Source organism: Leptolyngbya sp. FACHB-671 (assembly GCF_014695745.1).
In the GTDB taxonomy this organism is placed as follows: Bacteria; Cyanobacteriota; Cyanobacteriia; order Elainellales; family Elainellaceae; genus JAAUTN01.
On sequence record NZ_JACJOV010000043.1, the window covers coordinates 1 to 47,448 of the forward strand.

The 47,448-nt window shown below is 48.4% G+C and carries 40 protein-coding genes and 1 pseudogene; 17 read left to right on the forward strand and 24 right to left on the reverse strand.

The genetic code is table 11. The features are described from left to right. Positions 1-460: 460 nt before the first annotated feature. Positions 461-682 carry a hypothetical protein gene (locus H6F93_RS02445; RefSeq protein ID WP_190678948.1) on the reverse strand — a complete coding sequence of 74 codons (222 nt, stop codon included), beginning with the start codon at positions 680-682 and terminating at the stop codon, positions 461-463. Between the two features lie 81 nt (positions 683-763). Here H6F93_RS02445 and H6F93_RS02450 point away from each other — a divergent pair, with 81 nt between their 5' ends. From H6F93_RS02450 to fabG, 12 genes and pseudogenes are all read left to right on the forward strand, one after another. Beyond that, positions 764-1,990, forward strand: a complete 1,227-nt coding sequence (locus H6F93_RS02450; RefSeq protein ID WP_190678949.1) for a saccharopine dehydrogenase family protein — start codon at positions 764-766, stop codon at positions 1,988-1,990. A gap of 90 nt (positions 1,991-2,080) precedes the next feature. Then, positions 2,081-2,701, forward strand: a complete 621-nt coding sequence (locus H6F93_RS02455) for a hypothetical protein (RefSeq protein WP_190678950.1) — start codon at positions 2,081-2,083, stop codon at positions 2,699-2,701. Next, positions 2,701-3,495 (forward strand): endonuclease/exonuclease/phosphatase family protein, encoded by a 795-nt coding sequence (locus H6F93_RS02460; RefSeq protein ID WP_190678951.1) that lies wholly within the window; start codon positions 2,701-2,703, stop codon positions 3,493-3,495. The genes H6F93_RS02455 and H6F93_RS02460 overlap by 1 nt, the downstream gene beginning before the upstream one ends. Before the next feature lie 183 nt (positions 3,496-3,678). After that, a pseudogene (locus H6F93_RS35000) lies at positions 3,679-3,774 on the forward strand (3-alpha domain-containing protein); the annotation flags it as partial. 84 nt (positions 3,775-3,858) lie between these two features. Continuing rightward, on the forward strand, positions 3,859-4,353 hold the full coding sequence (locus tag H6F93_RS02470; RefSeq protein WP_190678952.1) for a cupin domain-containing protein: 495 nt from the start codon (positions 3,859-3,861) through the stop codon (positions 4,351-4,353). 55 nt (positions 4,354-4,408) lie between these two features. Beyond that, positions 4,409-5,125: a dienelactone hydrolase family protein gene (locus tag H6F93_RS02475; RefSeq protein ID WP_190678954.1), complete on the forward strand. Its 717-nt coding sequence runs from the start codon at positions 4,409-4,411 to the stop codon at positions 5,123-5,125. Between the two features lie 136 nt (positions 5,126-5,261). After that, a complete protein-coding gene (locus H6F93_RS02480; protein WP_190678956.1) occupies positions 5,262-6,200 on the forward strand; it encodes an alpha/beta fold hydrolase in 939 nt (312 codons plus the stop codon). A 63-nt stretch (positions 6,201-6,263) separates the two neighbouring features. Next, complete coding sequence (locus H6F93_RS02485) at positions 6,264-7,652, forward strand: mercuric reductase (RefSeq protein ID WP_190678958.1); 1,389 nt, start codon at positions 6,264-6,266, stop codon at positions 7,650-7,652. A 97-nt stretch (positions 7,653-7,749) separates the two neighbouring features. Then, positions 7,750-8,499, forward strand: coding sequence for a glucose 1-dehydrogenase (locus H6F93_RS02490; RefSeq protein WP_190678960.1), 750 nt, complete (start codon positions 7,750-7,752; stop codon positions 8,497-8,499). A gap of 29 nt (positions 8,500-8,528) precedes the next feature. After that, a complete protein-coding gene (locus tag H6F93_RS02495; RefSeq protein ID WP_190678962.1) occupies positions 8,529-9,350 on the forward strand; it encodes an alpha/beta fold hydrolase in 822 nt (273 codons plus the stop codon). Positions 9,351-9,449: 99 nt separating this feature from the next. Next, positions 9,450-9,734 carry a hypothetical protein gene (locus tag H6F93_RS02500; protein ID WP_190645761.1) on the forward strand — a complete coding sequence of 95 codons (285 nt, stop codon included), beginning with the start codon at positions 9,450-9,452 and terminating at the stop codon, positions 9,732-9,734. A gap of 198 nt (positions 9,735-9,932) precedes the next feature. Beyond that, a complete protein-coding gene (fabG, locus tag H6F93_RS02505; RefSeq protein ID WP_190645760.1) occupies positions 9,933-10,628 on the forward strand; it encodes a 3-oxoacyl-ACP reductase FabG in 696 nt (231 codons plus the stop codon). 56 nt (positions 10,629-10,684) lie between these two features. Here fabG and H6F93_RS02510 read toward each other — a convergent pair whose 3' ends face one another. Further along, positions 10,685-13,216 carry a two-partner secretion domain-containing protein gene (locus H6F93_RS02510; RefSeq protein WP_190678964.1) on the reverse strand — a complete coding sequence of 844 codons (2,532 nt, stop codon included), beginning with the start codon at positions 13,214-13,216 and terminating at the stop codon, positions 10,685-10,687. Positions 13,217-13,606: 390 nt separating this feature from the next. Here H6F93_RS02510 and H6F93_RS02515 point away from each other — a divergent pair, with 390 nt between their 5' ends. Continuing rightward, complete coding sequence (locus tag H6F93_RS02515) at positions 13,607-17,194, forward strand: WD40 domain-containing protein (RefSeq protein ID WP_190678966.1); 3,588 nt, start codon at positions 13,607-13,609, stop codon at positions 17,192-17,194. 516 nt (positions 17,195-17,710) lie between these two features. Beyond that, positions 17,711-17,947 carry a response regulator transcription factor gene (locus tag H6F93_RS02520; RefSeq protein WP_190678968.1) on the forward strand — a complete coding sequence of 79 codons (237 nt, stop codon included), beginning with the start codon at positions 17,711-17,713 and terminating at the stop codon, positions 17,945-17,947. A gap of 264 nt (positions 17,948-18,211) precedes the next feature. Here H6F93_RS02520 and H6F93_RS02525 read toward each other — a convergent pair whose 3' ends face one another. The 15 genes from H6F93_RS02525 to H6F93_RS02595 form a co-directional block, all read right to left on the reverse strand. Continuing rightward, positions 18,212-18,928 (reverse strand): alpha/beta fold hydrolase, encoded by a 717-nt coding sequence (locus tag H6F93_RS02525; protein ID WP_190678970.1) that lies wholly within the window; start codon positions 18,926-18,928, stop codon positions 18,212-18,214. A 123-nt stretch (positions 18,929-19,051) separates the two neighbouring features. Then, the gene (locus H6F93_RS02530) at positions 19,052-19,699 is read right to left on the reverse strand and encodes a cysteine hydrolase family protein (protein WP_190645755.1); all 648 of its coding nucleotides are present in this window, start codon (positions 19,697-19,699) and stop codon (positions 19,052-19,054) included. 74 nt (positions 19,700-19,773) lie between these two features. Next, the gene (locus H6F93_RS02535; RefSeq protein ID WP_190678972.1) at positions 19,774-20,565 is read right to left on the reverse strand and encodes an SDR family oxidoreductase; all 792 of its coding nucleotides are present in this window, start codon (positions 20,563-20,565) and stop codon (positions 19,774-19,776) included. Positions 20,566-20,569: 4 nt separating this feature from the next. After that, complete coding sequence (locus H6F93_RS34505; RefSeq protein ID WP_190678973.1) at positions 20,570-20,881, reverse strand: zinc-binding dehydrogenase; 312 nt, start codon at positions 20,879-20,881, stop codon at positions 20,570-20,572. A 35-nt stretch (positions 20,882-20,916) separates the two neighbouring features. After that, complete coding sequence (locus tag H6F93_RS02545) at positions 20,917-21,912, reverse strand: alpha/beta hydrolase (protein WP_190645752.1); 996 nt, start codon at positions 21,910-21,912, stop codon at positions 20,917-20,919. 152 nt (positions 21,913-22,064) lie between these two features. Continuing rightward, positions 22,065-22,448 carry a YciI family protein gene (locus H6F93_RS02550; RefSeq protein ID WP_199313441.1) on the reverse strand — a complete coding sequence of 128 codons (384 nt, stop codon included), beginning with the start codon at positions 22,446-22,448 and terminating at the stop codon, positions 22,065-22,067. Between the two features lie 129 nt (positions 22,449-22,577). Beyond that, positions 22,578-23,447 (reverse strand): alpha/beta fold hydrolase, encoded by an 870-nt coding sequence (locus tag H6F93_RS02555; protein ID WP_190678974.1) that lies wholly within the window; start codon positions 23,445-23,447, stop codon positions 22,578-22,580. Positions 23,448-23,502: 55 nt separating this feature from the next. After that, entirely contained in the window at positions 23,503-23,967 is a 465-nt protein-coding gene (locus H6F93_RS02560) for a lipocalin-like domain-containing protein (RefSeq protein WP_190678975.1), read from the reverse strand. Continuing rightward, positions 23,948-24,856, reverse strand: coding sequence for a dioxygenase family protein (locus H6F93_RS02565; RefSeq protein WP_190678976.1), 909 nt, complete (start codon positions 24,854-24,856; stop codon positions 23,948-23,950). Before H6F93_RS02565 ends, H6F93_RS02560 begins: the two co-directional genes overlap by 20 nt. Before the next feature lie 50 nt (positions 24,857-24,906). Beyond that, positions 24,907-25,476: a DUF981 family protein gene (locus H6F93_RS02570; RefSeq protein ID WP_190678977.1), complete on the reverse strand. Its 570-nt coding sequence runs from the start codon at positions 25,474-25,476 to the stop codon at positions 24,907-24,909. A 27-nt stretch (positions 25,477-25,503) separates the two neighbouring features. Then, entirely contained in the window at positions 25,504-26,154 is a 651-nt protein-coding gene (locus tag H6F93_RS02575; protein ID WP_190678978.1) for an MOSC domain-containing protein, read from the reverse strand. Positions 26,155-26,396: 242 nt separating this feature from the next. Beyond that, positions 26,397-29,171: a two-partner secretion domain-containing protein gene (locus H6F93_RS02580; RefSeq protein WP_190678980.1), complete on the reverse strand. Its 2,775-nt coding sequence runs from the start codon at positions 29,169-29,171 to the stop codon at positions 26,397-26,399. Between the two features lie 230 nt (positions 29,172-29,401). Continuing rightward, the gene (locus H6F93_RS02585) at positions 29,402-29,845 is read right to left on the reverse strand and encodes a cupin domain-containing protein (protein WP_190678982.1); all 444 of its coding nucleotides are present in this window, start codon (positions 29,843-29,845) and stop codon (positions 29,402-29,404) included. A 151-nt stretch (positions 29,846-29,996) separates the two neighbouring features. After that, complete coding sequence (locus H6F93_RS02590) at positions 29,997-31,574, reverse strand: GMC family oxidoreductase (protein ID WP_190678984.1); 1,578 nt, start codon at positions 31,572-31,574, stop codon at positions 29,997-29,999. Between the two features lie 114 nt (positions 31,575-31,688). Beyond that, a complete protein-coding gene (locus H6F93_RS02595) occupies positions 31,689-32,258 on the reverse strand; it encodes a DsbA family protein (protein WP_190645744.1) in 570 nt (189 codons plus the stop codon). Positions 32,259-32,524: 266 nt separating this feature from the next. Between H6F93_RS02595 and H6F93_RS02600 the strand changes: the two genes are divergently transcribed. Both H6F93_RS02600 and H6F93_RS02605 read left to right on the forward strand, forming a co-directional pair. Beyond that, positions 32,525-35,371: a two-partner secretion domain-containing protein gene (locus H6F93_RS02600; RefSeq protein WP_190678987.1), complete on the forward strand. Its 2,847-nt coding sequence runs from the start codon at positions 32,525-32,527 to the stop codon at positions 35,369-35,371. 47 nt (positions 35,372-35,418) lie between these two features. Beyond that, positions 35,419-38,070: a CHAT domain-containing protein gene (locus H6F93_RS02605; protein ID WP_199313442.1), complete on the forward strand. Its 2,652-nt coding sequence runs from the start codon at positions 35,419-35,421 to the stop codon at positions 38,068-38,070. Here H6F93_RS02605 and H6F93_RS02610 read toward each other — a convergent pair. The 7 genes from H6F93_RS02610 to H6F93_RS02640 all read right to left on the reverse strand — a co-directional run bounded on the left by H6F93_RS02610 (position 38,050) and on the right by H6F93_RS02640 (position 47,354). Beyond that, entirely contained in the window at positions 38,050-38,922 is an 873-nt protein-coding gene (locus tag H6F93_RS02610; RefSeq protein WP_190678989.1) for a DUF928 domain-containing protein, read from the reverse strand. The genes H6F93_RS02605 and H6F93_RS02610 overlap by 21 nt on opposite strands. Before the next feature lie 247 nt (positions 38,923-39,169). Then, a complete protein-coding gene (locus tag H6F93_RS02615) occupies positions 39,170-41,608 on the reverse strand; it encodes a CHASE2 domain-containing protein (protein WP_190678991.1) in 2,439 nt (812 codons plus the stop codon). Between the two features lie 49 nt (positions 41,609-41,657). Further along, on the reverse strand, positions 41,658-42,644 hold the full coding sequence (locus tag H6F93_RS02620) for a DUF1822 family protein (RefSeq protein WP_190678994.1): 987 nt from the start codon (positions 42,642-42,644) through the stop codon (positions 41,658-41,660). A 12-nt stretch (positions 42,645-42,656) separates the two neighbouring features. After that, positions 42,657-43,301 carry a sigma-70 RNA polymerase sigma factor region 4 domain-containing protein gene (locus H6F93_RS02625; protein WP_190678996.1) on the reverse strand — a complete coding sequence of 215 codons (645 nt, stop codon included), beginning with the start codon at positions 43,299-43,301 and terminating at the stop codon, positions 42,657-42,659. A gap of 283 nt (positions 43,302-43,584) precedes the next feature. Continuing rightward, complete coding sequence (locus H6F93_RS02630) at positions 43,585-44,715, reverse strand: WD40 repeat domain-containing protein (protein WP_190678998.1); 1,131 nt, start codon at positions 44,713-44,715, stop codon at positions 43,585-43,587. Positions 44,716-44,735: 20 nt separating this feature from the next. After that, positions 44,736-46,934, reverse strand: coding sequence for a CHAT domain-containing protein (locus H6F93_RS02635; RefSeq protein ID WP_190679001.1), 2,199 nt, complete (start codon positions 46,932-46,934; stop codon positions 44,736-44,738). Between the two features lie 21 nt (positions 46,935-46,955). After that, on the reverse strand, positions 46,956-47,354 hold the full coding sequence (locus H6F93_RS02640; RefSeq protein WP_190679002.1) for a DUF1822 family protein: 399 nt from the start codon (positions 47,352-47,354) through the stop codon (positions 46,956-46,958). Positions 47,355-47,363: 9 nt separating this feature from the next. On the opposite strand from H6F93_RS02640, the gene H6F93_RS35610 reads away from it, so the two are divergent. Beyond that, the coding region (locus H6F93_RS35610) for a transposase-like zinc-binding domain-containing protein (RefSeq protein WP_524537882.1) at positions 47,364-47,448 on the forward strand (85 nt) is incomplete at its 3' end.

A 47,448-nucleotide genomic window follows, 5' to 3' on the forward strand; every position in this document is an offset into this window, starting at 1 on the left:
TGCACAAGGTCATTCGTTGGGTCTTCGGGGTCTTGCATTCGCAGAAGCCCTTTGACCCCAAACTGACATAACTCCTCAACCTGCTTGACTTCAACCTACATGCACAGTATCTATAGATGCCGCTACTCTACAAACAGATCGGGTATCTGATACAGCCCCTCTGCCTTCCCTACAGGCTCACTCCAGCCGTGCCATTTGTTGCACTCCCGTTAGATGAAGCAATCTGTGGGGCTAGTTAAATACCTTATGGTGAGTTCACTCTAGCCCTGCCCCTTAAAACGCGAGATCCGTAGATCTTTGTAATTTGATGAAAGCTTTAACGGCGATCGCTTTTTCCTCCGTAAATTCCTCCTTTAATACCAAGTCCCTAAAGTAGAGCAACAGATTGGGTAGGGGCGTTTCGCGAAATGCCCCTACAAGAGTACCTATGTGTAGTCCAAATTTGAAGAATTGGTATAACTCAGGCTTCCAAGATGACTTCAAATGCCTCCGAAGCTAATGCAAATGCTTTCAAAGCCGCTTCAAATACCTCTGAAGTTGATGCAGATGCCTCTAAAATCACTTCAAATGCTTCTGAAGTCATTTCAAATGCTTCCGAAGTCACTTCAAATACCCCTGAAGCCACTTCAAATGCCTCCAGAGTCGTTTCACACCCCTCTAAGGTCGCTTCGACAGTCCCCAAAGTTACTTCTAATGGTCTCCCAAAATCTCTTTAAAAACCTTCAAAGTTAAAGTTGCAGGTATAGCTACCAGGAGCACCTCCATGTCTGATCGTGTTTATGATGTAGTCCTTTACGGTGCCACAGGTTTTGTTGGGAAGCAGACCGTGCAGTACTTTGCCCGTCATGCCTCTGCTGAACAGGTGCGATGGGCGATCGCTGGACGAAACCGCCAGAAATTAGAGGCTGTTCGAGATCAGGTAGGGGTAGGGGTGGATGTGCTAGTTGCTGACAGTCAAGATCAGCAGGCAATTGATGCGATCGCCTCTCAAACCCGAGTACTGCTCACTACTGCCGGACCCTTTGCTCTCTGTGGCAATGCCCTTGTTGCTGCTTGCGTTCGGTTTAGGACTCATTACGTAGACATTACGGGAGAAACGCCTTGGGTCAAAACGTTAATCGATCGCTATCAGACTCAGGCAGCCGCCGATGGCACACGCATCATTCCCTGTTGTGGCTTTGATTCTGTCCCATCTGATCTCGGCACTTACCTCGTCGTTCGTCACCTGCAACGAGAGTTGGGTGTGCCTTGCAAACAGGTGAGTGCCTATTTTCAAGCAATTGGTGGCTTTAACGGTGGCACATTAGCATCGGCGTTTAATCTCTTTGATTCACCAGGGGCAGCTCAGATGAGTGACCCCTTCCTGCTGTCTCCCTCCACATCTCATACTCAAGCCGAAATTGATCGCAACCGTGACCCACAAACACCATCCTTTGATGCAGACCTTAATACCTGGGTTGCTCCCTTTTTCATGGGACTTGTGAATACTCGTGTTGTCCGCCGCAGTGGTGCACTGTACCAGGAATGGCAAGAACCCTATGGTCCTGACTTCAGCTATCAGGAATATCTCAAGCTTGATGAACCCCTATCGTGGCTAAAGGCAACTGGTGTTACTGCGGGACTCGCTCTGTTTGTTGCAGGTTTGCAACAACCGCAGATGCGATCGCTTCTGCAACCTATTCTGCCTCAACCCGGTAGCGGACCTTCTGAGCAAACGATGAATGCAGGCTGGTTCTCTTGTGAGTTGGTGGGCACTGCTATAGATGGACATAAGGTGCGAGGACTGATTCGAGATCAGGGCGATCCTGGAAATCGAGCGACGGTCAAGTTTGTTTCTGAATCGGCATTGAGTCTGGCGCTCCAACCCGATGAAATACCAGGTGGTCGGATGCGGGGAGGAGTTCTCACTCCAGCAACCGGGCTAGGTGATGTTTTGGCAGAACGGTTACGTCGCGCTGGAATGACCGTAGCTGTGAGTCCATTGTCCTAGTTGCTAGTGATTGCTTCGCCAGTTGCTATCATCAACCGTCTTCAAGCCCTTGTGTTATCGTCGAAGAGGTCGCGTCAATCCGAGGAAGTTATGGTTAGGCGGGTAATGATTTGCTTGGGAACACTGGGCATTTTGGCAACCAGCGCTATATCTGTAGAGGCTGCCACTGATCTTCGTAGCGTTGACTCAGCGGCACTAGGAACTAGCAGGAGTTTACCCTGGTCTGAGCCTGTTCAGATTAATGATCCCTTTGAGGGTAACTTTGTTGGCGTGTTTGACCGCAACTATTTCTACGGCAGGTTTCTCAACACGACTACCCGAATTGAGGTACAGAGCCTTTGGAGTCCAGAGTCGGTGCGGTTCCTGTTGGTGACTCGCGATCGCGATTGTTTGAGCCAACCCTTCCACTATGGTCTCTCGTCTGACTTAGGCTGTTCAGAGTTTAACAACGCCCGGAATATCACTGAGCTGTTTATCAGAATTAATGATCAGGTGTTTCAAGTTTCAGGACAAAACAGCACCTTTCCAGTTAGTAGTGAGTTAGCTCAAGCATTGCAAACCGCGCCACAGGGCAATGTCAGCATTCGACTGGTGACGGAAAGCGGGGAAACAATCGACAGCGAAATTGGGCAGGAAACAGTCGAAGCATGGAGAACTGTGTACACGCCTCAAACTGATAATGTATCAAGTAACAAGCTCAATGTTCGTTGATGGTTAAAGTTGCAACAATCAACATCTTATTTGACCTAGAAGAATGGACACAGCGACGGGACCTACTGGTCAAAGGACTGGCTGCACAGAATGCTGATTTAATTGCTTTGCAGGAGGTCGTCACATTACCGGAAGATACAGGAGCCTGGCTTGCAGAAGAACTGGATATGCCCTACGTGTATTTCGTTCCTAAAGCCAACCATGAAGAGAATTCTCTATCTGAAGGAATCGCAATTCTTAGCCGTTATCCGTTCGTCCAACAGGAAATGCTCGTGTTAGAAGGGCAGAACCGTGTTGCCCAGTATGTTCAGGTTGTGGTGGATGGGCAACCCTTTGTCCTCTGCAATGGACATTATTACTGGTACCCCGGTTCTCATCCGGGTCGGGATATTCAAGTGCAGCAGATTTTAGATTGGCTAGGACAGCTTCCACCAGAACTACCTGTTGTTGCAGTCGGAGACTTTAACGGAACTCCAGAAACCTCAGCGATCGCCCTTATGCGGCAACAGTTCACGTCTGCTTATGCCGCACACCATGGTCAGGAGCCAGTCTATACCTGCCCTACTCCCCTGGTGCGACGCAATTGGCAGAAAGTGCTGTGGCACGCTTTCCGTAATTTGCGCTTCAATCGCACACTTCGTCCTTGGCGAGGTACCTTGGATTACATTTTTGTGAATCATCATCTGCGGGTCAAGAATTGCCAACTAATTTTGGATCAACCCGCTTCTAACAGTCGTACTCTTTATCCTTCTGACCATTTCGGTATCATGGCTGATTTGGAAATCCTCCATTAGTTCAACGCATGAACCAGCGTTGAACTAATGGAGGAAAAGGTTGATCCAACCTGAACTTAAGTTTGATCCAAACTAATACCTCAGATTAGCTGACTATTGATCAATATGTTGCCTAAACTATAGACCCTGAATGGACTACAAATTTGATTTAGTCCCCTAAATTGAGGTCGTAGTGAAGAAGACAACCCAGAGTTACTTCACCGCGCTGCTCAACTTGAAGCCTTACCCAAAAGTTGGCGTGACTATATTCCAACGGTAGCGGGGTGTTCTCTAAATTGAGTGTGCGATCGAGATTGCAACATTCCTGTACACCATCACTAACACTAACTTACGAATCAACAACTTGTTTCCTTGGAGCCAACAATGACAATCAACCGAGATGGACTTTTAGTTGAACAAGGTCAAGGGCATTCGTACTGGTTTGGTCAAGACCTCTATATTTTCAAGGCAGTTGGTGAAGATACAGGTGAAGCTTATGCGCTTTGTGAGGTTGTTGTTGCACCTCAAGGGGGTACTCCTCCCCATCGGCACAACCGGGAAAATGAATCGTTCTATGTGCAAGAGGGAGAGATTGAATTTCAGCTTGACGAGCGTACCCTTGTTGCAACAGCAGGAACCTTCCTCCATTCGCCCAAAGGTCAGCTTCATCGATTTACCAACACTACCGCTGTACCTGCCAAAATGCTGGTTTGGGTGACACCCGCAGGGTTTGAGAAATTTATTGCCGAAGTTGGAAAGGCGGTGAATGGTCAAATTACATCTGCCTCACCCTTGAGTCCTGAAGATTTAGATAAAATCCTCACCACTGCGCCTAAGTATGGCATCGAGATTATTCCCCCACCTCCTGAGCAAGCTTAGTTACTGGCTCGACAACAGTTTGATGCAATAAGTATATATCTCTGTAAAAGACATAATGACAACTCAAAATGTAACCATTTCAGCCTTTTCTGGAGGCAGTTTTAGCGCCTATCTAGCAATACCCGATACTCAGCCACATGCGGGAATTGTGCTGATTCAAGAAATTCTTGGGGTCAATGATAATATGCGGCAGACTGCTGATGCTTATGCCAGAGAAGGCTATTTGGTGCTCGTGCCAGATCTGTATTGGCGGCTAAACCCCGGTATACAACTCGACCCTGAGAAGCAGGATCATTGGGCTCAAGCTTTTGAGTTACTCAAAGCGTTTGATATAGATAGTGGTGTAGAAGATCTGAAGGCGAGTCTGTCTTTTCTAAGGCAGTATCCTAGCAGCACCGGTAAGGTCGGCAGTGTAGGCTTTTGTTTGGGCGGCAAACTGGCATATTTTATGGCAACTCGTAGCGATGCCGAGGCCAATGTCAGTTACTACGGTGTTGAGATTGACCAAAATTTAGCAGAGGCGACAAAGATTCAGAAACCGTTGATCTTGCACATGGCTGCAAATGATGAATATGTGTCACCAAGCGCTCAAACCACTATTCAGCAAGGGCTGAAAGACAATCCTCTAGTCACAATCTACCGCTATGAAGGCGTGAGCCACGGGTTTAGTCGCATCAATAGTTCTGCTTACCGCAAAGAAGCCGCAGAATTAGCGGGCGATCGCACGTTGGCGTTCTTAAAACAGCATTTACGCAATGGGGTCAACGTGTAAGAGCCTATTAGTGATGCAATCTGCGCTTCGCGATCGCAAACTACATCCGTTAATTTCTCAAATCGGGACTGCAATCCATTCCTGTCTAATCAGCGCCATTATTGGGCGTATTCCAGAAATAAGAAGGTAAGTATCTGTGCCAAAAAGAAACACCAGTTTTGACAGTAAAGGGTTAAAGTGTTCCGTCACCTTTTACACTCCAGATAAAGCCGCATCTGGTCAGCGTTGTCCTGCGATTGTTATGGCGCATGGCATTGGCTTGACTAAAGAAATGGGTTTGCCCCAGTTTGCTGAGCGCTTTGCTCAAGCTGGGTTTGTCGTCACGCTGTTCGATTACCGCTACATGGGTGCCAGTGAGGGAGAGCCTCGTGGACAAATGCTGCCTGCTGAGCAGCACGAGGATTATCGCAATGCTATCACCTGGACCCAACTCCAAAGGGAAGTTGACCCTGAACGCATCGGTGTTTGGGGCTTCTCCTATAGCGGTGGTCATGTGCTGCATCTGGCAGCATTCGATCGGCGCGTCAAAGCTGTTGTGGCACAGATGCCTACGGTGAATGCGTTTCTCAACTCCCGTCGCCTGACTTCACCCCTTGAACTCGATGGACTGACAACGTTGCTTTCACAAGACCGAGTCAAACGGTATCAAACCGGGGAAGTGAGTTACTTTCCCCTGGTTGCTCCACCCGGACAACCGAGCTTCCTGCCGACACCCGATGCATACACCTGGGTTGAATCCGCGAAAAACGCCAGTGAAGGAAGATGGGAGAATCGTATTACCTTTGAATCGATCGAACACTGTCTCTATTACGAACCCGTTCCTCACCTTGAGGCGATCTTTCCCACTCCGCTATGTCTAATTACAGGCGAGAAGGATTTTCTAGCATCTCCTGATTTAACCGCTGCTGTCTATGCGCGTGCAATGGAGCCGAAGTCTTTCACCATCTTGAAGGGTGGACACTTCGACGGTTTCCAGGGACAGGGCTTTGAGATTGCCAGCACAACTGCCGTGAAATGGTTTGAGAAATATCTGAAACAGGTTGAAGCTTCTGTTTTGGAAGTTGCTGCTGCTTAACGATTTATGCGATCGCCCGCCAAAACTAGTTAAAGACATTCCTCCCACTCAAAGGAGATATAAATGGACACACAACACTACGATGACATTATTATCGGTGGTGGCAAAGCCGGTAAAACCCTGGCACCCGCACTCGTCGCAGACGGACGCAAAACTGCTCTGGTGGAACGCAGCTTAACCATGATTGGGGGCTCGTGTCCTAATATTGCCTGCATTCCCAGCAAAACGATGGTGGCAAGTGCAGCGACAGCAAATACGGTGCGAAACAGTGCAGCCTATGGCATTCACACGGCACCGCCCACAGTTGATATGGCGGCAGTGATTCAGCGCAAGCGCTCGGTCGTGCAGTCTTTGCGACCCATCAATCTCAACATATTGAACACTGCATTGGGAGACAATCTGATTATTGGCACGGCTCGCTTTGTGGCACCTAAAACAATTGAAGTGGCAACCGATGAGGGAACAACTCGCTTACTCACCGCAGAACGATTGTTTATCAATACAGGTACGCGACCGCTGATTCCATCGGTGCCGGGACTCAAAGAAGCTGGGTTTTTGACCAGCGAATCGATCATGGAGCTAGAACAATTACCAGAACATCTGATCGTGCTGGGAAGTGGCTACATTGGGTTGGAGTTTGCCCAGATGTTTCGGCGTTTTGGCTCTCGCGTCACTGTGATTGGGCAAAGTGGGCAAATCCTGTCACAGCACGATCCAGATATTGCGATCGCCGTGCAAACGCTGTTAGAGCGAGACGGCATTGACTTCTTGTTGAAGGCGAAGGTGTTGAAAGTCGATCGCACTGGCAATGCTACTCAACTTCAGATTCAAGTTGGCGATCGCCAGGTAAGTCTCGAAGGGTCACATCTGCTCATTGCGGTCGGTCGTGCGCCCACCACTGATAGCTTAAACCTGGCTGCTGCGGGTGTGGCAACCGATGCACGCGGATTCATTCCAGTTAACGATCGCCTGGAGACAAACGTACCGAATATCTGGGCGTTAGGCGATATCAATGGGGGACCGCAATATACCCATGTGGCGCTGGACGATTATCGGATTGTCAAAGCGAATCTGATTGATGGCAGCAACCGCAGCACGAGCGATCGGGTGGTTCCCTCCAGCCTATTCATCGAGCCAGAACTGGCTCAGGTAGGTCTGACCGAAACCCAAGCACGACAACAAGGGTATGCCATCCGAGTGGCAAAGTTGAATGCCTCAAACATTATGCGAGCAGTAACAGAGGGTCAAACCACTGGACTGATGAAGGCGATCGTGGATACTGAAACAGGTCGGATTCTCGGTTGCACCCTGTTTTGTCATGCAGCGGGTGAAGTGATTTCGACCGTGCAAATGGTGATGCAAGCGCAGATGCCCTATACCGTTCTGCGCGATGGAATTTTGACTCATCCCACAATGACTGAGGGGTTAAATATCCTGTTTTCAAAGGTGTAAGAAGGCAGCCATTGCAGGCACTTCACAAGGGTACGTTCTCATGTTTTCGTGACCCGTGCAGACGGTTCTTTCAAACTCAACAACTTTAGGATTCACCATGAACAAACTAGAAGGAAAAGTCGCTCTTGTTACAGGTGGTACGAGTGGCATTGGTCTTGCGACTGCCAAGCGTTTTGTCGCTGAAGGTGCTTATGTCTTCATCACAGGTCGTCGCCCAACTGAACTCGATGCTGCCGTTAAAGAGATTGGTAAAAATGTCACGGGTGTTCAAAGCGATGTCTCCAATCTGACAGACCTCGATCGCCTGTTTGCCACAATCGAGCAGGAGCAAGGACACCTCGATATACTCTTCGCCAATGCTGGCGGTGGTGGAGTCGCCCCACTTGAAGCCATCACCGAAGAAGAGTTTGATAAAACGTTCAACACTAACGTCAAAGGTCTGCTATTCACCGTGCAGAAGGCACTACCACTATTGCCAGAGGGTGCTTCTATCATTCTGACTGCCTCGACGGCTTCTACCGTTGGCACTCCAGCCTTTAGCGTTTATAGCGCGACCAAAGCTGCTGTGCGATCGTTTGCCCGCAATTGGACACTCGACCTTAAAGGGCGCAAGATTCGGGTGAATGCTATCAGCCCTGGCGTAGTTCCAACTCCTGCCTATAATCATTTGGGACTGAGCGGTGAACAAGTACAAGAATTCGTGGATAGCCAAGTTGTCACCATTCCCTTAGGACGAGTCGGCACACCTGATGAGATTGCCAAAGCTGTTGTTTTTCTCGCCTCAGACGACAGCAGCTTTGTCAACGGTATTGAGCTGTTTGTTGACGGTGGTATGGCACAGATTTAAAGCGTCCTAACAGAAAGGGAGATTACAACATGAATAGACTCACCCTCAAGCACAGCATCCGTCTACTTCTAATCGTCATACTCTTTGTCGGAACCCTTGTGATCACTTCTCTAGGAGCCAATATGAATCCTGCTAGCGCACAAGATAGCAAGCCCACTATTGTTCTCGTTCATGGTGCGTTCGCTGACTCTTCCGGTTGGAATGGCGTATTGTCCGAGCTGATTCCAAAAGGTTATCCGACAGTTGCGGTCGCCAATCCCCTGCGCGGAGTCAGGAGTGACGCAGATTATGTCGCTAGCGTCCTTCAGAATATCGAAGGTCCCATTGTACTGGTTGGGCACTCCTATGGAGGCGCAGTGATCACCAATGCGGTGAATGATAACAGCAACGTGAAAGCACTAGTCTACGTTGCTGGCTTTGCTCCTGATACCGGTGAGACTGCCATCGAACTCTCAGGACGTTTTCCGGGAAGCACACTCGGACCGACACTCGCACCGCCCATTGTATTGCCGGATGGCGGGAAAGACCTCTACATTCAACAGGACAAGTTCCACGCACAGTTTGCCGCCGACGTGCCCGCCAGCGACGCGCAACTGATGGCAAGCACTCAGCGTCCGATCACGGAAGCCGCACTGAACGAACCTTCTGGTGAGCCTGCATGGAAGTCTATCCCGTCCTGGTTTATCTATGGCGATCGCGACTTAAATATTCCCGCAGCAGCACTATCTTTCATGGCGGAGCGTGCTAACTCAAGGGAGACGGTCGCTGTAGATGGCGCGTCACATGTCGTGATGATTTCCCATCCAGATGCCGTTGCCGAGATCATTGAGCATGCTGCGATCGCACAGTAGAGAAGTCTGAATGCAGCTTAATTCTGCAATCAGTGAATGAGCCTGCGGATATCGAGCCGTAGTTATGTACGTTGTAAACATCATTGGAGAACTTTGATCATGAGCCAAGCCACAAATCCAGCCGATCCAACCCCTCAAGATCTTGAGAAGAAATTGGCTCTACTGCGAAAACTGAGAGATGAATTAGGCAGCGGTGATACGATTCGTCGTCTTTTCTTTGGAGATTTAAGACCGATCGCACTTCAACCGGGAGGAGCAGGTACGGTTGTCCATCTCTACAACCAAGCCAACGATGTCACGATCGCCTATTGTGCAACCTACGATGTGTTTCTAGCAGCACGGCTTGGGCGAGTTACAGAATTTGATCCGGCTGAAATCAAATAAGGATGTTACAGCATTCTCCATCTGCGTGAGGTAGAGGGAGGTCAAGCTCCACCTCCCTTTTACTGAACTTACGCTACACGAGCGTTGCGCTCACCCAACAACTCAAATGCTTAATCATTGAAAGAATCGGCTACAGATTAGCGTTAGAAGGCATTACTGCAACTGATCTATGACTGAATCAATATAAGGTGATATTACATGAAAGGGAAACATGTTTTGTTAACAGGCGCAACAGGTGGACTTGGTTTGGGTGTAACGCCGGTTGTGTTAGCACAAGGGGCTAACCTAACAATTCCATACCGTCGGGTTCAAGATCTCGCTCGCCTAAAAGCATCGTTGCCTGCTGATGACATAACTCGCATCACTGGTGTCTCTGCTGATCTTCAAGATGAGCGGTCCGTAGAACGCTTGGTGAACAACATGCCCAAAGTGGATATCTTAATTCATCTCGTTGGTGGCTTTGCAATGGGCAAAACTCATGAGTATCCATTTGCCGACTGGCAACGAGACTTTAATTTAAACCTCAACTCAACCTTCTTAGTCTGCAAGCACAGCCTCCGACGAATGCTGGAACAGAACTATGGACGGATCGTAACAGTCGGATCAAGAGGTGCAGTAGAACCCAGCGGACAACTCGCCGCCTACGGTGCTTCAAAAGCAGGAGTGGTTGCTCTGACTAAGGCGATCGCAGATGAAACGAAAGGCACAAATGTTACTGCCAACGTTGTTCTACCTAGCATCATCGATACACCGACCAACCGAGCTGCGATGGGAGCTGAAAATGCGCACACATGGGTTAAGCCCGAATCGTTAGCTCAAGTCATTTGCTTTCTGGCATCTGAAGCAGCGCAAGATGTCCGAGGGGCAGCAGTTCCAGTTTATGGCAGTGCCTAGTGAGGGTTAGAGATTAGACATGCGCGATGAATCAGAAACGATGTTGTTGCCGTTCCTTAGTTCTCCGGGCAGACGGTCAGATAACTCAGTGAATTCTGCCTGACAGGGCTAGGTGGGTTAGCAACCAGAATGATCTCTCCAGCAGAACTGACCTGCCATTCAGTAGCTTCGGTAATTGAGGTAGGAGTGAGGGAAGGAGAAGGAGACGCAGAGACGCGGGGAGAGGTTGCGACAGATTCTCCGCGCCTCCGCGTTTCCGTGTCCCTGTGTCCTCCCCCTCCAGTCACGACCAGTCGCCGCCGATCGCTCCATCTTACATCCTCGTCAAGCTGCTGTTCTGGCGTGGGAGGCAAGCCTCCGCGACCGCTGATAATGAAGGAGTTGCCCTCGTCAGCAAAACAGCCGTGGACAATTAACTGAGATGAGTCCTCTAAACCTGTAGACAAGGACAATAATCCAGCAGTCGGGTCTGCGCCTATGGTCGTGACATCGATCGCCCCACTCAAGGCGGAAGTTGCACCGGTTGCGGTGATGTCGCTTAAAGGCGTATCTTGTGGGCGAGGCTGGATACCAAAGATGCCAGAAGCATTAACCAGGATATTGCCACCACGAGCGTTGATAGAATCGGCGCTAATGTCGCTATTTTCAGGGGGCACGGCAGCGATCGCACCTGCATCAAGCCGAATGTTGCCGCCGTTGCCATTGCCACCCGCTGAGGTCGTAATTTGACTGTTGTTTCGTAGCAGCAAGACATCTTGCACATTCAGGTCAAGATTTCCCCCTTCACCGGATGTAGTAGCCGCAGTAATCGTACCGCCACGATCTAGAGAAATGGAGTTGGCGTTCACCCGCAATGTGCCAGCGTTTCCAGTTCCTTCGTTGTTGACAGTGACGATCGCACCATTACTGATGCTTAAACGGGGCGTGTTAATGGTTAGATCGCCCGAACTTCCACTAGGTCTGTCGGGCAGTCCGAAAGCTTGCTGTTGGGATTCAGGCACAATAGAGGCAGCCGAACCCACATAACTTGGAAGACCAGGACCTACGGGGCGACCACTAACTTCCACAGATTCTCTGGCATTGATTGTGAGACTGCCTGCGCGGCCAGTTGCTAGGGTTGAAGACGCAACAGCTCCTCCATTCTGAATTACTAGTCTTCCAGCGTTGACGATGACTTGACCTGCATCTCCGGTACCCAGAGTAACAGCAGTTATACTACCTGGAACGGAAAGGCTGCTCTGTCCAATCAGTCTTATGAAGTCAAGAGCATTTACTTTTACATCTCCGCCACGACCACTTCCATACGTTAGTGATGATATGCTTCCTCCATCGAGGAGTGTTAGTTGCCGTGTTGATACAGCAACATCTCCTGCCGCTCCAGAGCTAAAAACACTACTGCCGATGCCGCTAACTATAGAAGGATTAATGGATGAAACTCCGATGACTTGTATTGAATCAGAGGCTCGCGTAGTTACATCGCCTGATCTACCAGAACTGAAGGAAATCGCAGCAATCTGTGCCCCATTTCGAAGAGTTAACTGCCGAGTTGAAACTGTAATATCTGCCCCACTTCTAACGCCCACACTTTGGCTATCTAGTCCACCTCGTATTCCACCATTTGGGCTGGTTCCAGCTAGTTCTAGAGCCTGGACAGCATTCACGCTGATGCTCCCTCCTGCTTGAGTCCCTTGGTTTTCAACAAATAGCAGTGAGCCACCTGTTAGCGAGACTTGCTGCCCTTGCACCTGAATTGAGCCACCCCCACTTGCGTCAGCTAACGCCTGTTGAGATAAATGAATATTGTCAAAATCTTTCACTCCTGAGTAGCTCAAGACCAAGCCATCATCAAAACTGACTTGTCCAGTACGCACGCTTCCTAACTCAACTCGTCCTTGCTCCGCTGTCAGGACACCACCATTAATGTTTATACCTCCTCCAATTAAGACGAGGGACTGCCCAATTGGCACTCGCAACCCCTCTGGATTAACGCTTCTGACAATACGAGGGGAAGCAAGAGGGGGTGAAACAGATAAATCGTATCCATTCCCCTGCACTTCAATTTGTCCTGGATTTGCTCCCATCTGCAAGCCAACCGGAACACTAACGGTCAACAGTGGTGCTGTTTGAGGATTTGTGGCACTGTATTGAAATTGATCGGCAAAGTTAATGCTGTCGGCAGTGCTGGCAATAAAGGAACCCCCAATATTGAGTGATGCATTAGGTCCAAACAGAATGCCATTGGGGTTGAGCAAAAACAGATTTGCTGTGCCATTAGCTCGAATCAAGCCATCAATCTCCGAGACTGAGTCACCTGTAACCCGGCTGAAGATGTTCTGCACATCAGCCGCATTGTTGAAGTAGGCAGACCCGCCAGTAGGAATTGAAAACTGGCTGAAGCTGTGGAACAGATTGCCCCCTCGCCTTGCTCCACCATCAATTTGAGCATTGGCATCGCCTGTGATTTGCGATCGCTCCCCCGCAGGCAGCGTATTATCTGGGATCACTTGGGCGGCGATCGGTTGAGAACAAACCAATACTCCTAAGGCACTACCCAGCAAAACCCCTACATTTAGACACCACTTGCTCATCCGGTCTTGTCTCCAGCATTCGATCGTTCAGCACAAAAACTTTTCCCTTTCACACCTCCGTTTGCTGTAGTTGTGCGGCATTCTTCGGTATCGCTGAACACAGACACAAGACGCGAATGTAGATTCTTTTAGTAGAGATGTTGCACGAAACACCCCTACGCAATTCATGTATTCAGTCAGCAATGCTCATTCTTTAACATTTCTTCGGTTTTTACCAGTTAAGTTAATTAGGTTAATCCCTAACTTGGGGGTGTGCTGCTGAATCGCACTCTAGAACTTGTCAAACACCCTGTATGAGCCTGACATAAATTGCTGCATCTTAATAAAGTTTTTATAACAGTGTTCTAAGTTGAGCATTTATATTCTGCTTAAACTCCATGCGCGTTTTAGATGACTCTGACACCACCGCAAAAGACTAGATCCTACCGGGGAGCCGTCCTGACCATGCAAGGATGGGAAAGGCTTCAAGCTGCCAAAACTGAGGCTGAGTTGAATGAGAATGCTGGGGAGCGCTTCACTCAAGAAGAACTCAGTGAACGCATGGATCTGTCTTTAACCACAATTTCTAAAGTGTTTAGACGCTCAGCCCCCGTTGATGAACAGTCTTTGCAGCGTGCCTTTCGAGCCTTTGGGCTGAAGCTCAACAAGGATGACTATACTCGACCTGGTGCAGCGATCGAGTCTGTTGTTCAAGGAGAGAAGTATCAGCGAGATTGGGGTAACATCATCGACACATCTCTATTGTGCGGACGTGATGAAGAACTCCTGTGTCTCAAGCGGTGGATCTTAGAGGAACATTGCCGCCTTGTCCTGCTACTGGGCATTGGTGGGATGGGCAAAAGTACGCTTGCTGCCAAGCTGGTGGAGCAAATTGAAGCTGAGTTTGAGGTTGTGGTGTGGCGATCGCTACAAAATGCCCCGCCCTTTGAGGAGTGGTTAGAGAGCGTGCTGCCCATTCTGCTGCAAGTTCAGGGAAAGGATATCGCTGTACCCGCTAGCCTGGACGGAAAACTGCTGAAGCTGATGGAGGGACTGCGCTCTCGTCGCTGTTTGCTGATCCTGGACAATGCCGAAGCTATCTTGAGTACAACCTGGCAGATGGGACAGTACCGAGCAGGCTGTGAAGGATACGGTCAACTGTTCAAGGAGGTTGGAGAAGTCGTTCACCAGAGTTGCTTTCTGCTCACCAGCCGCGAGAAGCCTAGAGAAATTGTGCCACTTGAAGGAAAGGGACAATCAGGTCGAACGTCTTCTCGTCGCACTTGCGCTTCGCTGTCGCTCAAGGGACTAGATGTAGAAGCTGGACAAGAACTGTTTCGCCACAAAGGAGAATTCACTGGCACGGAGCATGAGTGGGAGCGATTAGTAGCACACTATGGCGGCAACCCTTTAGCGTTGAGACTGGTGGCAGCCACAACTCAAGAATTGTTTAATGGCAGAATCGTTGAAGTATTAAAGTGTGTGCAGCAGGGGTTTGCCGTTTTTGATGACATTCGCGACTTGCTCAAACGCCAGTTCGATCGCCTCTCTGACATTGAGCAGGAAATGATTTTTGAGTTAGCGATTAATCGGGAGCCCGTCTCGCTAGCTGAATTAAGTCAGGATGTTATCCCCACAATCTCCAGAAGCAGACTGCTAGATGCAATACAGTTATTATTGCGGCGATCGCTAATTGAAAAGGAAGGTGAGTACTTCTTTCTTCAGCCTGTCGTGCTGGAGTATGCCACCCATCAGTTGGTTCAGTGCGTTTCTCAAGAAATTACTAATCAAACACCACAGCGACTCCGAACTCATGCCCTGATCAGAGCACAAGCAAAAGATTATGTTCGAGAGATGCAAAAGCGACTGATTATAGAGCCAATTGCTGAGCAACTGCTGATCCAGTTTGGTAGCTCTCAAGCGATCGAGCAACAGTTGAAAGTCATGCTGAAGCACCAGCAGCAATCACCCCAGTCACACTATGTCGCGGGAAACCTGCTCAACTTGCTGGTGCATTTGCAAAGTGATTTATGTGGCTATGACTTTTCAGAGTTAGCAGTGTGGCAGGCTGACTTACGGCAGGTCAACTTGGCAGGGGTCAATTTTTGCAATGCTGACTTGGCAACCTCTGTGTTTACTCAAACCTTAAGTGGGATTGATTCAGTCGCTTTCACTCCAGATGGTAAACAATTGGCAACAGGTGGTGTCGATGGAAAAATAAGTTTCTGGCAGGTGGCAGACGGAAAGCAACTGTTGACGCTGCAAGGACATCAGAGTTGGATCTTATCCGTCAGCTTTAGCCCCGATGGCGAGATGCTTGCTAGTGGTGGTGAAGACTTCACCATTCGTTTGTGGAATGTCGCATCCGGTCAATGCCTCAGAGAACTGGAAGGGCACAGGAATTCTGTATTCTCCATCAGCTTTAGCCCTGATGGTCAAACGTTAGCTAGTGGTGATGAGGACTCTACCATTCGCCTCTGGGATGTGGCATCCAGGCAATGTCTTAAAACATTAGAAGGACATACGGGCCGGGTTTGGTCGATCAGCTTTAGCCCTGATGGTCAGACTCTTGCCAGCGGCAGTAATGATGCAACCATTCGCCTTTGGAATGTGCAGAACGGTGAGTGTTTCAAGACCTTGCAGGGACAAGCGGGTGGAATTCGCTCAGTCCATTTCAACGCAGATGGTCAAACGGTCGCAGGTGGTGGCGATGATGCAGCCATTCACCTTTGGAATGTGGAGAGCGGTCAATGTTTTAAAGTACTGCAGGGTCACACAGGTGTTATCCAATCCATTAGCTTTAGCCCTGATGGTCGAACGATCGCCAGCGGTAGCTTTGATTCTTCGATTCGTCTATGGAATGTGGAAGACGGTCAGTGCCTCAAGATGCTGCATGGTCATAGCCAGGCAATTCGATCGGTCAACTTCAGCCCGGATGGTCAGACTCTTGCCAGCGGCAGCTACGATTTCTCGATTCGTTTATGGAACGTGCAGCGGGGTCAGTGCCTCAAAGTCTTACGGGGAAACTCATCTGGAGTCCGCTCCATTCACTTCACTCCGAATGGTCAGTCTTTAATCAGTGGCAGTACAGACCACTCCATTCGTTTGTGGAATGTGCAAAAAAGTGAGTGTTTGAGGGAATTTCAGGGTCATGCAGGTTGGATTCACTCTGTCAGTTTGAGTTCCGATGGTCAGTCTTTAGTCAGCGGCAGCACAGATCAAACTGTGCGGTTGTGGAGTATGCAAAAGGGGCGGTGTTTAAGAGTATTTCACGGTCACACATCCTGGGTTCTCTGCGTCAATTTCAGTCCGGATAGTCAGACGATCGCAAGCAGCAGCCAAGATACTACAGTGCGGTTGTGGGATGTGCAAAGTGGTCAGTGCCGCAATGTGTTGCGAGGTCATTCGGCTTGGGTTTGGACAGTTGGCTTCAGCTCTGATGGTCAGTCTTTAGTGAGTGGCGGCAGCGATCGCACGGTGCGTCTGTGGAATGTACAAAACGGTCAGTGCCGCAAGGTATTGCAAACTCCCAGTGGAGTTTGGTCTGCCCGCTTTAGCTCCAATGATCAAACATTAGTCACTGGGCATTTTGATGCGGCTATCAGGCTATGGAATAGCCACAGTGGTGAGTGTCTTAAGACCTTTCAGGGACACACCGGTTGGGTCTGCTCAGTTAACTTCAGCCCGGATGGTCAAACTCTAGCAAGCAGCAGTTGGGACGCTTCGATTCGCTTATGGAATTTGCAAAGCGGTGAATGCCTCAAAGTCTTACAGGGTCACACAGGAGCAGTCTACTCCATCAGCTTTAGCCCCAATGGTCAGGTGATTGCTAGCGGCAGTCATGATGAGACTATTAAGCTATGGGATGTAAAAACAGGACATTGCATCAGAACGCTGAGAGCCGATCGCCTCTATGAAGGGATGAATATTTGGGGTGTTCATGGGTTGACCGCCGCGCAACAAGCCACATTGAGGGCATTAGGAGCAGTCGAATACTGATCCAATCTGTTAGTCCTCAGATTGGGTAAGAGAGAAATGTATTCTACTTTCATCGGTTCACTGCTTGCCGTGGCAGGCGATCGCCTGATTCAACGAATGCTGCACTGTGAGGACAATTAGGTGCAAAATTTTAAGCTTTTTTACCTTACTATTAATCTATCTTGGTGAGACAGCTCATTTCAGTATCATTCGTACTATACGAACTTAGGTTTGATGTAGCTCTAACCTTAAGTTTGATGTAACCCCAATGCTACAGGCTGCCTGACGATTGATCATTTTGTTACTTCAAATATAGACTCTGCATTGATGACAAATTTGGGTTTATTCCCTAAATTATGACTATGCAAAGGATTGTAGAAAAGGGGAAACCTCATAGTACTTCAGTGTAGTGAGTAATTTTTTCCTTTCTGCCACTATCTTCCTCACCCTCTGAAAATCAGCTTGGATTACTGGGGAAAGCGCTAGGCGATCGCGGGTAGTTGCATTGATCAACATCAAGTTTTGTAAGAGGTTCCCATGCAAAGAGTAGAACATTACTCATCAACTTATTCAACGCCTGTTCACGGACTTTCAGCTCGTGAATTGGAAGTTTTGAAACTCATGGTTGAAGGTCAAAGTAATCTTGAAATTGCAGCCCATCTATATCTGAGCCAGCACACTGTAAAGACTCATGTACGTAGCATCTTCAATAAACTTGGAGTTGGTCATCGTGTACAGGCTGCTGTGATCGCTTTGCGTCAGGGGTTAATTTAAGAGATAAAAGTTGCGGGTTCTCCCTTCAGAACACACTCACGCTTGTTTCAAACGCTGTAAGCGGACGGGGTAAGAACTGTAGAAGATTAAAAGGGCGTTGCTAAATGCGGGTATGATTTACGGACTCAATTCCCTCTGTAGGGGCATGGCATTGCCATGCCCCTATGAAACTCATATATCGTCGATATGACAGTACTATTGCTGGAGGTAAGCAGAGACTGTCGCTGTCGCGAATCGGCAAATGTCACTGTGATTAAATAGGGATTACTGCACAGAAACACTTGCTGTCACAGCAGAGGTTGCTGCTTCAATAATTAAGTTGGCAACCTCTCTGGGTTGGGAGATATAGGCCACATGGCTGGCTTTGATTTCAGTTGTTTTAGCACCAATCCGGTCTGCCATAAATCGCTGAAGCTCAGGGTTAATAGCCTGGTCTTCCTGGGACACCAGATACCATGAGGGAATTGTTTTCCAAGCTGCGCTGTCTAATGATTGTCCAAAGGCTAGACTGGCAGGAGGTTTTTGCGTTACTGCCAACACTCGCGCCTCAACTGGTGACACGTCTTTGGCAAAGACTTCGTGAAACTTCTCACGATCAATGTAGAGAAATCCGGCTGTATCCGCAACAATTGCTGTGGCAAGCGGCGGTGGCGGAAATTTGCCAATTAATTGACCAACACTTTCGCCCGGACCCAATGCCCAACCAGCGATATAAACCAGTGCTTTCACTTGTGGGTTGCCATCCGCTGCCCCTGTAATTACGGCTCCGCCATAGGAGTGACCGACCGCTACGACGGGTTCCTCTTGGGCATCAATCACGCGTTTGGTTGTGGCAACGTCGTCTGGCAGAGAGGTAAGAGGATTTTGCACAGCAGTCACGGTATAGCCAGCCTGTTGTAAAAGCGGAATGATGTGTTGCCATGATGTAGCGTCAGCCCAGGCACCATGAACAAGAACGATCGACGGTTTATCTTTAGACATAAGGGTTACTCCTTCTGGGTGAATGCTTTGTTCCTATTGAATTACTGAAATCCTTAAAATGGGCTTTGTTGCCCGCACAATTAACTTGAAACTGGTGAGATAACTAGCTAGCTGCGTTTGGTGTTATGCCATTACTGCTACAACCTCGTCTGTAGACAGAACTTGATTGGCGATATATCCAAAGTTGATCAGTGCTGCTTTATAGCCATCGCCTAGCTCTGGGTGTCGCGGAGCAGCAGTTGCATCCTTGACGACAAGTACTTCAAAACCTTGCTCAATCAAGTCACGCAAGTGCGCTTCAACACAAATATTTGCCAACATTCCCAGGAGAATGACTTTACTGATGTTGCGCTTACGCAGTTGTAGAACGAGATCGTTGCTCTGTGGTCCATAGGCTTTGTGAGGGCTAACCACAATGGTTTTGCCATCCTCAATGAAGGGCTTATAGCGATCAAGCCAATCAGCACCCGACCCCAAGAAACCGTCAAGGCTCAACGCACCCTTGCGATCGAATTCCCTGGACTCCAGCATCATGCGCTCCACGGTTCCGGCAAATTTCCAGCCATAATCTGTGGGGTAATAATAATGGGGGGAGATAAATACTTCAAATTCATTCTGCTTAGCAGCTTTGAAGATCCGCTCGATGTTTTCGATGGTCTGATTTTCCTTTACACTATCACCCACCAAATCCCAGGAGACACCTTCTCCATCTAAGACATCGTTTTGTGGATCAATGACAACTACTGCGGTGTCGTTTTTGTTGATGTTCATGTTTTTTCTCCTTGCCTGTTAATATTCATAATTTTTTCCTGAATGCAAGAACTTAACCCTCGCCGTTCGATATCTCACACTGTTGGAATGGTTCCACCGTCAATGACAAACTCAGACCCGTTGATGTAAGAAGCGCGATCGGATACCAGGAAAGCAACCAGTTCAGCAACTTCTTCAGGGCGACCCGGACGACCCATTGGAATTCCTCCGAGTAACTTCATCAGCCCAAGTCTTGCAGTCTCAAAATCTGTTCCTGCATTTGCAGCTAATTTCTCAATCCGTCTTGTGGTAGCCGATGTCTCGATGTACCCGGGAGCCACCGTATTCACTCGCACGCCTTTCGGGGCAACTTCTTTGGAAAGTCCTTTGCTGTAGTTGGTTAACGCTGCTTTTGCCGCAGCTAATGGCAAGGTTGCAAAAAGCGGTAGGGTGCGTTGGATAGAGGAGATATGAATGATGACGCCTGAACCTTGTTCTAGCATGTGGGGCAGAAACGCCCGATCTAATCGAACAGCAGCAAACAAATTGGCGTTGAATGTCTGCTGCCAATCTTCATCACTGAGGGCAAGTGCGCCACCCGTGGGTGCTGAAGAACCACCCACATTATTAATCAAGATGTCTACACTGCCGAGATGAGCGAACACTTCCTTGGTCACTTTTTCCACACCGTCAGACGTGCTGATGTCAGCCTGAATGAACAAGTCCGGTGATTGCAATTCGTCAGGCTTTGAGCGAGCGGTTGTCATGACTTTTGCACCCGCTTGCCTCAGACGAGTGACGATCGCTTCTCCCATACCTTTGGTTCCGCCTGTTACCAGCACTCTCTTGTGAGATAACTCATTAGGATCAATCTGGATTGCTGTCATGAGTCTAAGCTTCTCGTTGGAGTACAACTTTGCCCAACGCCTGACCGGATTCAGCCCGTTGGTGTGCCTGAGCCACTTCAGAAAAATTGAATACTTTGGTATCCAACAAGGGGTGTACCTGTCCTGCATCCACCAGTTGAGCCACTTGGGTCAGAATCTCTCCCTGCCGCGATCGCCCCACTCCATAGAGTATGGGAATGAGCCGATAAACCAGATGCAGAGTGAGTCCTTTGGTATGAAATAGGGTGAGATCTTGCTTAGAGGTAGAAACAACGAAGATGACGCGGAGAGGGGGGGACGCGGAGACTCCAATCACTGTTCTGGTTCACCGTCTCACCGCCTCACCGCTTCCTATTGCAGATATTTCTTCAGTTCAGCAGCGGCTTGGACAAAAAGAGAACGGACTGATGGAAGCTCTGCTAAACCGTTAAGCAATCCGAAGTCATGAATCATACCGTTGTAGCGCACAGTTGTCACAGGTACTCCAGCTTCATCTAGCTTGCGTCCATACGCTTCGCCTTCATCGTGCAAAATATCGCTTTCGGCAATTTGAATTAATGCTGGAGGCAAACCTTTGAGCTGCTCAACCGTAGCTTGTAAGGGAGAAGCATAGATGTCTTTGCGCTTTTCTGGGTCAGCGATGTACATGTCATACATCCACTTCATCAAAGGTGTGGACAGGAACCGTTTGTCACCAAATTGGTGATACGAATCCGTTTCAAAATTAGCGTCCACAATCGGCCACATCAAAATTTGCAGCTTAATGTGCGGACCTCCCTTTTCTTTCGCCATCAATGTCGTTACTGTTGACATGTTGCCGCCGACGCTGTTTCCCACGATCGCCAGATTTTTGCCATCAACTCCAATTTCCTCACCGTGCTCGGCAACCCATTTGGTCGCAGCATAAATCTCATTAATCGCTTGTGGATATTGAGCATCTGGCGTGCGAGTGTAGTTGACAAAAACCCCCGAAAACCCTGAAAGCACAACCAGATCACGAACCATGCGCTTATGCGTTGGATAATCGCCTAACACCCAACCGCCACCATGAATAAACATGAAAACCGGCAATATGCCTTTGACTCCTTCAGGTCGGACGATATTGAGTGTAATCGAATAACCGTCAGCGGTAATCGTCTTCTCAGACTCTTCAATGCCTGAAAGGTCTACGTTAACAGAAGCCTGTGCATCCACGAGGACTTGACGCGCTTCGAGTGGAGTTAATTTCTCTAACGCGACACCTGCTGAGTTCAGCCCCTTCAAAAATTCCTTCGTTCCCTGGGAAAGACGTGGATCATCTGCAACTTCCAAAATTTTCACCGCTTGTGAATTTACTTGAGCAACCATGACGTTCTCCTTTTGTTGATAAATAGTGAACAATCTGTTGAAGTGGCACGTTCAACTGAATGACTTAACAGTATTTGTTGATGAGCAATGATTGTAGACAATGCTTAAGCGATAGCAACGTGAGAGTTTGCAAATTTCCTTAAACTGCATTTTCATGGCTGGGATTTAGCGAACAACGATCCCAGTCCAAGGTATGGTTTTAATGGAAGAACCTCAAACTTTAAAACTCCTGCCTGTGCCATTGGGAACTGTGTAGCAATCTCTTGCATCACCTCTAAAGTTGGAGCTTCACACATGAGAACAGCACCACTCATGTCTGCGATGTAGTAGACCGAGCGCACAATCTCAGCAGAGTATTGTTGCCACACCATTTCTGCCTCAGCTTTGACGTAGGGCAGCACTTGTTCCATTGCCACACCTTCAGCAGCTCGCGCTAATACTAAAAATTGCATTCTGCTTTCCTTGAGTTTAGAAATACTTGTGAAGTCAAGAACGGTATATGCTTCAAGGCATTGCTGAATACGGGTATGATTCATGGGTCTCAATCCCCTCTGTAGGGGCATGGCATTGCCATGCCCCTACAAAATTCACACGTTAGATCAGCGATGCCTTCTTCAGCTACAAAGGTACGAGAAGAGAAATCAAAGTAGCGTTTTTTGCTCTTATCAGGCAGGAACGGGTTGGAGTCGTGATGCAAGGAATTGGGTAATATGCTTTGCGATCGCATCCCCATCTTCTTCCAGGGCAAAATGTCCGGTATCGAGTAAATGGAGCTCAACGTCTTTCAGATCGCGCTGGTAGGGATAAGCACCTTCGGCAGGGAAGATGTAGTCATTCTTGCCCCAGACAATCAGAGTGGGTGGCTGATATTTGCGGAAGTACTCTTGCCATTGGGGATAAAGTGGTGGATTGGTGCCATAGCTATACAGCAGTGTTAATTGAATGTCAGCGTTTCCGGGGCGATCGAGGAAATGTTGATCCATCGTCCAGGTATCCGGGCTAATCACCTCAGGATTGCGAACGCCGTTGGTATATTGCCATTTCGTTGCATCCAGGGTCACAAGGTATTTGAGCTTGTCCGCATTCTCAGGAGAACGATCTTGCCAATATGCCTTAATTGGGTCCCAAAACTCCCGCAGACCTTCCTCGTAAGCATTCCCGTTCTGCACAATCAGGGATTGTACCCGCTCTGGATATTTGGCAGCAATCCGATAACCAATGGGAGCACCATAATCCATCACGTAAAGACTATATTTTTTAAGGTCGATCGCAGTAATAAACTTCTCCACGATCTCAGCCAGGTGGTCAAACGTATAGTCAAATTCATCCACGGTTGGCATCGAACTGTTGCCGTAGCCTGGATAGTCGGGTGCAACGAGATGAAATTTATCCGCAAGCGCAGGGATCAGATTGCGGAACATGTGAGAGGACGTTGGAAAGCCGTGCAGCAGCAGAATGGTCGGATTATCACGAGAGCCAGCTTCCCGGTAGAAGATATCTAAACCATCGATCGAAACGGTGCGATATGTAGTCATGAAATTACTCCTTGTTTATAGTGAAGTTGAAGTGCTTGCGTGGAGGATTAAAAAATTAAATGCGTTCCCACACCAACTCAAAGACTGTTTCAACACCATCAGTTAAGACCGGCGACGTTCTTAGCGTCACTTGACTCTCACTTAAAGTAAACGTGCGAACTAACGCTGTACCCACCCGATTAGGAATCGATGCAATTTCGAGCTGGTGAGTCACTGTGTTTCCACTCAAGGTATATGTTCCTGCGTATGCACTGAAGGTCGTGAATGCTTGAGCCAGCTCTTCTACGGGTAGAGCATGCATCTGGGGACTCAGCGGTGATTGAACCTCTTGACTCAGTGGTGAGCGATCGCTCCTAGCAAACATCACCATCATGTGACCATCTGATGTATACGTAATGTAACCAACGGGATGAGTACCATATACATCTGGAGTTGCCGTTCCATTAGCATGAATAGCCGTTGCAGAGATTAACTTCCACATACCAATGAGCGGGTTATTCTCACTTGGTGGTGTAGTCATACTGTTTAGCCATTGCTTGATGGTCTTCCGCTGGAGTAATGGGTCTCAATACAAAATCAAACTCGTTCGTGTAAAACGGTTTACTCTGATTGTGCGCCTTTTCGTCTGATGCTTCGTGCTTGTGTAATTGAATGATCGCTGATCGCACTGAAAAGGTCGTATCTGAATCTAGGTGAGGATCGCCAGCAATAAAAATTTGGGATGTTAGCGGAGTATACTTCGGGGCACTGACTTTGAAATGAATGTGAGCCGCCCGCCAGGGATGTCGTCCTAGCAATCGTAGCAACTCACCCGATGGACCACTGGTGGGTACTTTGTAACCAAATGGCACTACCGTCTCAAACCTATACTTACCGCTGGCATCTGTCGTGAAACGTCCCCGAAAGTTTCCCTGTGGCTGAGATGGATCTTGAATGTCATACGCTCCCTTGGAATTGGGTTGCCAGACATCTATCACAGCATTGGCGATTGGCTGACCATCTAAGTCTAAAACCCTGCCTGATAGAAAAAGTGTGTCTCCTTCTGCATCAATACCCAGGCGATCGCCCATCTGCCGTTCTGGTGCATTCGGCACATACAAGGGTCCTTCTAAATTGCCTTCTGTACCGCGATGGGCATCGTGCAGCAATTCTACCAACTCTGAGATCCCGAGTAGATCCGTTAACAGATGGATTTCTCCAATAGGAATCTCCTGAGTGTGATGACTTGCCTGATTAAGAAAATTACGTCCTTGTTGCAATTCTGGCTCAGTCAGATTCACTTCACGCACAAACTCATGCAAATGTCGAACCAAGCTTGTATAAATTTCATGCAATCGTGGGTGAGATTTACCGCGATCGCCATGATCAATGACAGCTTGAGTAATGGTATCAAGCGTAATGTTCTGCATGATTGAACTCCTTTGCATTTGCAGCACAACTGATAGTCGTTTTACGGTGACTAGCCCGGTAGGGGTTGCCATGTGGAGAAGTTGGCAAGATGTACCCAGTAGGCAGTTAACCCAATGTAAGCAAAGACGAAAGCTGCTGCAATCAGCACAGTTCCTCCAATCGTCCGCAAGAGCCGGGTTTCTTTGATGTAGAGAGTTGGTGCAGCAAAAACTCCGCCTAAGCCAACTAAAATAAAACCAGTTCCTGCCAGCAGAGAAATCTGTGTTAATTCCAAGTTAATGATGCGAACGCCAATGAGAAGGGATACAAGCCCGGCAAAGAAACCGTAAATACCCAGGGTTAGCAATTCCCAGCCCATTGCAAGAGTGAGGGCAGTTCCGACAAATAGAATGCCAAATAGAACGGTTGTTTCACCAAAGGCAATATTAAAGCTACCAGGAACGGGCCAGGTCAACGTCATGTGAAAACCAGTGAGTAACGCGATCGCCCCGACGATGCCGAAGCCTGGAATCCAACGTCTTTGGTTTGAGCTGCCTAGACCAAAATACAGATAGGCCGCCAACAGAGCGAGCCCAGCCGTCAGGTTAATGAGCATGAGTGAAATGTAATCAATAAACATTAGACCTCCTGCAAAGGTTTGGCTATGTCAGAATTTATCCTGACGGCGGACTTGCTCTTGGAAGTAGTTGCGCCAACTTTCGGGTAAAGCTTCTAATTGAGCAACACGGTGAAGTAACTCTGGATTATCCTGCTCGCGTACATAAAGTTGAGTGATATCAGCAACTGTGATGTTGTTGTCGTCTCGGTTTACCAACTCTAGAGTGTCTCCGGCTCCAACTTCGCCCTCTTGCAAAACTCGGAAGTAAAATCCAGTGCGCCGACTCGCAAGGAATCGCTTCACCATATCGGGTCGCCCAAACCGAATTCCCAGTTTGTAGCAGGGCAGGCGGGGCTGTGTCACCATCAGCTGAATAGTACCAATCTGAAAGCGATCGCCAATGTTCAGCTCCTCTTCCTTTAGCCCAGTGGTCGTAAAATTTTCACCAAAGATGCCTAATGGTAGCTCTGTATCGGGCAACTCACTTTGCCAATAGTCGTAATGCTCGAATGGATAGACATAAACTGCCTTGTCTGCTCCTCCGTGAACGGTGAGATCTGCCTGTCCATCACCGTTTAAGTTGAGTGAGCGCACCATCACTCGTTCGCTGACTGGTTCTTTGAAAATTCCAGTTGTTACGGTTTTTCCTTTCCAGGTTACTTCACGTGGAAGCCCGACATTGACAGAGATGACTTTCATCTTTGGCTCCGTAATTTTTGGCTCTGAAGAAGTGGTAGCCTTCTACAGCAGTACATCTTCTGTACTTCAGCTCTGCAATCCTTGTATGACCTAATTTAGAGAAATCAATCAAATTTGTAGTCCATTTAAGGTCCATAGTTTAAGCAACATATTGATCAATAGTTGGTTAATCCAGGGTACTGGTTTAGATCAAACTTAAGTTCAGGTCGACATCAAGCCCTAAGTTCTTCAGCCACTCAAGGTTATCTCTCATAGCAGGCGATCGCCTGATTCAATGAATTCTGCACTACTGGGTTAGAGGTATCGGCAACCAGAACCACTTCCCCTGTAGGAGTAGTTTGCCATCCAGTTGCTTCAGTAATTGAGGCGGGAGAGAGGGAGGAAGGACGAGCCTGGAGAGGAGACGCGGAGACGCGGAGAGAGTTCGTGACAGATTCCTCCTGTCCTCGTGTCACTGCATTTCCTTCCCCTCCACTCCCACTATCCACTTGTTGTGGCACAACAAGCCTACGTCGATCTCTCCAACCGACATTATCATCAAGCTGCTGTTCTGGTGAGGGACGTAAGCCTCCCCGTCCTGTGATGGCAAACGAACTCCCCTCACCTGCTGGGCAGACCGTCGCTATCAGTTGGCTTGGATCGGAGAGTTCAGTGGGTAATTCGATTAGTCCCTGTGTTGGATCAAGATCGGGAGTTTGAACTGTAACAGTTCCTGCGTCGATCGTCGGGTTTTCCTGGGAGAAAGCCGTAATATCATTGGTTAGCAGATTGCGCGGAGCGAGTTCTTCTGAATCAGTGGTGTTGAGCAAGCGTTGCAGGTCCTCACGAGTCTGGACAGCAAATCCGTAGATACCCTGAGCAGACAGCGTAATTTGTCCACCTGACCCTTCAAAGGCATTGGCAATGATGTCATTGTTTTCATTGGGAGCCGAGACGATGAAATTGCCGTTAAAGGTGATGTTGCCGCCATCTCCCCCAGATTGAGCAGTCCCTGCTGTAGAGGAAATCATACTGCCGTTGCGTAATACTAATACATCCACATTTTGTAGAGTAATATTTCCGCCTCGACCAGATGCTGTTTCAGCACTGAAAGTTCCTCCATTGCCCAAACGAATAGAATTAGCGATCGCCTCAACACTGCCTGCATCACCTGAGCCTTGACTATTGACGGTGATGCGACCTCCATTTTGGATGATCAACTCCTCAGTCCTGAGTCTGATGCTTCCTCCTTGGCTGATTGAATTGGTATCGGTGTTGGCAAAGATTCCACTTTCAGCACTGGCGGGATCGACCGCAGGTCTACCAAATTGGGCAAGTCTCGCGGCGAAAGTTGGATCAGATCCCGAAATAGTAATGTTGGCAGCATCAACCCTAATGCTACCAGCAAGTCCAGATTGGAAAGCAGTGGTGAGGATTTGACTACCGCCTGTCAACTCTAAGTTATCAACGTTAACTACGATATCGCCACTGTTAAACGCATTGAGCGATCGCGCTGCTACAACACCTCCATTTCGCATGTAGAGATTCCTGGCTCGTACTTCGATCGCCCCCCCTTCACCCTGTCCTACTGCTGACGCATTAGAGTTGAGGGCGCTAGAAAATCCTTGGGAACTCACACCAGAGATTACTACGGAATCTCTTACATCCACTGAAATGTTTCCTGCATCTCCTATTCCTGAGGTCGTGGTAATAAAATACGCTCCATCTCTTAGGAATAACGATTGAGCCCGCAGGTTAATGTCTCCCCCTTGACCTGCACCAAATAAAATGACGCTGACAAACAAAGTCCGCCCTTGGCTTCCATTGGTTAGGGAGACCAGACCACCCGCCTCGATGTTGATATCGCCAGTATTTCCAACTCCTCCGGGCGCAACGTTGGCACCAATGCCAGTTAAGTCTGCCTTAACTCCAGTGATGCCTGAAGGAGTGTCGCTTCCAGTCACAGTGATGTTGTCTATGATGCTTACGTTTATATCTCCTGACTGTCCCCGCCCAAAAATGCTATTACTGATTTGACCAAACTCACTAATTTCCAAAGAGTTTGCTCGAATGTTGATATCACCACTTCTCCCTGTAGCGTTGGGAAATACCTCGTTGTTAATCCAACTTAGCTGCCTGAGAGCGATCGCTCCTGTCGCATTGATTGAAATATCCCCAGCTTGTGCATCATCTGAACCTAAATTACTAGCAATCCCTGCTTCCAGGAGGCTACCCGCTAAAATATCAAGGTTGCGAGCGTTAATGGCGATATCGCCCCCTCCGTCTGCGGCTACATTAATACGGGCTGAGTCGGCGATTACCACATCCAAAAATTGTCCAACTCCCTCATAGCCCAACTGATAACCTGTATTAACTGTTGTTAGACTGACCTGATTATTTCTGGCAACGCTGCCTAATTCAATTCGTCCACCTGGGGCCGTCAAATTTGGTTCTCCGGATGCACCTGAGGTTCCACCTCTGATAGAAATATTTCCTCCAGCCAAAGCAAGTGTTTCTCCAGTGGGAACTGCTAACTCCGCTCCCTGCACCTGGATTGCACCTGGATTGGTGCCAAACTGCAAACCGATTGGTGTATTGATGGTTAGCAAGGGAGGCGCAGACGGATCGATCGCGCTAAACTCTAGGTCATTGGCAAAGTGGATGCTGCTAGCTGTACTGGCAACGAACGAACCTCCAATGTTGAGAGTGGCATTGGGACCAAAGAGAATGCCATTGGGATTGAGCAAAAACAGGTTTGCCGTACCATTTGCCCAAATCAAGCCATCAATATTTGAGGCAGAGCGACCTGTGACGCGACTGAAGATGTTCTGCACGTCAGCAGCGTTGTTGAAATAGGCGGAACCTCCAGTAGGTACTGAGAACGATTGGAAGCTGTGGAACAGATTACCCCCTCGTCTGGCTCCGCCATCAATCTGAGCATTAACATCGCCTATGACTTGCGATCGCTCTCCTGCTGGCAACGTGTCATCGGGGACAACTTGAGCAGCAATTGGTAAAGCACAGAACACTGCGCTCACGATACTACTCATCACAACCCATGTGTATAAGTGCGACCAGTTCATATAGCTGTCCTCGTTCCCTAGTTCCAATCGATAGGAGAGGAATATTCCAGGTGCAATGCCAGGCAATTCTCCCTATGGAGCGATCGCTCACCTCACAATAGAACAATCAACAGCATCAGACCAGACAAGATAATTAAGTTAGGGTTACTAACAGCAGTCTATGGAGCAGATATGCAGAAGCGGTGTTAACTCATCTGAGGGGGAAGATCTCCAGGCGCACCAAGCAACTCGTCTCCAATCTCAGCAGAGATATGTCCAAACAGCGCCATGTCTGGTGGTTTTGTCTCATCCACTGTCCCCACTGCTGCGATCAGCCGAGCAAAGGCACTGGGCGCAGCAACGACCAACCCACGCGCTGGTTTATCACCGACTACAGCAACCACATGCGGTACGCCTGGAGAAATCAGGTAATTTTCACCAGGACCCAGCACAATCTTGTCTTCACCAGCCCAAACCGTAAACTCTCCTTCCAGCACATAGAGCTGTTCAGAGTAGCGGGTATGACGATGAGGAGGAGGCTGTGTGCCAGGTGGGAAGTAGCCCTCAATCAGATCGTATTTACCTCCAGTCGTAGTGTGATCAGCAACGATAGTAAGATGAGTACCAAAAAACCAGAGAGGTTGTGCCATGATTCTCCTGTTCAAAATCAGGTTAAGTGAGCAAGCATAACGATCGGTAGCACCAACAGCAAAGAGGATGAAGTTTGGAGCTATACAAGACGGTTGAAGCTGTAATGCAATTTTTTGAACTATCCTAGTCTCATTCAACTGTGGTCGATTGTTAGATAGACAAGCGTTCTGGACTTTGAACATTCAACCCACGGGGGCTAGTTTGCGCTGTGCGGCTCGCTTTAATGAAATCCGCTGCCTTCTCGCCGATCATGATGGTCGGTGCGTTCGTATTTCCTGAGATGATTGTCGGCATGATGGAGGCATCGACAACTCGCAACCCCTCAACTCCATATACCCGTAGTTCAGGATCTACGACTGCCATCGGGTCAATGCCCATTTTGCAAGTGCCAACAGGATGCCACACCGTGCTGCCATTGTTGCGGATGTAAGCTTCGAGGGCTTCATCACTTTGGACTTCAGCACCCGGAGCAATTTCTACACCGCGAAACTCATCAAAGAAGCTGGTATGAAGCAATCGACGCATTAATTTAATTGCGAAAACGAGCTTTTGTGCATCGGTTTCACATTGCAGATAGTTCATCTGAAACATCGGTGCGTCTTTGGGATCAGATGATCGTAAGCCGACACTGCCAATGTTTTGAAGACGGGTCAAAGAAACTGCACCAGTGAATGCCCAATCAGGCTGGGGATATCCAGGTGGTACGAACAGATTGGGACCGAAGAAAAACTGAAGATCTGGTCTAGCCTCCGAATTCTCCTCACTATGCAAAAAGAATCCAGCTTCCGCGATACTACTGGTGCTTGCTGGATGTAAATCCTGAGTTGCCTGGTATGACACAGGAACGAGAAGATGGTCTTGGAGGTTTTGACCAACCCCTGGCAAATCAGCGACAACAGAAATTCCCAATGCTTGCAACTGTGCGGTATCCCCAATCCCGGAAAGCATCAGCAGCTTGGGCGAATCGAACGTACCCGCACTTAAAATCACCTCCCTGTTGACCCTGACCTGGTGCAGCATTCCCTCGTGCAGATATTCCACCCCAACGGCGCGAGTTCCCTCAAACAACAATCGAGTCACCAGTGCGCCAGTGGTTACAGTTAGATTGGGACGCTGAAGAATGGGCACAAGGAAAGCAGCCGCAGTACTGTGTCGCTTGCCATCTTTAATAGTGTATTGATAAAGTCCCACCCCTTCCTGTTGTGCACCGTTGAAATCAGAATTGTAGTCATAGCCGAGTGCCACCGCTGCGTCGATAAAGCGTTGGGATACGACGTTCGGGGAAATCGGATCGGTGACGCTCAACTCTCCATCAACCCCGTGAAATTCAGACGCCCCGCGCTGCTGGTGCTCCGATTTCTTGAAATAGGGCAAGACATCCTGGTAACTCCAACCGGGATTTCCTAATGACTGCCAGTGGTCATAATCGTGATGATTGCCCCGAACGTAAAACATGAAATTAATCGAGCTGCTGCCACCCAAGACTTTGCCACGAGAAGAAAAGACTTTGCGGTTGTTCAGGTAGGGTTCGGGTTCAGTAAAATAGCCCCAGTCCACCTCAGTGCCAAGTAGGTTGACGCATTCTGCCGGGATAAAAAGCTCTGGTTTCGTATCTGGGTTACCTGCTTCGAGAAGTAGCACTGTTGTGTTGCTGTCTTCGGTCAGACGGTTGGCGACTACGCAGCCTGCCGAACCGGCACCAATCACAATGTAGTCATAGTGAGTCATGACAGCCTCCTGAGTTGTCTGCAAGGGTTCATTTTTGTTATTGCGCGGCATATTCACGGTTAACCGCAATTTTTTTAGAGTTGCGTTCTATGCTAGGCGCTTGTCTTGACAACGCTAGGTGAGAATAGCTGCCATTAACTGCTCCATGTCCCAGCCGCTGGTGTATCGAGTTCCATTGATAAATAGTGCTGGAGCATCCGTTACTCCACTGAGTAATCCACTTTCGAGATCTTGACTGATGCGATCGGCGTGTACTCGTCTCGATATATCTCTCAAAAATTGAGGAATATCGAGTTCGAGATGGTTGGCATACTCTACTAGATAGCAATCTTCTAATGCTTGCTGATGATTGAACAACATGTCATGCATCTGCCAAAACTTTCCCTGTGCTCCCGCTGCTGCCGCTGCCATTGCAGCCTTTTGGGCGTGAGGATGGATCTGAGGTTGAGGAAATTGTCGGAACACAAAACATAGATAGTTCTCCTCAGCCAAGGTCGTATCAAGCTGTGTTTGAACTGCCTTGATCAAGGCGTGAAGTTCTCCACAGGTAGGGCATTGATAATCTCCATACTCGACGAGCACAACCCTGGCGCTGAGCGGTCCTTGCCGATAGTCTCGCTCAGAAGGCGGTATAGCTAACGGGTTGTGGTCGTCGGATGGTTCAATTGAGGTGTCTTGACTCATTCTAAACCTGCGAAGAAAAGAGCTTTTATCGTACAAAAAGCAATGTGAAATCTCTTTCCTCTAAACCTAGAACCGTTTGTATAATCCTAAGTTAAGGGATTAACTTAAATCTGTCGTCAACTCAAAGTTCTTATTTGCAGTAACAGAAAGATTGCTCACCGGGTTAGTCCAGGGTATTGAGGTCATATCAAACTTAAGTTCAGGTTTACGTCACCGCGACGCAGTCAGTCGAGTCATCAATTGACGTTCTTAGCGAGGCAACGGTTGTGATAACTGAGAGAAAGCATTGGAACTGGACAAGGCTAGCAGGTTGGTGCATCAGTGGGGCGATCGCCAGCATCCAAACTCCTGCCCTTGCCCAGCTTAATCTCACCCCTGACACGGCTCCTGATCGTGACCTGGAAACTCGCATTGAGAGACTACCGCCAACAGTTGATCAAGTTCGTGGAGGAACTCAACAGGGTTCTAATGTTTTTCATAGCTTTGAGGAGTTCAATATTCCCGAAAATCGTTCTTTGTACTTTGAAAACTTAAGTGGAGTTAGAAATATCCTGGGTCGAGTGACTGGATCTGATCCATCTAATATTGAGGGGACTTTGGGCGTAGGAGAACCCGGCAACTTAGGTAACGCTAACTTGTACTTAATTAATCCTAATGGAATTATTTTTGGCCCAAACGCTCGATTAGACGTCAATGGATCATTCGTCGCTACAACGGCTAACGCGATGGAGCTAGGGAGACGAGGGCTATTTAGTGCTTCTCAGCCGGAGACCTCATCACTACTCAACGTCACACCTACTGCGTTTCTATTTAACCAAATTGCGAATCAGCCGTTAAACTCCATCACGGTAAATGGTGAGTTAACTGTGCCTACGAATCAAAGCATTCTGCTTGTAGGTGGCAATCCGTTTCCAAGCGATACTGCAAGCGGTAGAGTACTGTTCAACGATGGGCTACTGAAAGCGCCAGCAGGACGAGTAGATGTCGCCGCCGTTGCAGAGCCAGGTCGAGTTGGACTTGACATTCAAAGTGGTCTCTTGTTTCTGCGATTTCCAGATAGTTTAGCGCGATCGCCCATCACCCTAATCAACGGAAGTACGATCGACGTGAGAGAGGCACCTGGAGGCGCTATTGCCATCTATGCAGGTGACTTCAACCTGCTCAACACCAGTTTCTTGCAGGGAGGCATTGCTCAAAATGCTGGTGTCGTCAGAGGTCGAGCTGGAGATATTGTTGTGAATGCATCGGGTCGCGTTTTTCTGAATCAGGGAAGTGCGATCGGCAACTCTATACTGCAAGGCTCTACGGGGCGGGCGGGCGATATCATTGTCACTGCAAATAACCTACATCTAGACGGCAGCGCTCCAAATGGAGGATTGACTAGAATTGTCAGCCGACTCAGACCTGGCAGCTCTGCTAATCCTGCGGCGGAAGGACGAGGCGGCGATATCCTTGTTTCTGTGAGCGATCGCGTTTTACTCACCAATGGTGCTGCTATTAGCACTACTACCGATGGCATTGGAGATGCAGGCGACATTCAAGTGAGAGGCGATCGCATTCATTTTGACGGACAGACTGAAAACTTTGTTTTTGACCCAGAAGTGCCCGAGGAACGCTTTCGCTCTGAAAGCGCTGTTTTTAGTGCTGTTCGGGGACAGGGCGATGGCGGTCAGGTTCAGCTAGAAGCGCGATCGATCCGCTTTACTAACGGCGGCGGCGTAAACACCAGTACTTTAGGTGAAGGAGATGCTGGCAGCGTTACTGTGATTGCGGACGACATTGTTTTGCAGGGGGTTGGCGCTGACTCTCAGTTTCGCTTCAGCGGCATCTATAGTCGGGCTGAGACAAATGCAGAGGGGGGCGGCGGCGGTGGTGTGATTCGCATTCAAACAGGGTCGCTGTCTATTCTAGAGGGTGCCACTATTACGGCTGCAACGCTAAGTGAGGGAGATGCTGGTAAGTTATTTGTCACTGCTGACAGATTTATCCGGGTGAGCGGAGTAAATGCAGACGGAAGTCAAAGCCAGTTAAACTTTAACACCTCAACTGCCGGGGACGCAGGGGAGCTAGAAATCAACACCCCTCGGCTGATGGTATTAGACGGAGCAAACGTTTCTGCCCTAACTTCTGGAGCAGGACGAGGCGGCATCTTGGAGGTGAATGCAAGTGAGTCGATTGTGGTAGATGGACGCGGTAGCCGTCTCTCATTTGATACCTTAGGGAGCGGTGATGCACGAGGAATTAGGCTAGAAACAGAGAATTTGCGGGTGCAAAATCAAGGCATCGTTACAGTGAGTAATGGGCAAAACGGCACAGGTAATCCGGGAAATTTAACCGTGTTTGCAAGAACCATTACACTGCAAGATCAAGGTTCTCTTAGGACTGAAACGCGCTCAGGCAGCGGTGGCAACATTGACCTCAACGTGGAGGAGTTAACGCTACTGCGAAATCGCAGCCTGATTTCTGCTTCTGCAAGTGGGTTTGCGAATGGTGGCAATGTCACGATTGAAACTCCTAATGGGTTTGTGCTTGCTGTTTTGTCTGAAGACAGTGACATTGTAGCGAGTGCTGATGCTGGAAATGGTGGAGCTGCCCGCGCTAGAGCAGCTGGAGTGTTTGGCTTTCGCCAGTTTCGGGAACAACGAACCCGTGAAAGTGATTTCACGGCAAGCTCAGTTTTGGGAATCGATGGAACTCTAGACATCGATACAGAGGAACGCGAATTTGAAGAGCTAGAAGGCACTCCAGTCACGGCTGAAATTGCTCAAGGCTGTACGGCAAGGGGCAGCCAAACCCCGAGTGAGTTTGTTGTGACAGGGCGCGGTGGGCTACCGTCTAGTTCAGATGAGGCGATCGCCCCTGATGCCGTTCAAGTTGACCTGGTTACTCGTGCGGTTGAGGAGGTAAATCTCGCTGAGGGCGATCGCTCTAACAACTCTGAAGAGAATACAGAGCAGGATAGAAATCAAATCATGCTTCAAACCCATGCTCCAGTTGTAGAAGCTCAAGGCTGGATGCTGGATGCTAATGGTGAAGTCGTTCTCACTGCGGCTGTACCCCTCACTACATCTCAGAACCTCTGGCATCCTGTTGGTTGTCATGCATCTCAGTGAGAATTCCGCTAAGTGTAAGAATTCCGCTAAGTAGAGGAGGGAAAAAGGTGAGAAACAGTCAAGCCTCAAAAAACCGCTTACTGCGACGCTTGCTGAGGTACATGCAGGTGAGAGTGCGGTGTTTAGCAACATCGCTGTTTCTGGTAGTTCTGTTTTTAGGAGCAGCGATTCTACCAACTTTCGCCCATGTCGTCACTGAGAATTTAGTGGTTCAAAGTTTGCCTGATGCAAACATGCTAGACCAGCAGGGGCGGCAATTCTATCAGACAGAACAGTTTGCCGAATCAGTTTCAGTTTGGCAACGGGCAGCGATCGCCTTCCAATCTACGGGAGATGAGTTAGGTCAGGCAATGGTGTTGAGTAACCTTTCTCTGGCTTATCAGCAGCTTGGACAATGGGATGAGGCGGAGGAAGCAATTCAGCAGGCGATCGTTCTCACTTTTAATTCCTATCAAGGGGAGCGATCGCCCATTCTGGCTCAGGCTCTAGATGTGCAGGGTCGTTTGTATCTATCACGTGGACAGGCTGAATCTGCGGTTGAAATTTGGCAGCAGGCGGCTGATATTTACACTCAGTTAGGTGACGAAACTTTACTCACTCGCAACCAGATCAACCAGGCTCAAGCGCTGCAAAGTTTAGGATTTTATCGTCAGGCACAGGAGCAGTTGCGTGAAGTCGAGCAAACGCTGCAAAGTCAGCCCGATTCCGCGCTGAAAGTGACTGGGCTACGGAGTTTAGGTAATGTTTTGCGAGTCATGGGCAATCCGGAGGGAGCGCAACAGGTGTTGCAGCAAAGTTTTGCGATCGCAGAATCAATTTCAGACTCTCAATCCATGAGTGACACCTTACTTAGCCTCGGTGATGTTGCTCGGACGCAACAAGACTATCCGGCTGCTTTAACGTTTTACCAGCGGGCTGCTGAGACAGCACCTGCACCCCTGCCGCGAATCTCGGCTCAACTGCGTCAGTTTAGCCTGTTGTTGGAAGATGAACAGCTAGCAAGTGAAAGGGGCAACACGGCTGAGGACTTGTTTCCTCAAATTCTACAGCAGCTTGCAGATCTACCGCCCAGTCGTAGAGCGGTTTATGCTCGGATCAATTTGGCTGAAAGCATGATGGGAAGTAGAGATTGGGAAGTAGGGATTGGGCAGGGGTTTGATCAGGTGATTGGACTGCTGAATACGGCGGTGCAGCAGGCTAGGAAGTTGGAGGATTCACGGGCAGAAGCGTATGCGCTAGGTGTGTTGGGGCAGGTCAATGAACGTCATCAACGGTGGGGTGAAGCGGAGAATTTGACCCAGGAAGCATTGTTCATTGCTCAACAGATTAATGTCCCTGACCTTGCTTATCGGTGGCAGTGGCAGTTGGGACGGTTGCTAAAGCAGCGGGGGGAAGAGGAGAGGGCGATCGCCGCTTATCAAACTGCGGTTGAGAATCTTAACCTGGTTCGCAATGATTTACTCTCTGTCGATTCAGAGGTGCAGTTCTCCTTTCGAGATGATGTGGAACCTGTTTACCGAGAACTGGTGGAACTGTTGATCACAAGTGGCAACAGCAATGAGGTGAGGCAAGATTATCTTGAACAGGCAATTCGACAGGTGAATGCCCTTCAGGTGAGTGAATTGGAGAACTTTCTGCGCTGTAATTTAGCGATCGCCACAGACATTCCTCAGGTTGATCCAACGGCAGCAATTTTTTACCCCATCATTTTGCCCAGTCAGCTAGCAGTGATTTTGAGGTTGCCAGAAACGGGACAGCTACAGATTCACATCAATGCAATCGCTCAAACTGAGGTTGAGCAAACCTTGGACCAGTTACGGCAGGAACTGGGACGACAGTATGTGTCTCCAGAAGGAGAGGCTTTATCGCAACAGGTTTATGACTGGCTGATCCGTCCGTTTAGTTCAGCACTCGCAGCAAGCAATGTAGAAACACTAGTGTTTGTTTTAGATGCTGCATTACGCAATGTGCCAATGGCGGCACTGCATGATGGGCAGCAGCATTTGGTTGAACAGTATGCGATCGCCCTCACTCCTAGCTTGCAATTATTTGCTCCTGAACCACTCACCAAAATTCGGCTCAATGCTTTGACTTTTGGGCTTTCTGAGGTTAGAAGTAACTTTCCGCCTCACCAAAACTTTACTCCTCTTCAAAACGTAGAGACAGAACTGCAAGTCATTCAGGCTCAGATTCCGAGTGAAGTCTTTCTAAATCAGGAGTTTACTCAAGCAGCGCTGGAAGAACAGGTTAGCACTGAGCCGTTTTCTGTGGTTCACCTCGCAACACACGGGCAGTTTAGTTCTGACCCACAGCAAACTTTTGTCTTAGCCTGGGATGGTCAAATTGATGTCAACACACTCAGCAGCATCTTGCAGCGTCGGGACCAAAGCAGCACAGAGGCGATCGAATTACTCATCCTAAGTGCCTGTCAAACTGCCGATGGTGATGATCGTGCCACATTGGGTTTAGCTGGAATCGCTGTGCAATCGGGCGCACGCAGTACACTCGCCACATTATGGAATATTGATGATCGGGCTACGGCTGAGCTAATCAGTCGCTTTTACCAGGAGTTATCCAGTTCAGGTACGCCCATCACCAGAGCCGAAGCACTCCGCCGCGCCCAAGTTGCGCTGATTCAATCTGGCTATCCAGAACCTCTCTTCTGGTCGCCTTACGTCTTAGTCGGAAACTGGCTGTGAGGTGCAGCAGTCTAGCAAAGGAAAATGGGCGATCGCCCCCAGCCCAACGGAGTCGAGCAAACTCGTCCAATCAGTCGGTGTTGCAGAATTTGAGTGAGTGAGACTCAATGCTGTTGCCTCAGTCAGCGCATCATGCCAGACTCCATGCTCGGCGTAAGCTCTAATTCGCTCTTGGGGAGATGTTGCTGCTGCAAGCTGACGGTTTAGCGCTGAATCGGGCTGAATCCGTTCAACAAATCCTTCTACGGCGGGACCTTGTCCCGGTTCCCCAGTCAACTCAACTTGAAAAACCCAGCGATGAACCTGATTCACCTCCAGAGAGTGGGTTAATTGAACGCCGATAATTCCAGATTCACCATTGAGGGAAACCTGCTCCGTATGAATGGGGCGATGGTTTTGATCTAGCAGCACAAATTCTGCTGTCTCCGCAGAATTGCTCAATACAAATTCTGCGGAGACAGCAGAATTGCTCAATTCAGGCGGCAAATAAAACCAGAAAGTAGGGGTGTCATCGACGGTCAGCGCTAATAGTGAGTTTGGCTCAGAACAGCTCTGCGTTTGAGTGATGAGAGGTTCGCTACCGGGCATTAACGCAATCAATCGATTTAAACAAGAGCCAGGAGAGCGAGAACCCGTTGAGGTTTGACGGGCAGGTCTGCCTGTGTTCTCAAAGCCATCCATTTGATTTGAGAAGTTAAAAATCAATGGTTCAGACAATGGTTCAGAATTTAAAGAGCTGGAGGAATCACCTGACTGTGCCCAAACCAACACGGGCTGTAGCGTCACTCCTGTCAGCGTTGCAGCTAATACAGAAATCCAGAATGTACGGTGAAGTAATAGGAGCTTACTCATGATTTTAGGGGAATTACTCAATTTTAAGTTCGTAATATAAGTGAGTTATTTAATCTTATTAGCCTCGTTCTAATACCAAATCCGTCTGTAGAGTAGCGGTATCGGTAAGGGCGAAGCATTCGGTCACAATCCCTGTCACTGAAGCACAATTCTTTTGCCGAATGCTTCGCCCGTACACCAAATAGTGCTTCTTTACGAGATGGATTCCGTACAAGGCTCTACTTAGGAACGAGGTCTAAAGATTTTGTTATCTTAACCGTCTTATTTGAGTCGCTACACCTCCGCTTGAAATGATTAGCGCAAGAGCAGCAGGAACTAGAGGCAACCAGCCACCCCACAGCAGAAACATAAAACACACTCCATGTAAGATGACAAGACTCAAACAAACTGAGAGTCCTAACTTTAAGGTAGCCGTGTTTGTTCTTGCGCGTGAATATTTTGGGGAGGGCGATCGCCACATCCACACCAGCATTCCTCCAATCCAAGCCCAGAAACCCATCCAAACGGCTTCAAGCCCCTGCGGTAGCCACCAAAGGAGCGATCGCTGTTCGAGAACAGCACTAATGATTTGACTAATCATGTGCGCCTGAATCACAACCCCTGGCATTTCAGCTTGAACAAGCCCGCTTCGATAGGGCGTTGGATGTGAATCAACGTTGTCTATCGTGACTCCAATTAAAATGATGCGATCTTTAACCAGTTCTGCAAGCTGTGAGTCGCCAAGTGAACCATCCAAGATTTGTCGAAGCGGAATCTGGGTGAAAGCAGCCGAGCGGTAATTGAGCAGCGTCTGATATCCGTTTGCCTCAGCAGTCGAGAGTTGATATCCGCCTGTATTGAATTCTAGTTTTGGAAAGGAAAACCCTCCAACCTGTAGCACGCCAGCTTCTGTAAACTGTAGCGGCAGCACCTTTAACTGTTCTAAATAGGCTGTTGCCGCTCGCAAACTAAGGGATTGATTGGTTGGACAGTATGAGTCCGATGCCATTCCCAATAGATGGCGACGAATTACGTTATCGGGGTCAAGCACTGAATTGGTGAACCCTAAACGCTCGGCTGGCATATCCGGTGGCGGCAGAATTTGCTCATCATCTGCTTGACCCATTCGACAAACACTAATGATGTTTTCGCGTTGCTCTAAGTAGGTTGCCAAACTTGGTTCAAACTCGAAGTCATGATAAATGTCTGAAGCAATGATGCGGGGCTGATGCGGCTCTAGTTTTTGCAGCAGTTGAGTAAATGCCTGGTCAGACAATGATCCTTTTCGCTGCATGCCCCTCTGCTCCTGATACTGCACATCTGCATCATCAATGGTGACAATAAGCAGTCGGTTATCGGGCGGCTCGGCGGGACGTAGCTGCATGAGTTGATCAAATGCCCGCAACTCAAAGGGTTGCAGTACTCCAAGCGATCGCACACCCACTACCAGGCTGGTCGCCAATACGCTAACCAGGCAAACCATCCTGATTCTTGAAAAGATTCTCTGTCGGCGCTGTTTTTTGGGCTGGGAAGGGGTTGCAGTTGTGGGGAGAATTTGAGGTGGTTGAGGTTGAGGCTGTAAGTGAGATGATCCAGCTTCGTCTACCTGCCCTCGTAAGCTCTGCCAACTCGGAGGAGACTCAGCCGGGTTCTGGCAAATCATGGGTAGCCACGTCGCGCAAGGATAGTTGTCTTCTAGCCCTTGCAGCCGCTCTCGTGCCTCTCGCACTGAGACATAAAGTGGTTGTCCTCCGGCAAAGGCAGCTAGAAAATGCCGCAAGAAAGTTTGAGCGACTTCATCAGGTACAGGTTCCCGCATGACAATCACTTGAGGAATGTGCAAATCCGCTAGGGATTGGGCTAATCCTAAACCATCACAAGAGTTGAAAATAGCAAGTTTCAAACCCTGGGCGATCGCCCGTTTGAGCGCGTATCTCAACTGTTCAAGGGTGAGGCGATCGGTTTGATTAAGTTGCAGCAGTCCTTTCTCACTACCGAAATCATCACTAGAGCTGTGACCTGCGTAAAAGAGAATATCCCAGCCTTGCCAGAGGTATTCATTTAACTCTTCCAGCGTTGGCTCTACTAAAAACTCAATTTCGGCATCGCTTGCAAGTTGCTCTAAGGCAACCCGATCCTTCTCAACATCAATTGCCTGACTGTTACCCAGAATGGCTAGGATTTTAACTTGAGAAGAATTCCGATTTATCGGTAGTCGATTTGGACGCTGATAGCTTGATGTACTCAGGGCCATTTCTGCTTTAGGATAATCCTCAAAAAGCTGCCAGAGATGCCAGGGCAAATGTCGCAATAGGGGATCGTTAGTTTCAATGATGAATCGCACCTGATCAGACGGCGCTAGCTGCGTTCGGAGCGACTGATCAATGCTGTGAAACGGCTCTGAATTTAACCAGTGATTCAATTGATCGAATAGCTGCTGACATAAGTCACTGAGTTCAATTTCAGACACGTTGGTAACATCTGCTGTCTCAATTTCTAGACGCAGCTCAAAGTCCAACCGTTGATAGAGCGCCAAATAAAGCAATCGCCACCGTCTGTAGAGTTCTGCCAACTGAGGAGCTGCGGCTAAACGCCCTATAAACTTCATTGGGTAGATGTCACTTTCGTCCCACAACTGAGCCGTAACGGACGCAAAGCCCTTACTTAAATTTCCTTCTCCGAGACTCAGGACAATTAACTTAACCATCACAACCTAAACAGTTCGCGATCGGACTTTAACCCTCAAACTTTAATCATCAAATTGTGAACATCTCCGTCAAACAAGTTTCATGGAATGCAACCTGAATGTCAAAACACTCTCCAGGCATTCCTCGAAACCTTTTGAGTTGAATGTAATTATCGTGGCTGCGCGATCGCACCTCTTGCAGCATTTCCCCGGATGGTGAGAGCAAACTCATTCTCAGGTCTGCGGGCAGATAAGTTTCTCCTCCCATTGGATGCATCTGGACTAAAATCTCCATTTGCAGCTTTGCTTCAGATGCGTTGATCTGTCCTGCGCTCGGCATGATTGCGACCATTAGCGCAACCGATCGCTCCTTCAGGCTCAACCCCAGGTCAATCAGCTTAGCCCGCTTCACCGTTGCCTCACTCAGGCGATCATTTCTAAGACTGACGGCAAAATGAGGTTGCCCAGGGAGTAAGAGTGAGTCAAGCGATCGCCAACCTGTTTCAAATAGGTTTTCAAGCCACTGGCTTAGATTCACCCGTTCATTCACCTGAGAGTTTGCCGATGGATTTGAGAAGACAGCAGGTGCAGATTGGCTCAAATGCTCTAGAAGTGAGTCGAGCGATCGCAACTGGCTCACTGGCACTTCTTCTACATTAGAAATCTCTGTAAAGCCTAACAGCGTTGCCGTTTGCAGCGATGGATCAAGCTGCACTGCGACACAGCCAATTCGGTCTGACCAAACTTCTGGTGGAATGTAAACCACCTGCACATCGGGCAGTACTGGGCGACACTCTAGTTTGCCGCGATCGCAAACCTCCAAATCAGCGACATCCATTGCCGCCTGTATAACTGGATCACGGCTCTGGCTCGCTTCCCAATTGGTCTTAACGCCCATACAGCGTAAGTAGAAATTAACCGCAGATACTGCCAAAGTATTCAGATAAACTTGTTTGGCTTTAGCCGAATCGCGGTGCTGCCTGCGAAACTGTTCAGCCAAACTATGGTCTGACGGGCGGAGAGGTACAGTAAAAGTTGAGAGTTCTGATATCACCATAATATGCCTAGCTTAAATCGCATCATGAGTACAATATTCTTTTAACCGGGTAGAGAACTTGGTTAAGCATCGGTAGTAAAAGCTGCTCACCGTTGGAATCTTCAAATCAAACTCGGCTGAAATTTCCTTCCAAGACTTTCCCAAAATTCGCCGCTGCAACAAGACCTGAAAAGTGGCTGCCGGATGATCTTTAATGTATTCTGCCTTCAAGATATCTTCTGGGTCTTGATCAACACAGGCTTTGAGCTTCTCCGTTAGCGTCTCCTGTGGCTCAGGCGCAGTAAGGTTATCCAGATCAGACAGCGTTACTCGCTGCACGTCTTGGCGACCTAAAACCTTTGGAATCGCTTCTCTAAAAAAACGCCGCTCTAGCAGCATGTTTACCCACGCCATCACGGTTCCTCGCTCTGAGTTGTATCGCTCAATGTGTTGACAAATAAACAGCATGAGTTCCTGAAGTGCCTCATCGTAAATGTCCTGATAGAAACCAGAAAATTTACCTTGCTGGGGACGGCAGAGCCGACCCGATCGGAGAACTGCCTGCACAAGCGATCGCAACGCCGACTGCCGCTCCGGAGACAGTAGGGGATGCTGTTGGGCTGAGAGCGCGAGTTGCCCGAGCTGCTGATTAAATTCATCTAACTCCGTTTGATTCATGGGGAACCCTACAGTTGCAAGAACTGTTGCAAGAACCGATGTAAACCTCTACTTATCTCTCGGCATAATAACTCCCAGTTTTATGCAAATTTTGCCGGGTTGTTGAAGAGATTTTGGTACTGCTCTCTCCTACCGCTCATCCTACCTGAGATGAACAAATGTTCTTAATCATCTCATCCTGTAAATTGCGACTTAAGACAGATCTTGGATCAAGGCGCTTCTAAGTTTTTGGGGCTTGTCGTGATCGCTTCTTAGCTCCAAAATTCTCCAAAGTTGGGTTGAATCATCGCTGCAAGATGTGAATGGTCTCATCCTTACTACCACTCACTAAAGTTCTTCCATCCGGGCTAAATGCTATTGAGCTTACGTCTCCTGAATGTTCAGAGAAAGTATTGATCAGCTTTCCAGTTTGCAGATTCCAAAGCTTAATGTCTCTACTACTGCTGGCAAGCATCTGCCCATCGGGGCTAAAGGCGATCGCCAACACTAAATTTGTGTGTCCAGAGAAAGTGCGAATTAGCTCTCCTGTTTCGATATTCCACAGCTTAATATCACCTCCACCACTAGCAAGCGTTTGCCCATCGGGGCTGATCGTCAGTGCTCTTACCTGCCGCAGATTGCCAGTGAGAGTACGAAGCAGCTCTCCAGTATTGAGGTTCCACAGTTTAATAGTTGTATCGTGACTGCTACTGGCGATCGTTTGTCCATCAGGGCTTATGGCAACGGAATAAACCCCCTTTTCATGTCCAGAAAGTGTGTGAATAAGCTGTCCCGTAGTCAGATTCCAAACTTTCACAGTATTATCCCAACTGCCACTCACGAGCGTTTGCCCATCAGTACTGATAGCAAGGGTTCTCACAGCTTCTGTGTGCCCAGTCAACTTATTTAGCTGTTTTCCATCTAGACTCCAAAGTTTAATGGTTTGATCGCTACTACCGCTAGCGATCGTTTGTCCATCAGGACTTATTGCAACTGCCAAAACTCGACCTGAGTGACCCGAAATAGTTTGATTCAACTCGCCAGAAGCTAAGTTCCAGAGTTGAATTAATCCGTTTTCGCTGCCGTTTACTAGAGTTTGCTGATCTGGACTGATGGCAACAGACCATAGCCAGCCAGCCCGTCCTAAAAGCGTTCGAATTTGAACATTTTGCCAGTTTGCACCCGCCTCACACTGCTGCAAGAGGCTTTCAAGTTCTGCATCAAAATTTGCGCGGTTTGCATGATCAAAAGCAGTTTGTGCAGTGGAAATACATTCCTCATAGTTTCTCTGTGCTGCTAATTGCTTAAGCTCTTGTCGTAATTGCAGGGCTTGCGATCGCCTCAATCCATACAACAATCCAAACAACACTAGACTTACACTAAAGCCCGTTGCGATCAGCCACAAAGGTTTTATATCTAGAGATTTACGTTGCATTACTTAAACCTCAAGTAGGGCTAAAAACGATTATGGCGAGTCAGGAACGCAGACCAATTTTGGGACTGTAGTCCATCAAACCGAAAAATGTTTCTGTCTCTACTACCACTGAGTAGAGCTTGACCATCAGGGCTAATCGCGAGGGAGAGAATCCAATCTGAATGAGGAGAGAGCGTGGTTAGAGATTCTCCAGTGCCTAAGTTCCAAAGCATGATGGTTTGATCAACGCTACCACTGGCAATAGTTTGGTTGTTGGGGCTGAGAGCAAGAGCTGTTATCCGGTTTTCATGCCCAGACAAAGTTCGACCCAGTTCTCCTGTATGCAGATTCCAAATTTTGATTGTCCTGTCCCAACTGCCGCTCACGAGCGTTTGATTGTCAGAACCAATCACAACCGTCCTGACTGCATCGGAGTGACCGATAAGCGGTGGACGAAGCAGTTCACCCGTCTGTAAGTTCCAGATTTTGACAGTTTTGTCACTGCTGGCACTGGCAAAACTGTTGCCATCCGGACTCATCGAGATCGACCACACTGGGCCGCTATGTCCTGCTAGAGTTTGATTAAGTTCACCTGTATTTAGATTCCACAGTTTAATCGTGCCGTCATAGCTACCTGTTGCTAGAGTTTGTCCATCTGAGCTAATAGCCACAGCCCAAACAGGTGCTAGGTGTCCTCTCAAAGTTTGCTTGAGTTTACCGGTTTTGATATTCCAAATATGAACGGTGTTGTCACTCTGTCCACTCACTAAGGTTTGTCCATCTGGACTAATTGCAACTGAGCGAACTGCACCTGAATCCCCTGCCAGAGTCCGAATCAATTCACCTGTTTTTAAGTGCCATAGTTTGATGGTTGAGTCTTCACTTCCACTGGCAAACGTTTGTCCACCTGGACTGATTGCAACTGACCAAACAGCTTCTTTGTGTCCAGGGAAGGTGTGTGCTATTGACAGCTCGGGCAGTTTGGGCGATCGCGCTGCTTGTTGCTCTATAGAGGAGACCGTTGGAAACAAGGAACTGAATCCATTTATTCCACTCATTAGCGCTAACACAATCGCCACTCCTGAACCAACCAATAGCCAGGGAGCTTGACGCTGGAAGTGAGTTAATTTATCTTGAGCAACCTTGTGGTTTTGATGACTCAGGTTTTTCCATCTCAAAGGTTGCTCGGCTGGATTTTGGTAAATCACAGGCAACCAGGTTGCGCAGGGAAAGTGATCTTCTAAACCCTGTAGCTGTTCTCGCGCTTGGCGCACTGCTAGGTAAAGCGGTTCACCCTGCACAAAAGCTTTCAGAAAGTGCTTGAGAAATTCCTGAGCAACCAGATCTGGGACAGGCTCTCGCATTGCAATCATTTGAGGAATGTGCAAGTCTGCTAATTGCTGCACCAAACCCAAGCCATCACAGGAGTTAAAAACTGCCAGCTTCAATCCTTGAGCGATCGCTTGCTTGAGGGCATACTTTAACTGGTCAAGCGTCAGACTATCAGTCGGATTGATCTGAATTAGTCCTTTTTCCTGACTAGAACTATGTCCTGCAAAAAATAATACATCCCACCCCTGCCACAATCGCTCATTTAATTGTTTTCGCTGCGGCTCTACTAAAAACTCAATTTCTGCTTGGTCTGACAACTGTTCTAGAAATGCTCGATCCTGGTTTAGATTGATGCCCTGGCTGTTGCCCAAGATTGCTAGGATCCTAACTTTATCCTGGTTATTTCTAAAGGATGAACTCTGCGATCGCTGATATTCTGAAGCGCTGAGAGCAATCTCTGCCTTAGGGTAGTGTTCAAAAAAACTCCAAACATGCCATGGAAGTCTTCGTAGTAGAGGGTCATTGGTTTCGATCAACACTCGAATTTCGTCTGAGGCATTCAAGTTCGTCCGTAGTTGCTGATCGATGTTACGAAATGGCTCCGAGTTTAGCCAAACATTGATTTGGTCAACCAACTGCTCACACAGTTCACTAAACTCAACCGCAGATACATTGGTGATATCAGATGCTTCAACTTCGATGCGAGCAGACAAGTCTAAGCGATGGCAGAGCGCATGATACAGCAACTGCCAGGAGCGATAAGTTACTGAAATTTGCGGTGCGGCAGGTAGGCGACCAATAAACTTTACTGGAGGGAGTTCGGGGCACTCCCAAAGGTGAGCCGTCACAACCGGAAAGCCGCTGTGTAGATCGCCTGTTCCTAAACTTAAAACTACTAGCTGACTCATTACGATCTTGACTGCTTTTAGTCAAATTGTAAAAGACTCTTTGATGCTGGTGCTCCCTAACCTTAATTGAAGATTAAACCGTTCTCCAACTAAACTGCGAAATCGCTTTAGTTGAATGTAGTTATCTTGACTGCGGGATTGCACCGTTTGTAAAATCTCTCCTGTTTCTGTAAGCAAAGATAGTTGAAAGTTAGTTGGCAAGTAAGTTTCTCCGTTCGCAGGGTGCAATTGGACTAAAACGCCTACTTTCTGCTCAGTTTCTGGTGTAATCGCCATTAGTAAGACTGCGGGTTGTCTCCCCAATTGAAACTCTACATCAAATAGCTTGGCGCGTTTTACAGTTGGCTCACTCGGTTGAGGGTCAGTCCGGACACTAAAAATCAGTTGGCGTTGCTGCAAGGGTAATGCTTGGTTTGGCATGATAGAAGAATGAAATGTCCTCAATGTAATTCAACTCAAGTCGCTAAGAACGGGCATCGTCGAGGGAGACAATGCTACAAGTGTAAGCAGTGCA

Coding starts and splice junctions, on each gene's coding strand:
- H6F93_RS02450 (WP_190678949.1), top strand. CDS start 764: ATGTCTGATCGTGTTTATGATGTAGTCCTTTACGGTGCCACAGGTTTT.
- H6F93_RS02455 (WP_190678950.1), top strand. CDS start 2,081: ATGGTTAGGCGGGTAATGATTTGCTTGGGAACACTGGGCATTTTGGCA.
- H6F93_RS02460 (WP_190678951.1), top strand. CDS start 2,701: ATGGTTAAAGTTGCAACAATCAACATCTTATTTGACCTAGAAGAATGG.
- H6F93_RS02470 (WP_190678952.1), top strand. CDS start 3,859: ATGACAATCAACCGAGATGGACTTTTAGTTGAACAAGGTCAAGGGCAT.
- H6F93_RS02475 (WP_190678954.1), top strand. CDS start 4,409: ATGACAACTCAAAATGTAACCATTTCAGCCTTTTCTGGAGGCAGTTTT.
- H6F93_RS02485 (WP_190678958.1), top strand. CDS start 6,264: ATGGACACACAACACTACGATGACATTATTATCGGTGGTGGCAAAGCC.
- H6F93_RS02490 (WP_190678960.1), top strand. CDS start 7,750: ATGAACAAACTAGAAGGAAAAGTCGCTCTTGTTACAGGTGGTACGAGT.
- H6F93_RS02495 (WP_190678962.1), top strand. CDS start 8,529: ATGAATAGACTCACCCTCAAGCACAGCATCCGTCTACTTCTAATCGTC.
- H6F93_RS02500 (WP_190645761.1), top strand. CDS start 9,450: ATGAGCCAAGCCACAAATCCAGCCGATCCAACCCCTCAAGATCTTGAG.
- fabG (WP_190645760.1), top strand. CDS start 9,933: ATGAAAGGGAAACATGTTTTGTTAACAGGCGCAACAGGTGGACTTGGT.
- H6F93_RS02510 (WP_190678964.1), bottom strand. CDS start 13,216: ATGAGCAAGTGGTGTCTAAATGTAGGGGTTTTGCTGGGTAGTGCCTTA.
- H6F93_RS02515 (WP_190678966.1), top strand. CDS start 13,607: ATGACTCTGACACCACCGCAAAAGACTAGATCCTACCGGGGAGCCGTC.
- H6F93_RS02520 (WP_190678968.1), top strand. CDS start 17,711: ATGCAAAGAGTAGAACATTACTCATCAACTTATTCAACGCCTGTTCAC.
- H6F93_RS02525 (WP_190678970.1), bottom strand. CDS start 18,928: ATGTCTAAAGATAAACCGTCGATCGTTCTTGTTCATGGTGCCTGGGCT.
- H6F93_RS02530 (WP_190645755.1), bottom strand. CDS start 19,699: ATGAACATCAACAAAAACGACACCGCAGTAGTTGTCATTGATCCACAA.
- H6F93_RS02535 (WP_190678972.1), bottom strand. CDS start 20,565: ATGACAGCAATCCAGATTGATCCTAATGAGTTATCTCACAAGAGAGTG.
- H6F93_RS02545 (WP_190645752.1), bottom strand. CDS start 21,912: ATGGTTGCTCAAGTAAATTCACAAGCGGTGAAAATTTTGGAAGTTGCA.
- H6F93_RS02550 (WP_199313441.1), bottom strand. CDS start 22,448: ATGAATCATACCCGTATTCAGCAATGCCTTGAAGCATATACCGTTCTT.
- H6F93_RS02555 (WP_190678974.1), bottom strand. CDS start 23,447: ATGACTACATATCGCACCGTTTCGATCGATGGTTTAGATATCTTCTAC.
- H6F93_RS02560 (WP_190678975.1), bottom strand. CDS start 23,967: ATGACTACACCACCAAGTGAGAATAACCCGCTCATTGGTATGTGGAAG.
- H6F93_RS02565 (WP_190678976.1), bottom strand. CDS start 24,856: ATGCAGAACATTACGCTTGATACCATTACTCAAGCTGTCATTGATCAT.
- H6F93_RS02570 (WP_190678977.1), bottom strand. CDS start 25,476: ATGTTTATTGATTACATTTCACTCATGCTCATTAACCTGACGGCTGGG.
- H6F93_RS02575 (WP_190678978.1), bottom strand. CDS start 26,154: ATGAAAGTCATCTCTGTCAATGTCGGGCTTCCACGTGAAGTAACCTGG.
- H6F93_RS02585 (WP_190678982.1), bottom strand. CDS start 29,845: ATGGCACAACCTCTCTGGTTTTTTGGTACTCATCTTACTATCGTTGCT.
- H6F93_RS02590 (WP_190678984.1), bottom strand. CDS start 31,574: ATGACTCACTATGACTACATTGTGATTGGTGCCGGTTCGGCAGGCTGC.
- H6F93_RS02595 (WP_190645744.1), bottom strand. CDS start 32,258: ATGAGTCAAGACACCTCAATTGAACCATCCGACGACCACAACCCGTTA.
- H6F93_RS02610 (WP_190678989.1), bottom strand. CDS start 38,922: ATGAGTAAGCTCCTATTACTTCACCGTACATTCTGGATTTCTGTATTA.
- H6F93_RS02615 (WP_190678991.1), bottom strand. CDS start 41,608: ATGGTTAAGTTAATTGTCCTGAGTCTCGGAGAAGGAAATTTAAGTAAG.
- H6F93_RS02620 (WP_190678994.1), bottom strand. CDS start 42,644: ATGGTGATATCAGAACTCTCAACTTTTACTGTACCTCTCCGCCCGTCA.
- H6F93_RS02625 (WP_190678996.1), bottom strand. CDS start 43,301: ATGAATCAAACGGAGTTAGATGAATTTAATCAGCAGCTCGGGCAACTC.
- H6F93_RS02630 (WP_190678998.1), bottom strand. CDS start 44,715: ATGCAACGTAAATCTCTAGATATAAAACCTTTGTGGCTGATCGCAACG.
- H6F93_RS02635 (WP_190679001.1), bottom strand. CDS start 46,934: ATGAGTCAGCTAGTAGTTTTAAGTTTAGGAACAGGCGATCTACACAGC.
- H6F93_RS02640 (WP_190679002.1), bottom strand. CDS start 47,354: ATGCCAAACCAAGCATTACCCTTGCAGCAACGCCAACTGATTTTTAGT.